The 54533-nt window shown below is 72.5% G+C and carries 62 protein-coding genes and 1 pseudogene; 57 read left to right on the top strand and 6 right to left on the bottom strand.

The features are described from left to right. The 37 genes and pseudogenes from N0B34_RS17620 to N0B34_RS17440 form a co-directional block, all read left to right on the top strand. Nucleotides 1-1126 (top strand): AAA family ATPase (locus N0B34_RS17620; RefSeq protein WP_263732587.1); only part of this gene is annotated, 1126 nt, incomplete at its 5' end. 131 nt (nucleotides 1127-1257) lie between these two features. Beyond that, nucleotides 1258-1620 (top strand): hypothetical protein, encoded by a 363-nt coding sequence (locus N0B34_RS17615; protein WP_263732586.1) that lies wholly within the window; start codon nucleotides 1258-1260, stop codon nucleotides 1618-1620. 45 nt (nucleotides 1621-1665) lie between these two features. After that, nucleotides 1666-2874 (top strand): signal recognition particle-docking protein FtsY, encoded by a 1209-nt coding sequence (ftsY, locus tag N0B34_RS17610; protein WP_263732585.1) that lies wholly within the window; start codon nucleotides 1666-1668, stop codon nucleotides 2872-2874. Nucleotides 2875-3031: 157 nt separating this feature from the next. Further along, nucleotides 3032-4351 (top strand): ammonium transporter, encoded by a 1320-nt coding sequence (locus N0B34_RS17605; RefSeq protein WP_263732584.1) that lies wholly within the window; start codon nucleotides 3032-3034, stop codon nucleotides 4349-4351. Further along, complete coding sequence (locus tag N0B34_RS17600; RefSeq protein ID WP_263732583.1) at nucleotides 4351-4692, top strand: P-II family nitrogen regulator; 342 nt, start codon at nucleotides 4351-4353, stop codon at nucleotides 4690-4692. The genes N0B34_RS17605 and N0B34_RS17600 overlap by 1 nt, the downstream gene beginning before the upstream one ends. Nucleotides 4693-4695: 3 nt before the next feature. After that, on the top strand, nucleotides 4696-6483 hold the full coding sequence (locus tag N0B34_RS17595; protein ID WP_263732582.1) for a [protein-PII] uridylyltransferase: 1788 nt from the start codon (nucleotides 4696-4698) through the stop codon (nucleotides 6481-6483). Nucleotides 6484-6510: 27 nt separating this feature from the next. Then, nucleotides 6511-8124, top strand: a complete 1614-nt coding sequence (gene ffh, locus N0B34_RS17590) for a signal recognition particle protein (protein WP_263732581.1) — start codon at nucleotides 6511-6513, stop codon at nucleotides 8122-8124. 5 nt (nucleotides 8125-8129) lie between these two features. Beyond that, the gene (locus N0B34_RS17585; protein WP_263732580.1) at nucleotides 8130-9224 is read left to right on the top strand and encodes an amidohydrolase family protein; all 1095 of its coding nucleotides are present in this window, start codon (nucleotides 8130-8132) and stop codon (nucleotides 9222-9224) included. 167 nt (nucleotides 9225-9391) lie between these two features. Next, nucleotides 9392-9802, top strand: coding sequence for a 30S ribosomal protein S16 (rpsP, locus tag N0B34_RS17580; RefSeq protein ID WP_263732579.1), 411 nt, complete (start codon nucleotides 9392-9394; stop codon nucleotides 9800-9802). Then, nucleotides 9802-10041 (top strand): RNA-binding protein, encoded by a 240-nt coding sequence (locus N0B34_RS17575; protein WP_263732578.1) that lies wholly within the window; start codon nucleotides 9802-9804, stop codon nucleotides 10039-10041. The genes rpsP and N0B34_RS17575 overlap by 1 nt, the downstream gene beginning before the upstream one ends. 2 nt (nucleotides 10042-10043) lie before the next feature. Further along, nucleotides 10044-10634: a ribosome maturation factor RimM gene (gene rimM, locus N0B34_RS17570; protein ID WP_263732577.1), complete on the top strand. Its 591-nt coding sequence runs from the start codon at nucleotides 10044-10046 to the stop codon at nucleotides 10632-10634. Between the two features lie 7 nt (nucleotides 10635-10641). Continuing rightward, on the top strand, nucleotides 10642-11439 hold the full coding sequence (gene trmD / locus N0B34_RS17565) for a tRNA (guanosine(37)-N1)-methyltransferase TrmD (protein WP_263732576.1): 798 nt from the start codon (nucleotides 10642-10644) through the stop codon (nucleotides 11437-11439). Nucleotides 11440-11704: 265 nt separating this feature from the next. Further along, on the top strand, nucleotides 11705-12067 hold the full coding sequence (gene rplS, locus N0B34_RS17560) for a 50S ribosomal protein L19 (RefSeq protein WP_263732575.1): 363 nt from the start codon (nucleotides 11705-11707) through the stop codon (nucleotides 12065-12067). 131 nt (nucleotides 12068-12198) lie between these two features. Further along, nucleotides 12199-13065 (top strand): signal peptidase I, encoded by an 867-nt coding sequence (lepB, locus tag N0B34_RS17555; protein WP_263732574.1) that lies wholly within the window; start codon nucleotides 12199-12201, stop codon nucleotides 13063-13065. Continuing rightward, a complete protein-coding gene (locus tag N0B34_RS17550; RefSeq protein ID WP_263732573.1) occupies nucleotides 13062-13937 on the top strand; it encodes a ribonuclease HII in 876 nt (291 codons plus the stop codon). Before lepB ends, N0B34_RS17550 begins: the two co-directional genes overlap by 4 nt. A 7-nt stretch (nucleotides 13938-13944) precedes the next feature. Continuing rightward, on the top strand, nucleotides 13945-14268 hold the full coding sequence (locus tag N0B34_RS17545) for a DUF2469 domain-containing protein (RefSeq protein WP_263732572.1): 324 nt from the start codon (nucleotides 13945-13947) through the stop codon (nucleotides 14266-14268). Nucleotides 14269-14494: 226 nt separating this feature from the next. Continuing rightward, nucleotides 14495-14851, top strand: coding sequence for a YraN family protein (locus N0B34_RS17540; RefSeq protein WP_263732571.1), 357 nt, complete (start codon nucleotides 14495-14497; stop codon nucleotides 14849-14851). Next, nucleotides 14852-15103: pseudogene (locus tag N0B34_RS17535) on the top strand (magnesium chelatase domain-containing protein); the annotation flags it as partial. A gap of 50 nt (nucleotides 15104-15153) precedes the next feature. After that, entirely contained in the window at nucleotides 15154-16560 is a 1407-nt protein-coding gene (locus tag N0B34_RS17530) for a recombinase family protein (protein WP_263732570.1), read from the top strand. Between the two features lie 32 nt (nucleotides 16561-16592). Next, nucleotides 16593-16973 carry a hypothetical protein gene (locus tag N0B34_RS17525; protein WP_263732569.1) on the top strand — a complete coding sequence of 127 codons (381 nt, stop codon included), beginning with the start codon at nucleotides 16593-16595 and terminating at the stop codon, nucleotides 16971-16973. Between the two features lie 252 nt (nucleotides 16974-17225). Further along, nucleotides 17226-18035 (top strand): hypothetical protein, encoded by an 810-nt coding sequence (locus N0B34_RS17520; protein ID WP_263732568.1) that lies wholly within the window; start codon nucleotides 17226-17228, stop codon nucleotides 18033-18035. A gap of 33 nt (nucleotides 18036-18068) precedes the next feature. Continuing rightward, nucleotides 18069-18197 (top strand): hypothetical protein, encoded by a 129-nt coding sequence (locus N0B34_RS17515; protein WP_263732567.1) that lies wholly within the window; start codon nucleotides 18069-18071, stop codon nucleotides 18195-18197. Beyond that, nucleotides 18194-18460, top strand: a complete 267-nt coding sequence (locus N0B34_RS17510; protein WP_263732566.1) for a hypothetical protein — start codon at nucleotides 18194-18196, stop codon at nucleotides 18458-18460. The genes N0B34_RS17515 and N0B34_RS17510 overlap by 4 nt, the downstream gene beginning before the upstream one ends. Next, a complete protein-coding gene (locus N0B34_RS17505; protein ID WP_263732565.1) occupies nucleotides 18457-18741 on the top strand; it encodes a hypothetical protein in 285 nt (94 codons plus the stop codon). The genes N0B34_RS17510 and N0B34_RS17505 overlap by 4 nt, the downstream gene beginning before the upstream one ends. Nucleotides 18742-18854: 113 nt before the next feature. Beyond that, nucleotides 18855-20261 carry a hypothetical protein gene (locus N0B34_RS17500; protein WP_263732564.1) on the top strand — a complete coding sequence of 469 codons (1407 nt, stop codon included), beginning with the start codon at nucleotides 18855-18857 and terminating at the stop codon, nucleotides 20259-20261. 158 nt (nucleotides 20262-20419) lie between these two features. Continuing rightward, nucleotides 20420-21379 carry a hypothetical protein gene (locus N0B34_RS17495; RefSeq protein WP_263732563.1) on the top strand — a complete coding sequence of 320 codons (960 nt, stop codon included), beginning with the start codon at nucleotides 20420-20422 and terminating at the stop codon, nucleotides 21377-21379. Continuing rightward, a complete protein-coding gene (locus N0B34_RS17490; RefSeq protein ID WP_263732562.1) occupies nucleotides 21379-22878 on the top strand; it encodes a hypothetical protein in 1500 nt (499 codons plus the stop codon). The genes N0B34_RS17495 and N0B34_RS17490 overlap by 1 nt, the downstream gene beginning before the upstream one ends. Nucleotides 22879-22910: 32 nt before the next feature. Continuing rightward, complete coding sequence (locus N0B34_RS17485) at nucleotides 22911-23228, top strand: hypothetical protein (RefSeq protein ID WP_263732561.1); 318 nt, start codon at nucleotides 22911-22913, stop codon at nucleotides 23226-23228. A gap of 1 nt (nucleotide 23229) precedes the next feature. Next, nucleotides 23230-23580: a hypothetical protein gene (locus N0B34_RS17480; protein WP_263732560.1), complete on the top strand. Its 351-nt coding sequence runs from the start codon at nucleotides 23230-23232 to the stop codon at nucleotides 23578-23580. A 3-nt stretch (nucleotides 23581-23583) separates the two neighbouring features. Beyond that, a complete protein-coding gene (locus tag N0B34_RS17475) occupies nucleotides 23584-24003 on the top strand; it encodes a hypothetical protein (RefSeq protein ID WP_263732559.1) in 420 nt (139 codons plus the stop codon). Between the two features lies 1 nt (nucleotide 24004). Beyond that, on the top strand, nucleotides 24005-24514 hold the full coding sequence (locus N0B34_RS17470) for a hypothetical protein (protein WP_263732558.1): 510 nt from the start codon (nucleotides 24005-24007) through the stop codon (nucleotides 24512-24514). A 3-nt stretch (nucleotides 24515-24517) separates the two neighbouring features. Beyond that, entirely contained in the window at nucleotides 24518-25705 is a 1188-nt protein-coding gene (locus N0B34_RS17465; protein WP_263732557.1) for a hypothetical protein, read from the top strand. After that, nucleotides 25705-26070 (top strand): hypothetical protein, encoded by a 366-nt coding sequence (locus tag N0B34_RS17460; protein WP_263732556.1) that lies wholly within the window; start codon nucleotides 25705-25707, stop codon nucleotides 26068-26070. The genes N0B34_RS17465 and N0B34_RS17460 overlap by 1 nt, the downstream gene beginning before the upstream one ends. After that, complete coding sequence (locus N0B34_RS17455) at nucleotides 26067-27272, top strand: hypothetical protein (protein ID WP_263732555.1); 1206 nt, start codon at nucleotides 26067-26069, stop codon at nucleotides 27270-27272. Before N0B34_RS17460 ends, N0B34_RS17455 begins: the two co-directional genes overlap by 4 nt. A 14-nt stretch (nucleotides 27273-27286) precedes the next feature. Beyond that, a complete protein-coding gene (locus tag N0B34_RS17450) occupies nucleotides 27287-28144 on the top strand; it encodes a hypothetical protein (protein WP_263732554.1) in 858 nt (285 codons plus the stop codon). Continuing rightward, entirely contained in the window at nucleotides 28144-28692 is a 549-nt protein-coding gene (locus N0B34_RS17445; protein ID WP_263732553.1) for a hypothetical protein, read from the top strand. Before N0B34_RS17450 ends, N0B34_RS17445 begins: the two co-directional genes overlap by 1 nt. 1 nt (nucleotide 28693) lies before the next feature. Next, entirely contained in the window at nucleotides 28694-29005 is a 312-nt protein-coding gene (locus N0B34_RS17440) for a hypothetical protein (RefSeq protein WP_263732552.1), read from the top strand. Here N0B34_RS17440 and N0B34_RS17435 read toward each other — a convergent pair. Together N0B34_RS17435 and N0B34_RS17430 are read right to left on the bottom strand one after the other, a co-directional pair. Next, on the bottom strand, nucleotides 28983-29618 hold the full coding sequence (locus N0B34_RS17435; RefSeq protein ID WP_263732551.1) for a hypothetical protein: 636 nt from the start codon (nucleotides 29616-29618) through the stop codon (nucleotides 28983-28985). The two genes, N0B34_RS17440 and N0B34_RS17435, sit on opposite strands and share 23 nt — an antisense overlap. 31 nt (nucleotides 29619-29649) lie before the next feature. Further along, nucleotides 29650-30189 carry a hypothetical protein gene (locus N0B34_RS17430; protein ID WP_263732550.1) on the bottom strand — a complete coding sequence of 180 codons (540 nt, stop codon included), beginning with the start codon at nucleotides 30187-30189 and terminating at the stop codon, nucleotides 29650-29652. Nucleotides 30190-30266: 77 nt separating this feature from the next. On the opposite strand from N0B34_RS17430, the gene N0B34_RS17425 reads away from it, so the two are divergent. From N0B34_RS17425 to N0B34_RS17410, 4 genes are all read left to right on the top strand, one after another. Next, nucleotides 30267-31553: a YifB family Mg chelatase-like AAA ATPase gene (locus tag N0B34_RS17425; RefSeq protein ID WP_263732549.1), complete on the top strand. Its 1287-nt coding sequence runs from the start codon at nucleotides 30267-30269 to the stop codon at nucleotides 31551-31553. A 179-nt stretch (nucleotides 31554-31732) separates the two neighbouring features. Next, entirely contained in the window at nucleotides 31733-32782 is a 1050-nt protein-coding gene (dprA, locus tag N0B34_RS17420) for a DNA-processing protein DprA (RefSeq protein ID WP_263732548.1), read from the top strand. A 132-nt stretch (nucleotides 32783-32914) separates the two neighbouring features. Continuing rightward, nucleotides 32915-33841, top strand: coding sequence for a tyrosine recombinase XerC (locus tag N0B34_RS17415; RefSeq protein WP_263732547.1), 927 nt, complete (start codon nucleotides 32915-32917; stop codon nucleotides 33839-33841). A 20-nt stretch (nucleotides 33842-33861) separates the two neighbouring features. Beyond that, nucleotides 33862-34779 carry a FliA/WhiG family RNA polymerase sigma factor gene (locus N0B34_RS17410; protein WP_263732546.1) on the top strand — a complete coding sequence of 306 codons (918 nt, stop codon included), beginning with the start codon at nucleotides 33862-33864 and terminating at the stop codon, nucleotides 34777-34779. 90 nt (nucleotides 34780-34869) lie between these two features. Here the strand turns inward: N0B34_RS17410 and N0B34_RS17405 are convergent, their stop codons facing one another. Beyond that, on the bottom strand, nucleotides 34870-35427 hold the full coding sequence (locus N0B34_RS17405; RefSeq protein ID WP_263732545.1) for a M23 family metallopeptidase: 558 nt from the start codon (nucleotides 35425-35427) through the stop codon (nucleotides 34870-34872). Between the two features lie 548 nt (nucleotides 35428-35975). Between N0B34_RS17405 and rpsB the strand changes: the two genes are divergently transcribed. The 8 genes from rpsB to dxr all read left to right on the top strand — a co-directional run bounded on the left by rpsB (nucleotide 35976) and on the right by dxr (nucleotide 43000). Then, complete coding sequence (rpsB, locus tag N0B34_RS17400; protein WP_263732544.1) at nucleotides 35976-36920, top strand: 30S ribosomal protein S2; 945 nt, start codon at nucleotides 35976-35978, stop codon at nucleotides 36918-36920. Between the two features lie 35 nt (nucleotides 36921-36955). After that, nucleotides 36956-37801, top strand: coding sequence for a translation elongation factor Ts (tsf, locus tag N0B34_RS17395; RefSeq protein WP_263732543.1), 846 nt, complete (start codon nucleotides 36956-36958; stop codon nucleotides 37799-37801). Nucleotides 37802-37901: 100 nt separating this feature from the next. Then, nucleotides 37902-38642: a UMP kinase gene (pyrH, locus tag N0B34_RS17390; protein ID WP_263732542.1), complete on the top strand. Its 741-nt coding sequence runs from the start codon at nucleotides 37902-37904 to the stop codon at nucleotides 38640-38642. 54 nt (nucleotides 38643-38696) lie between these two features. Beyond that, a complete protein-coding gene (gene frr, locus N0B34_RS17385; protein WP_263732541.1) occupies nucleotides 38697-39254 on the top strand; it encodes a ribosome recycling factor in 558 nt (185 codons plus the stop codon). Continuing rightward, complete coding sequence (locus tag N0B34_RS17380) at nucleotides 39254-40093, top strand: phosphatidate cytidylyltransferase (RefSeq protein WP_263732540.1); 840 nt, start codon at nucleotides 39254-39256, stop codon at nucleotides 40091-40093. Before frr ends, N0B34_RS17380 begins: the two co-directional genes overlap by 1 nt. Then, nucleotides 40090-41250: a 23S rRNA (adenine(2503)-C(2))-methyltransferase RlmN gene (gene rlmN, locus N0B34_RS17375; RefSeq protein ID WP_263732539.1), complete on the top strand. Its 1161-nt coding sequence runs from the start codon at nucleotides 40090-40092 to the stop codon at nucleotides 41248-41250. Before N0B34_RS17380 ends, rlmN begins: the two co-directional genes overlap by 4 nt. Next, nucleotides 41247-41801 carry a DivIVA domain-containing protein gene (locus tag N0B34_RS17370; protein WP_263732538.1) on the top strand — a complete coding sequence of 185 codons (555 nt, stop codon included), beginning with the start codon at nucleotides 41247-41249 and terminating at the stop codon, nucleotides 41799-41801. Before rlmN ends, N0B34_RS17370 begins: the two co-directional genes overlap by 4 nt. Nucleotides 41802-41827: 26 nt before the next feature. Further along, nucleotides 41828-43000 carry a 1-deoxy-D-xylulose-5-phosphate reductoisomerase gene (gene dxr, locus N0B34_RS17365; RefSeq protein WP_263732537.1) on the top strand — a complete coding sequence of 391 codons (1173 nt, stop codon included), beginning with the start codon at nucleotides 41828-41830 and terminating at the stop codon, nucleotides 42998-43000. A gap of 36 nt (nucleotides 43001-43036) precedes the next feature. Here dxr and N0B34_RS17360 read toward each other — a convergent pair whose 3' ends face one another. Then, a complete protein-coding gene (locus N0B34_RS17360) occupies nucleotides 43037-44383 on the bottom strand; it encodes an NAD(P)/FAD-dependent oxidoreductase (RefSeq protein WP_263732536.1) in 1347 nt (448 codons plus the stop codon). A gap of 210 nt (nucleotides 44384-44593) precedes the next feature. Here N0B34_RS17360 and N0B34_RS17355 point away from each other — a divergent pair, with 210 nt between their 5' ends. From N0B34_RS17355 to N0B34_RS17345, 3 genes are all read left to right on the top strand, one after another. After that, nucleotides 44594-45910, top strand: a complete 1317-nt coding sequence (locus tag N0B34_RS17355) for a M50 family metallopeptidase (protein ID WP_263732535.1) — start codon at nucleotides 44594-44596, stop codon at nucleotides 45908-45910. A 40-nt stretch (nucleotides 45911-45950) separates the two neighbouring features. After that, complete coding sequence (ispG, locus tag N0B34_RS17350) at nucleotides 45951-47087, top strand: flavodoxin-dependent (E)-4-hydroxy-3-methylbut-2-enyl-diphosphate synthase (RefSeq protein WP_263732589.1); 1137 nt, start codon at nucleotides 45951-45953, stop codon at nucleotides 47085-47087. A 73-nt stretch (nucleotides 47088-47160) separates the two neighbouring features. After that, on the top strand, nucleotides 47161-48045 hold the full coding sequence (locus tag N0B34_RS17345; RefSeq protein WP_263732534.1) for a DUF4081 domain-containing GNAT family N-acetyltransferase: 885 nt from the start codon (nucleotides 47161-47163) through the stop codon (nucleotides 48043-48045). Here N0B34_RS17345 and N0B34_RS17340 read toward each other — a convergent pair. Further along, nucleotides 48042-48932 carry an Fpg/Nei family DNA glycosylase gene (locus N0B34_RS17340; RefSeq protein WP_263732533.1) on the bottom strand — a complete coding sequence of 297 codons (891 nt, stop codon included), beginning with the start codon at nucleotides 48930-48932 and terminating at the stop codon, nucleotides 48042-48044. The two genes, N0B34_RS17345 and N0B34_RS17340, sit on opposite strands and share 4 nt — an antisense overlap. Nucleotides 48933-49051: 119 nt before the next feature. On the opposite strand from N0B34_RS17340, the gene N0B34_RS17335 reads away from it, so the two are divergent. Continuing rightward, complete coding sequence (locus N0B34_RS17335; RefSeq protein WP_263732532.1) at nucleotides 49052-50845, top strand: proline--tRNA ligase; 1794 nt, start codon at nucleotides 49052-49054, stop codon at nucleotides 50843-50845. Nucleotides 50846-50879: 34 nt separating this feature from the next. Here the strand turns inward: N0B34_RS17335 and N0B34_RS17330 are convergent, their stop codons facing one another. Further along, nucleotides 50880-51968 carry a DUF4439 domain-containing protein gene (locus N0B34_RS17330; protein WP_263732531.1) on the bottom strand — a complete coding sequence of 363 codons (1089 nt, stop codon included), beginning with the start codon at nucleotides 51966-51968 and terminating at the stop codon, nucleotides 50880-50882. A gap of 133 nt (nucleotides 51969-52101) precedes the next feature. On the opposite strand from N0B34_RS17330, the gene rimP reads away from it, so the two are divergent. From rimP to N0B34_RS17310, 4 genes are all read left to right on the top strand, one after another. Beyond that, nucleotides 52102-52692 carry a ribosome maturation factor RimP gene (gene rimP / locus N0B34_RS17325; protein ID WP_263732530.1) on the top strand — a complete coding sequence of 197 codons (591 nt, stop codon included), beginning with the start codon at nucleotides 52102-52104 and terminating at the stop codon, nucleotides 52690-52692. A gap of 1 nt (nucleotide 52693) precedes the next feature. Beyond that, nucleotides 52694-53755, top strand: coding sequence for a transcription termination factor NusA (gene nusA, locus N0B34_RS17320; protein ID WP_263732529.1), 1062 nt, complete (start codon nucleotides 52694-52696; stop codon nucleotides 53753-53755). Next, on the top strand, nucleotides 53715-54167 hold the full coding sequence (locus N0B34_RS17315; RefSeq protein WP_318530002.1) for a YlxR family protein: 453 nt from the start codon (nucleotides 53715-53717) through the stop codon (nucleotides 54165-54167). Before nusA ends, N0B34_RS17315 begins: the two co-directional genes overlap by 41 nt. A gap of 133 nt (nucleotides 54168-54300) precedes the next feature. Next, nucleotides 54301-54533: translation initiation factor IF-2 N-terminal domain-containing protein (locus tag N0B34_RS17310; RefSeq protein WP_263732528.1), on the top strand; the 233-nt coding region annotated here is incomplete at its 3' end.

Below are 54533 nucleotides of genomic sequence, written 5' to 3'. Positions count from 1 at the left end.
CGCCGACTCGCTCGAGCGTGCCGCTGCCGCGGAACGGACGGCGCGCGAGCGTGCCGCGGAGCGGGAACGCGCCCGCGCCCGCCAGGCGGCCGTCGCGGCCGCCGTGCACGAGGGCGCGCGCCGCGCGCTGCTGGTGCTCGACGAGTCCCTGCGGCGCGCCTCGCAGGAGCGGGACGCCGCCGAGGCGGCCCGTGCGGAGCGGGACCAGGGGCTCGCCGCGACCCGAGCTCGTGCCGAGGTGCTGACGGCGCAGCTCGCCGAGCTCACCGACGTGGCGCACCGCGACGAGGTCGCCCGCACCCAGCAGCGCCTGCGCATCGAGGCCCTCGCGCAGCGGTCGGTCGAGGAGCTCGGCATCGACCCCGAGGTGCTGGTCGAGGAGTACGGCCCCCACCAGCCGGTGCCGGTGGTGCTCGCCCCCGGCACCGAGCCCGATCCCGAGGCACCGACGTCCGTGCCGTACGTCCGCGAGCAGCAGGAGAAGCGGCTGCGCGCCGCCGAGCGGGCGCTCGCCCTGCTGGGCCGCGTGAACCCGCTGGCGCTGGAGGAGTTCGCGGCGCTGGAGGAGCGCCACAAGTTCCTCACCGACCAGCTGGCGGACCTGAAGTCGTCCCGCGCGGACCTGCTGCAGATCGTGCGCGAGATCGACGAGCGCGTCGAGCAGGTGTTCGCCGAGGCGTACGCCGACACGGCAGCCGCGTTCGAGCAGGTGTTCCCGCGGCTGTTCCCCGGGGGTGAGGGACGGCTGGTGCTGACCGAGCCGACGGACATGCTGACCACAGGCGTCGAGGTCGAGGCCCGTCCCGCCGGCAAGAAGGTCAAGCGGCTGTCGCTGCTGTCCGGTGGCGAGCGGTCGCTGACGGCCGTCGCCCTGCTGGTGGCGATCTTCAAGGCGCGGCCGAGCCCGTTCTACGTGATGGACGAGGTGGAGGCGGCGCTCGACGACGCCAACCTCGGACGGCTGATCGAGGTGCTGCGCGAGCTGCAGGCGGACTCGCAGCTGCTGATCGTCACGCACCAGAAGCGGACGATGGAGATCGCCGACGCCCTCTACGGCGTGACCATGCGGGACGACGGCGTCACGACGGTGATCAGCCAGCGCCTCCGCGAGGACGTACCGGCCTGAGCCGACCACCGGACCGGTCCACGGGCCCGGGCACGGGGCGGGACGCGGCCGGTGTGAAGGTTGTGTGACCGGTGCGGTGGGATGCGTCACCACTGCCGGTCGAGGCCGGGCGGCCGACGGAGACTGGAGCCATGGCCGCTGTGATCCTCGTCGTCGTCGCGCTCCTCGTCACCGTCGTCGTCCTCCTGGCGTCGACGCCGCGCGGTCGGGACGAGGAGTCGCCGCTGCGGGCGTTCCGGCGTGGCCTGCGCGCCCGACGTCATCCGGACGCCGAGCAGGTGGCCGCCGCACGGGCCGCCGCGGTCGAGCCCGTCGACGTCTCGCTCGGCGAGATGCTCGCGGCCAACGTCGAGCGCGGCGAGGGCTACGTCTCGGTGGACGAGCTGACCGAGCCGCTGCTGCACGCGCGGGAGATGGCCGCCCGGGTGCTCCCCGGCCGGGACGCCGGAGGGTCCGACGACGACGCCGAGCACGGAGTGCTCGCCTCCCGCTGAGGCGCCGGCTCGCCCCGGGCACCTCCGCACCGACAGACTGTCCCGGTGACTCATGAGCTCCTGACCTGGTTGCTGGCCGGCGGCGTCCCGCTCGCCGTGGTGGTCGCCGCCTCGACCGTGCTGGTGCGCCGCCGCGGTCGTGGCGAGGACACCACCACCCCGACGCTGCCGGCACCGCCGGCCGCTCCGGCCCCGACCGGTGAGCCGCAGGTCGAGAGCGCGCCGGTGCCGCAGCCGGGGACGGAGCCGACCGCGACGGTCGACACCGCGACGGTCGAGGAGGCGGCGGTCGCCCCGCCTCTCGAGGTCCCGGCCCCCGCCACCGGCCGCCTCGTCCGACTCCGCGACCGGCTGGCCAGGTCGGGGTCACCGTTCGGCGCCCGCCTGCTGGCGGTGCTGTCCCGGGACCGGCTGACCGAGGACGACTGGGACGAGCTGGAGGAGACGCTCCTCCTCGCGGACGTCGGCGCCGGCCCCACCACCGAGCTGATCGACGCCCTGCGGACGCGCGTGCGGGTCGAGGGCCTCGCGGATCCGGCCCAGGCCCGGGCGCTGCTGCGCGAGCAGCTGCTCGCCATCGTCGACCCGACCCTCGACCGCAGCCTGCGCACGGAGCCCGGCACGGGCGCCGACGGCGCGCCGGTCCCGGCGGTGCTGCTCGTCGTCGGCGTGAACGGGACGGGCAAGACCACGACCGTCGGCAAGCTGGCCCGCGTGCTGGTCGCGCAGGGCCGCACGGTGGTGCTCGGCGCCGCCGACACGTTCCGGGCCGCGGCCGCGGACCAGCTGGCGACGTGGGGCTCCCGCGTCGGCGTCCGCACGGTCCGTGCCGACCGGGAGGGCGGCGACCCCGCAGCCGTGGCGTTCGACGCGGTGCGCGAGGGTCGCACGGAGGGCGTCGACGTCGTGCTCGTGGACACCGCCGGCCGGCTGCAGAACAAGGCGGGCCTGATGGACGAGCTCGGCAAGATCACGCGCGTGATCCAGCGCGAGGCGCCGCTCTCCGAGGTGCTGCTGGTGCTGGACGCGACGACGGGGCAGAACGGCCTGGTGCAGGCACGCGTGTTCGCCGAGGTCGCGGGTGTGACCGGCATCGTGCTGACCAAGCTCGACGGCACGGCCAAGGGCGGCATCGTCGTGGCCGTGCAGCGCGAGCTCGGGGTGCCCGTCAAGCTGGTCGGCCTGGGGGAGGGGCCGGACGACCTGGCCCCCTTCGAGCCGGAGGCGTTCGTGGACGGTCTTCTCGGAGCGTGAGACGACGGGCGCCCGGACACACGATGTTTACGTGCCGGGGACGCCCGTGACGCCGTCGTAACACCCGCGGCGTCGCCGGGAAACGCCGGTCCTCCACCGTTGGACCCGTGTCCAGCCACCCGGCTGGCGACGGGAGAAACGGGTAATCCGGATGCTGATGGCAGATTTTCAGCTGAACTCCGGCAACACCGCCTGGATGCTGACGTCCGCAGTGATCGTCCTCATGATGACGGTCCCTGCGCTGGCGTTCTTCTACGGCGGGATGGTCCGGGGCAGGTCCGTCCTCAACATGCTGATGATGAACTACGTCGCAGCGGGGATCGTGGGCTTCGTCTGGTTGCTGTGGGGATACTCGATGTCCTTCGGGACGGACATCACAGGGATCAACCAGTTCTTCGGCAACCCCTTCCAGTTCTTCGGGATGAACAACCTGACCGATGCGGCGAGCCCGCTCGCGTCGGGCGGGGTGCCGGCATTCGCGGTCGTGGCGTTCCAGGCGACGTTCGCAGTGATCACCGTCGCGCTGATCACGGGCGCCATCGCCGATCGCATGAAGTTCGGCGCATGGATCTGGTTCTCGGTGATCTGGGCGACCATCGTCTACTTCCCGATGGCCCACATGGTGTGGGGCGGTGGCTTCCTCGGCATCGGCGGGTTCATCTCGCAGCACATCTCCACACCGATCGACTTCGCCGGCGGGACCGTCGTGCACATCGACGCCGGCGCTGCCGGTCTGGCGCTCGCGCTGCTGCTCGGCAAGCGCAAGGGCTGGCCGCGTGAGCCCATGCGGCCGCACAACCTGCCGTTCGTCATGCTCGGCGCGGCCCTGCTGTGGGTCGGCTGGTTCGGCTTCAACGCCGGTTCCGAGGGTGCCGCGGACGCGGTCGCCGGCCGTGCGTGGCTGAACACGTTCCTCGCCACCTGCGTCGCGATGCTCGCGTGGCTCGCCACGGAGAAGGTCCGGGACGGTCACGCGACCTCCCTCGGTGCCGCGTCGGGCATCGTGGCCGGTCTGGTCGCGATCACCCCGGCGGCCGCAGCGGTCGACACCTGGGGTGCGATCGTCATCGGTGCCGTCGCCGGCGTGCTCTGCGCGGTCGCGATCGGCATCAAGTACAAGTTCGGCTTCGACGACGCGCTCGACGTCGTCGGCGTCCACCTGGTCGGCGGCATCACCGGCACCGTGCTGATCGGGTTCCTCGCCACCAACAACCAGGGCGCGTGGTACCCGACCGGGTCCAAGAACGGCCTGTTCTACGGCGGCGGCGTGACCCAGCTCCTCACACAGGTGCTGGTGGCAGCCTTCGCCGTGGTGTTCTCCTTCGTGCTCACCTGGGTGATCGGCTCGATCCTCAAGGCCGCCGGCGGCATCCGCCTGCCGGAGGACGTCGAGGTCGGCGGCATTGACCTCGCGGTGCACGGCGAGTCCGCGTACGAGACCCTGGGCGCCACCCGCGTCGTGACGGAGGTGAAGTGATGACCAAGCTGGTGACGGCGGTCATCCAGCCGCATCGGCTGGACGACGTGAAGTCCGCCCTCCAGGCGGCTGGCGTGGCCGGGCTCACGGTGACCGAGGCCAGCGGCTACGGCCGCCAGCGCGGGCACACGGAGGTCTACCGGGGAGCCGAGTACACCGTCGACCTGGTCCCGAAGGTCAAGATCGACGTGCTCGTCTCGGACGAGGACGCCGACGGGGCGGTGACGGTGATCATCCAGGCCGCGCAGACCGGGAAGATCGGCGACGGCAAGGTCTGGGTGACGCCTGTCGAGGACGTCGCCCGGGTGCGCACCGGTGAGCACGGGCCGGATGCGCTCTAGCCGATGAACGACGAGCGGCCGCCCTCGGGGGGAGCGGCCGGGCAGGGGCCGACGCAGGTCCCGCACCTGGCGGTGCGGGACCTGCGTCGTGAGCGTCTGGACCTGGCCGAGCAGCTGGCGGGTCCCGGTGCCGACGGTGTGCTGCGCCGCCGCCGGGTCGCGGACCTGGTGGTCCGGCGCCTGGCGGAGCTGTGGGACACGGCCACCGCCGGCCTCGACACGACCGGGATGGCGCTCGGCGCGGTCGGCAGCATCGGACGCGGGGACGCCTCACCCGTCAGCGACCTGGACCTGGTGCTGGTCCACGAGGGCCGGGGCCGGTCGGCGGAGGACCTGGCGCACATCGCCGAGCGGCTCTGGTACCCGATCTGGGACGCCCGGCTGGAGCTCGACCACTCCGTGCGGTCCGTCGCGCAGTGCCGTCAGGTGGCGTCCAAGGACCTGCCCGCAGCCGTCGGGCTGCTGGAGCTGCGGCACGTCGCCGGCGACCCCGTGGTCGTGGCCCGGGCGATGTCGGCGCTGCTCGAGGACTGGCGCGCCGCGGCGCGCCGGCGCCTGCCGGAGCTGCTGGCCTCGACCCGCAACCGTGCGGAACGTCACGGCGAGCTGGCCTACCTCATCGAGCCGGACCTCAAGGAGGCGCGCGGCGGCATCCGGGACGCGGTCGTGCTCTCCGCGCTCGCGGCGACCTGGCTGACGGACCGCCCGCACGGGGCCGTCGACACCGCCTACGAGCACCTGCTCGACGTGCGGGACACGCTGCAGCTGGTCACGGGCCGGCACACCAACCGGCTGATCCTGGCGGACCAGGACGAGGTCGCCGCCCGCGTGGGCTTCGACGACCGCGACGACCTGCTGGCGTCCATCGCGGAGGCGGGTCGCGTGATCTCCTACGCGCTCGACACCACGGCCCGCAACGCCCGGCAGGCGCTGCAGCGCCCCGCGCCGAAGCCGTTCCTGGTGCGTGGCCGCCGACAGCCGCCGCGGCTGCGCACGATCGCCGAGGGGCTCGTCGAGCACGACGGCGAGCTGGTGCTCGCCGCCGACGCCCGTCCGGCCGACGACCCGGTGCTCTCGCTGCGCGCAGCCGCGACGGCCGCCCGCACCGGTCTCGTGCTGTCCCCCGTGACGGTCGCGAGCCTCGAGACGTCCCCGCCGCTCCCGGTGCCGTGGCCCCGCTCGGCGCGCACCGCGCTGCTGAGCCTGCTCGGCTCGGGCCCGGCGCAGGTGCCGGTGTGGGAGGCCCTCGACCTCGCGGGGGTGGTCACCACCTGGATCCCCGAGTGGGCCGCGGTGCGCAACCGCCCGCAGCGGTCGCCGATCCACCGGCACACCGTGGACCGCCACCTCGTGGAGACGGTCGCGCGGGTCGGCCGCGAGCGGGCCGGGGACGGGTCGGACACGCTGCTGCTCGCCGCCCTGCTGCACGACATCGGCAAGCGCGCGGGTGCCGGCGACCACTCCGCCGAGGGGGCCCGGCTGGCCGGTCCCGTCGTCACGCGGATGGGGTTCCCGGAGGAGGTCGCGGAGGACGTCGTCCGGTTGGTGCGCGAGCATCTGACGCTCGCCGAGCTGGCGACCACCGAGGACCTGGACGACCCGGCCACGGTGCATCGCCTGCTGACGGCGGTGGACCACCGCGCGGACCTGCTCGGCATGCTCCGGGTACTGACGGAGGCGGACGCCTCCGCAGCGGGACCGGCCGCCTGGACCACGTGGCGCCAGCGGCTGGTGGACGACCTCGTCGCACGGGCCGAGCGCGCACTGGCAGGTACCCTGGACCGTCCGTAGCCCCGAGAGCCCACGAGGTCTGCCGCGGTGTTCGCCACCCTCTCCGACCGACTGACGTCGACGTTCCGCAACCTGCGCACCAAGGGCAGGCTGTCCGAGGCGGACATCGACGCCACGGTGCGCGAGATCCGTCGCGCCCTGCTCGACGCCGACGTGGCCGTCACGGTCGTGCGTGCCTTCACGGCCGCCGTGCGCGAGCGCGCGCTGTCCGCCGAGGTGTCCGGCGCGCTGAACCCGGCGCAGCAGGTCGTCAAGATCGTCAACGACGAGCTGGTGACCATCCTCGGTGGCCAGACGCGCAACCTGCGGCTGGCGAAGAACCCGCCGACGGTCATCCTGCTCGCGGGTCTGCAGGGTGCCGGCAAGACGACGCTCGCGGGCAAGCTCGCCGTCTGGCTGAAGGGTCAGGGCCACACGCCCCTGCTGGTGGCGGCCGACCTGCAACGACCCAACGCCGTCACCCAGCTGCAGGTGGTGGGGGAGCGTGCCGGGGTTCCGGTGTACGCGCCGCACCCCGGCAACCAGGCCGCTGCGGACCTCGACGAGCTCCCGGCCGGCGCCGACCCGGTTGCCGTGGCCCGGGACGGCGTCGCCACCGCGCGCAGCCGCCAGCACGACGTGGTGATCGTCGACACGGCGGGTCGGCTCGGCGTCGACGCCGAGCTGATGGCGCAGGCGGCCGACATCCGCGACGCCGTGCAGCCGGACGAGACGCTGTTCGTCGTCGACGCGATGATCGGCCAGGACGCCGTCACCACGGCCCGCGCCTTCGCCGACGGTGTCGGCTTCACCGGCGTGGTGCTGTCCAAGCTGGACGGCGACGCCCGCGGCGGTGCGGCCCTGTCCATCGCCAGCGTCACCGAGCGACCCATCCTCTTCGCCTCGACCGGTGAGAAGCTCACCGACTTCGAGGTGTTCCACCCCGACCGGATGGCCTCCCGCATCCTCGACATGGGCGACGTGCTCACCCTGATCGAGCAGGCGGAGCGGGCGTTCGACGCCGAGCAGGCCGAGAAGATGGCCGGCAAGCTCGCGGCGGGCGAGGACTTCACGCTCGAGGACTTCCTGGTCCAGATGCAGCAGCTGCGCAACGCCGGCCCGCTGAAGAAGATGCTCGGCATGCTGCCCGGCATGGGTCAGATGCGCGAGGCGCTCGACTCGTTCGACGAGCGCGAGGTGGACCGGATCCAGGCGATCATCCAGTCGATGACCCCGCTGGAGCGCCGCAGCCCCAAGGTGATCAACGGCTCCCGCCGCTCGCGCATCGCCGCCGGTTCCGGCACCCAGCCGTCGGACGTCAACCAGCTGCTCGACCGGTTCGACGCGGCGCAGAAGATGATGCGCCAGATGGCCCGCAGCGGCGGCATGGGCGCGATGCCCGGCATGGGGAACCTGCCGGGCATGGGCGGCAAGAAGTCCCGCGGTCGGACGGTGGCTCCCGCGCGCAAGGTCAAGGGCAAGTCGGGCAACCCGGCGAAGCGGGCGCTGCAGGAGCGGGCGGCCGCCGAACGCGCGACCGCAGGACCGACCGCGGCGTCGGCGCCGGGCTCCGCCTTCGGTCTCGGTCGTCCGCCGGCACCGGGCGGCGACGGTTCCGACGTCCAGCTGCCCTCCGGGCTCGACGGGCTGCTCGGCCGCTGACGGCCATGGCGGACGTCCTGCACCTGCGCGGGCCGGTGGCGCTCGGCGACGGGCTCGAGGCGCCGGAGGCCTGGGTGCTGGGCGGCCGCATCACGTACGAGCGGCCGTCCGGTCCGGCCGTGGACCTCACGGGCTGGGTGCTGCCCGGTCTGGTCGACGTGCACTGCCACATCGGGCTCGGGGCGGACGGGGCCGTCGACCGGCAGACCGCCGAGGCGCAGGCCGTGGCCGACCGCGACTCCGGCGTGCTGCTGATCCGGGACGCGGGGTCGCCGGCGGACACCCGGTGGGTGGACGAGCGCCACGACCTGCCGAGGCTGATCCGCGCGGGTCACCACCTCGCCCTGCCCAAGCGCTACCTGCGCCACTACGCCCGCGAGCTGGGCTCGCCGGACGAGCTGCCGGCGGCGATGGCTCAGGAGGCGGTCCGCGGCGACGGCTGGGTGAAGGTCGTCGCCGACTGGATCGACCGCGACCTCGGCCCGGCGGGGGACCTGCGCCCGCTCTGGCCCGACGACGTGCTGTCCGCCGGCATCGCGGCCGCCCACGCCGCCGGTGCCCGCGTGACCGCGCACACGTTCGCCACCGAGGCCCTGGACCCGCTGCTCGACGCCGGCGTCGACTGCCTCGAGCACGCGACGGGCGCCGACGCACGGCAGATCGACCGCATCGCCGCCGCCGGCATCCCCGTCACGGCGACCCTGCTGCAGGTCGAGCGGTTCGCGGCGATCGCCGACCAGGCGCATCGCTACCCGGTGTACGCCGCGCGGATGCGAGCGATGCACGCCCACCGGCACGCCCAGGTCCGCGACCTGCACGACGCCGGCGTCCCGATCCTGCTCGGCACCGACGCGGGCGGCACCATCGGCCACGGCCGGATCGCCGACGAGGCCGCCGCGCTGGTCGAGGCCGGGCTGCCGGCGGCCGAGGTCGTGGCGGCGGCCTCGTGGCGCACGCGTGAGTGGCTCGGCGCTGCCGGGCTCGAGGAGGGTGCACCGGCGGACCTCGTCGTCTACCCCGCGGACCCCCGTCAGGACGTCCGCGTGCTGGCGGCGCCGCGGGCCGTCGTCCTGCGCGGTGAGCTGGTCACGGCCGGCTGAGCGGGTGGTTGGGCGCTGCCGCAGGCGTCTGGCACAATGGCCCGCTGTACTCGGCATGCGCAGCCCCTCTACCTGCGCGCCGCCGTGTCCCTCGGCCGGACCGGTGCCCCCACCCCCACGGGCGGCACGGCGAGGTCACCCCGCAGACTCAGGAGAACACCCCGCTCGTGGCCACCAAGATCCGCCTGAAGCGCTTCGGCAAGATCCGCGCTCCGTACTACCGCATCGTCGTCGCCGACTCCCGCACCCGCCGTGACGGCCGGGTCATCGAGGAGATCGGCAAGTACCACCCGACCGAGGAGCCCTCGCTGATCGAGGTCGACTCCGCCCGCGCGCAGCACTGGCTGACCGTCGGCGCGCAGCCGACCGACCAGGTGCTGGCCATCCTCAAGGTCACCGGTGACTGGCAGAAGTTCAAGGGCCTCCCGGGTGCCGAGGGCACGCTGAAGACCAAGGCCGGCAAGGTCGACCCGAAGGCCGCCATCGACAAGGCCGCCGCCGACGCCGAGAAGGTCAAGGCCGACGCGTCCGCCGCCAAGGCCGCCGCTCCGGCACCGGCCGAGGACGAGCAGGCCTGATGCTCGCCGACGCGCTCGAGCACCTCGTCCGGGGGATCGTCGACCATCCGGACGACGTGCACGTGCGCGCGGCCAGCCTGCGCCGCGGTGAGCTGCTCGAGGTCCGGGTCAACCCCGAGGACCTCGGGCGGGTCATCGGCCGCGGCGGACGCACGGCGCGCGCGCTGCGGACGGTCGTCGGGGCGCTGTCCCGCGACGGAGCGGTGCGGATCGACGTCGTGGACGTCGACCGCCGCTGACGGTGCTGCTCACCGTCGCCCGGGTGGGCCGTGCGCACGGCCTGCGCGGTGAGGTCTCGCTCGACCTGCGTACCGATGCCCCGGCCGACCGCCTCGTGGTCGGCCGGGAGCTGCGCACCGACCCGGCGTCCGCCGGGCCGCTGACGCCCACCCGCGTGCGGGAGCAGCAGGGCCGCTGGTTCGTCACGTTCGCGGAGGCGTCCGACCGCACCGCCGCGGAGGCGCTGCGCGGGGTGAGCCTCGTGGTGGACGCCGAGGAGGCGGACGAGGACGACGACGCCTGGTACGAGCACCAGCTGGTCGGCCTGCGCGCCGAGCATGTCGACGGCCGGCTGCTCGGCGAGGTCGTGGGGCTGGAGAGCGGCCCGGCCCACGACCTCCTCGTGCTCCGGGAGCCCGACGGCGCCCGGAGCCTCGTGCCGTTCGTGCGGGCGATCGTGCCGGTGGTCGACGTGCCCGGCGGTCGCGTCGTGCTCGACCCCCCGGGCGGTCTGCTCGCCTCGGACGCGGCCAACCTCGTGGTCGTCCGCGACGACGAGCCGGACGACGACGAACCGGGCGCGGACGGCGTCCCCACCGACCCTCGAGGCTGAGCGCAGCGTGCGGATCGACGTCGTCACCATCTTCCCGGAGTACCTGTCCGCGCTCGACGTGTCGCTGGTGGGCAAGGCCCGCACCTCCGGCCTGCTCGACGTCCGGGTCCACGACCTGCGGGACTGGACGGACGACCGGCACCGGACCGTGGACGACACGCCGTTCGGCGGTGGTGCCGGCATGGTGATGCGTCCGGACGTGTGGGGCCGGGCCCTCGACGACGTGCTCGGTGCCGACGGGCACCTCGTCGTGCCGACCCCCTCGGGCGTGCCGTTCACGCAGCGCACGGCGGAGGCGTTCGCCACCGAGCCGCACCTCGTGATCGCGTGCGGCCGGTACGAGGGCATCGACGCCCGCGTGATGGAGCACTACCGCTCGCGCGGTCCGGTCAGCGAGGTGTCGCTCGGCGACTACGTGCTCAACGGCGGGGAGGTCGCCGCGCTGGCGATCGTCGAGGCGACGGCCCGCCTGGTGCCGGGGGTGCTGGGCAACCCGGAGTCCCTGGTCGAGGAGTCGCACGGGTCCTCGGGTCTGCTCGAGTACCCCGTCTACACCAAGCCGCCGGTGTGGGCCGACCTGGAGGTGCCGCCCGTGCTGCTGTCCGGCCATCACGGCCGGGTGCGCCGGTGGCGCCGGGACCGGTCGCTGGAGCGCACGGCGGAGCGCCGGCCGGACCTGCTCGCCGCGCTCGACCCCGCGGATCTCGACCGTGCGGACCGCGCCCTGCTCGCCGCCCTCGGGTGGGTCGTGGCCGAGGGACGCCTGCAGCGGCTACCGGTGGGGCCGGTCGACGAGAGTCGCTGAGCCGCCCCCCGCCGGCAGGCCGCTGGCGGGGCGACCGGATTCCCCGCCCGTGCCGCTGTGTGGCAGACTTGCGGACCGGCGCGCGTCGGTCGTGTCCTCTGCCGCAGGGGAGACCGCCAGGACGCCCGGTCCCGTGCTCGTCTCGGGCCCGGCGACGCCGGACCACTCGTTCATCGGGTGCACCGCCCCGACCCGCCTCGTGCGGTCGGCGAGGTCCGCCCAGCATCGTTCCTGACCTGCGGCAGGGCGGGGAAGCGACACCACCATGCACACGCTGGACATCGTCGACGCAGCCTCGCTGCGCACCGACGTCCCGGACTTCCGCCCGGGCGACACCGTCAAGGTCAACGTCAAGGTCGTCGAGGGCAACCGCTCCCGCATCCAGGCGTTCCAGGGCGTCGTCATCGGCCGCCAGGGCAGCGGCGTCCGTGAGACCTTCACGGTCCGCAAGATCAGCTTCGGCGTCGGCGTCGAGCGGACGTTCCCGCTGCACACGCCGGCGATCGACACGGTCGAGGTCGTCACCCGCGGTGACGTCCGCCGGGCGAAGCTGTACTACCTGCGCTCGCTGCGCGGCAAGAAGGCGAAGATCAAGGAGAAGCGCGAGACGGTCCCGGCCAAGGGCTGACCAGCAGCTCCTGCTTCTCTCGGACGGACGGTTCCCGCACGGCGGGGCCGTCCGTCCGTGCGTTCACCGCCGGCGACGCGGTGGTGCGGTGTGTGGCCGCGTCCCATGGCTGGGCGTGCGACGCTGTGCGGGTGACCGACTGGCGATCCGACAGCCCGCAGCCGGCCCAGGGCAGGCCCTGGTCCACGACGCCCGCTCCCGTCCCGCCGTCGATCCCCCCGGCAGACCACGAGGCCGTGCCGCCCGCCACGGACCGCGCGGAGTCTCGTCTGCCGCGCGACGAGGTGGTCCCGTCCCGCCGTCAGCGACGGGCACCGGCGCCGCACCGTGGCGGGGCGTTCGCCTGGCTGCGCGAGACCGTGGTGATCCTCGCCAGCGCGCTGGTGCTGTCCCTGCTGGTCAAGACGTTCCTGGTGCAGGCGTTCTACATCCCGTCGCCGTCGATGCACGAGACGTTGATCGAGAACGACCGCATCCTCGTCAGCAAGCTCGTCCCCGGGCCGCTGAGCCTGCACCGCGGGGACATCGTGGTCTTCAAGGACCCGGGGGGCTGGTTGGAGAGCCAGCCGGTCGTGACCCGTTCCGGTTGGCAGCGCACGGTGAACGACGTGCTCACCTGGGTGGGTCTGCTGCCCGTCGACGCCGGCGAGCACCTGGTCAAGCGGGTGATCGGCCTGCCAGGGGACCACGTGACCAGCGCGGGCAACGGCGCGCCGGTGATGGTGAACGGCGTCGCCCTCAAGGAGCCGTACGTCGCGCCCGGGTCCCAGCCGAGCAGCATGGCGTTCGACGTCGTCGTCCCGCCGAGCTCCCTGTGGGTGATGGGCGACAACCGTGACCACTCGTCGGACTCGCGCTACCACCAGGGGAACCCGGGAGGTGGCTCCGTCCCCGAGGCGAACGTGGTGGGCGTCGCCTTCGTCATCGTCTGGCCGCTGCAGCGCGTCACCGTGCTGCACAACCCGTCGGCCACGTTCGCCGGCGTCCCCAACCCGTGACACCGCCGGTGGTCCCCGGAGCGGCCCGGCCGGGTCGCCCGACGCCGCACCTGCGCCACGAGCGTGGCCTGCTGCGTGACGGTGCCACGCTCGTGGCCGGGATGGACGAGGTCGGGCGAGGCTCGCTGGCCGGTCCGGTGAGCGTCGGGGTCGTGGTCGTCGCCGCGACGACGCGCTCCGCGCCGCAGGGCGTCGCGGACTCCAAGCTGCTCACCCCGCTCGCCCGGACCGCCCTCGTCCCCGCCCTACGCCGGTGGGGGGTCGCCAGGGCCGTCGGCCACGCCAGCTCGGTGGAGATCGACCAGCTCGGCATCATCGCGGCCCTCCGCCTCGCCGGTATACGGGCGTTGGCGGAGGCCGTGTCCGTGTGCGGACCGGTGGACGTGGTGCTGCTCGACGGTTCGCACGACTGGCTCACGGCACCCCAGCCGGACCTCTTCTCGTTCGACGACGAGCCCGTGAGCCCGCTGCCGCGTGTCCTCACGCGCGTGAAGGCCGACCGCACCTGTGCCAGCGTCGCCGCGGCCAGCGTGCTGGCGAAGTGCGAGCGCGACGCCCTGATGGTGGAGCTGGCGGCCGGTCACCCGGAGTACGGCTGGCACGAGAACAAGGGCTACGCGTCCCCCGAGCACATCGCCGCCCTGCGCACGTGGGGTCCCTGCGACCTGCACCGCCGTTCCTGGCGGCTGCCCGGCACCGGCACGGACGACGCCGCGCTGCTCGCCGCGCTGGCCACGGGCGAGGACGACGAGCGCGACGACGAGGACCCGGGCGAGGTGGTGGCCGGCGGTGCCCAGGAGGTCCTCGCGCCGCTCGTCCACGGCCTGGTCGCCACCGGCACTGGCGCCGACCCCGCCGGGGCAGGGGGATGATGGAGCGGTGAGCGCCGAGGACCTGGAGAACTACGAGACGGACGCCGAGCTGGCGCTCTACCGCGAGTACCGAGACGTCGTCGGGCTGTTCTCCTACGTGGTGGAGACGGAGCGGCGCTTCTACCTCGCCAACCAGGTCGACCTCCAGGTGCGCTCGGCGGCGGGTGAGGTCTACTTCGAGCTGACGCTCGCCGACGCCTGGGTGTGGGACGTCTACCGCTCGGCTCGCTTCGTGAAGTCGGTGCGCGTGGTCACCTTCAAGGACGTCAACGTCGAGGAGCTCGCCAAGCCGGAGCTCGACCTCGGGGGCAGCTCGCCGTTCACGCGGTGACCGGCGCGGTCGTCGCGCACCGGTAGACCGCATCGCGCAAGGGACGCGCCACGCTCGTCAGACGACCCCGTGCGGTCCTGGCGGGCGCTCAGGGTGCCGACGGACGGAGTCGTCCCGTCCGAGCCGCCCCCAGCCCGCGGCGATCGTGCCTGTGGACCCGGTGCTGCACCGCGGTCGTGCACCGCTGGTCGGCTGCGCAGCACGCTGCGCCGGGAGGTGGTGCTCGGTGCGAGCCAAGGACGCGGTGGGTCGCTACGGCGAGGACGTGGCGGTGGCGCACGTGCAGGCCGCGGGGTGGACGGTGCTCGACCGCAACTGGCGCTGCGCGGTCGGCGAGCTCGACGTCGTCTGCCTCGACGGACGGGAGCTGGTGGCGGTCGAGGTGAAGACTCGTCGTTCGGACCGCTTCGGCTCGCCGGCGGAGGCCGTGACCGGGGCCAAGCTCGCGCGCCTGCGTCGCCTGACGGCCGCCTGGCTGGACGCGCACGACGTGCACGCCGCATCCGTCCGCATCGACGTCATCGCCGTGACGCTCCCGTCCCGTGGCGCCGCCACGGTCGAGCACCTCGTGGCGGTGGTCTGAGTGACGCTCGGTCGCACCCGGGCGGTGAGCCTGCTGGGCCTGTCCGGTCATCTCGTCGAGGTGGAGGCGCACCTCGCGCCGTCGTTGCCCGCGTTCTCGCTCGTGGGGCTGCCGGACGCCGCACTGGCCGAGGCGAGGGACCGGGTCCGGGCCGCCGTGACCTCGAGCGGTCTCGTGTGGCCGAACCGGCGCATCACCGTCAACCTCTCACCGGCCACGCTGCCCAAGGCCGGCTCGGGCTTCGACCTGGCGACGCTGCGCAATGGCCGTCTTACGTCTGTATCACGGACATGGAGACGGTCATGCAGCGCGGGGTCATCTACGTCAGGATCTCCCGGGACCGAGCCGGGGCAGGGCTGGGGGTCGACAGGCAGGAAGAGGACTGCCGGTCCCTGGCCTCCCGGCTGGGCCTGGAGGTGGCCGGGGTCTTCAGCGACAACGACCTATCGGCGTACAGCGGTCGACGGCGACCCGGCTACGAGGCCATGTGCAGCGACCTGCGAGCCCACAAGGGCACTGTGGTGCTGTGCTGGCACACCGACCGGCTGCACCGCCGTACGGCGGAACTAGCCACCTTCATCGACATGGCGAAGGCCACAGGAACCACCGTGCAGACCGTCACCGCTGGGCCCCTCGACCTAGCCAGCCCTAGTGGCCTGCTGACGGCCCGGCTCGTCGGCGCGGTGGCCGAACACGAGATCGACCACGCCCGGGAGCGCATGGCCCGAGCCAAGTCCCAGGCGGCGCAGTCCGGTACCTGGCTGGGCGGACGCCGTCCCTTCGGCTACGAGGCCGACGGTGTGACGATCAGGCCCACCGAGGCCGACGCGCTGCGCACAGCGGCCCAGGGAGTGCTCCAGGGCCGTTCCCTGCGGGCTCTGGCAGCCGAGATGGCCCTGGTGGGCACGTCCAAGGTGCAGGCCCCGGTAGACGCCGTGGCGCTGCGCAGGCTGCTGCTGCGACCCCGCAACGCGGGCCTGATGGAGCACCAGCGCAAGGTCATCGGGAAGGCGTCCTGGGAGCCGATCCTGGACGAGGAGACCTGGACCAGTGTGGTGGCCGTCCTCACGGACCCGAGCCGCAAGACCACGACCACGCCGGACCTGCGGCACCTGCTGTCCGGAGTGGCCACGTGCGCCATTTGTAGGGAGCCTCTAAAGGCGCACCGAGGCTCCCGACGGCGGCTGAGTTACACGTGTGAAGGTCGGCACGTGGCCCGGGACGCTAGTGCGCTGGACCGGCACGTGCGGGCGCTGGTGGCCGACCGACTGGCGCAGCCGGACCTGGCGGACCTGCTCTACACGCCCCCGGGGGACACCACGGCGGCTACCCGCGCCGAGGCGGAGCAGGTCCGTTCCCGGCTGGCTGACCTCGCGGACGCCTACGCCAGGGACGCCATCAGCCTCGATCAGATGACCAGGGCCTCTGAGGGCCTGCGTGCCCGCCTGAGCGCCTTGGAGGAGTCCCTGCGGCGGTCGATCCAGCACAGGCCTCTGGAGGCTCTGATGGCCGCTCCTGAGCCCCGTACCGCATTCCTGGCCGCTCCGCTGGACGTCCAGCGCGCGGTGATGGACCTGCTGCTGCAGATCGAGGTCATGCCGGGTCGTCGGGGTCGTCCGAAGGGCTGGCAGCCGGGTCAGCCGTACGCCGACCTTGCGTCGGTACGGACGTCATGGCGTACGGCAGCAGCAGGGAGCGCAGCCGCGTGAGGGTCTCGTCAGAGAAGGCGGGAAGTTCATCCATGCCTGTGGTACAGGCCAGCGGGCCCGCCTTCACACTCACCGACGAGCAGCGGGCCCTGGTGGCTCGGGCACGAGCGGCGTTTGCTGCTGACTCCGGCTACTCGCTGGCCATCGCGGAGCAGGCCGCGCTGCTCACGGACGAACAGCGACACGCCGCCCTGCTCCTGCGGGCTGCCCGCATGGGGCTGGCGCGCAAGCGGGCCCTGCACCGGGCGGCGCAGCAGCGCTACCGGGACAGCCACCTGGAGCAGTCCCGGGAGTCGTGGACCCGCTACGCCAAGACGGCCAAGGGCAAGGCAGCCAAGGCGAGGGCGGATCGGGCCTACAGGCAGCGGCGGAAAGAGCGCCTGATTGCACCATCTGAGGCCGAGGCCTTATAGGTGTCTGGGGTCTTGGAGAGGGTGTATCACTGAGCCGTAGTTAGTCCCGTTATAGTTGGTATGAGGGCCCTCTGGAGCCTCTGAGCAGCACCTCAGACTCACTTAAGGCGGCGGCCCCTCAGGTTGCATTTGTATCCATTCCTGGAGGGCTACCACCAGGGAGATAAGAGGGGCTAGTGTGAGGGGCATTGGAAACCCCCGCGACGCGGCGAACGTCCGGGGGCATGACCGCCAGATAGTGGAGATCCAGCGATGACCTCAGGCTACAGGTTCCCGTCTCTCGGGAGAAGCGCCAACACTGCAATGGCCCTCTTCAACTACTGCACCCGCATCGGCTACACCCTGCTGAATGACCAGCAGAAGGCCCTTCTGAAGGCCGGGAACGCCCCTCTGAGCGCCGCGCCTGCGGAGCAGGTCATCTACGACCTTCTCTGGCAGATCGTGGCTCCCAAGGCGCACCGGCTGCAGATCGACTTCACCAAGAACCGTTCGGTGCACGAGATGCGCCGGGAGATGCGTCCGGCAGAGATCCGCGCCACCGTGCGGGACGCTGCAGCCAGGATTCATGATTCTTGGAACCCGGACTACGCCCCTGATCAGCGGGCCCGTGCGGTCAAGGGAGCGGAGGCGTTCCTATACCGGCACCCGGGATCTCGCCCCTGGCAGCGTGCCGCTGACCTGGACGACCTGCACGAGGTGGCTCACCTGTCCAAGAGGGACCAGGCAATGGTGCTGGGTTGCTCTACTGCCACCATCGCGCGCCTGCGCAGGGACGCCATCAAGGTGGATTCGTACCTGGTTGCGCACATCGACCCCGACACACGCCGCATTGCGCTATGGGATGACACACCCCTTAGCGCTGAGCCCAGTGATACAGCCCTGCTAGGCATTGATAGGGCTAGCGCTGAGCCCAGTGATACATCCTTCGACGCCCTGCTGGAGCAGATGGACGAGATGCTGGACACGCTCCCGCCTGTTATCGCTAGGCCCAGGGATACAGGGAGTGACGACCTGCTGGCTGAGGCGTTCGCTCAGATCGACGCTCTCGCCTGGGTGGCCTGACACGACTTCTCGAAAGCGGCCGATAGTACGGGCATGGACATCGAGCAGTACCTGGCAGACCTGAAGGCAGACGAGGAGGCCATGAACACCATGGCTGACCGCATCGCCGCTACCCTCGCTGAGATCGACAAGATCGTGAAGAAGGAGCAGAGCAACCGATGAAGCGCCTGGGAATCATGATTCTCATGGCCACCCTGCTGCTGGCGGGATGCGGCAAACCCGTGCCCGCCACCACACCCACCCTCACCGCTGAGAAGGCCAGCGCCCTGTGGATGGCCAACTGCATCGGGTCGGCTGAGAAGGACGGCCAGCCCATCTCCTGGGCCGAGAAGTTCTGCTCCTGCCTCGACACGCAGGTCAACGTCATGCACCACACCACCGAGGTGGCGGGGCCCGCCTGCATGGCGCGCTACCCCAAGCCGTGACCAAGTCCTGGTCGGGCGGCAAGGTCAGGGCAGCCCGTGCCCTGGTGCGCCGCCGGGGTCGCTTCCAGCAGTGCCAGCGCTGCGGCTGCGATCTGGACCTCGACCAGGACCCCTGGCACGCGGGCCACGTCACCGACCGCATGGACGGGGGCAGTGACCTGGACGTGGCAGCCGAGTGCCCACGCTGCAACCTGCGAGCCGGGGGACGCAGGGGAGCGGCCATCACCAACGCCCGACGGTCAGCCAACAAGGCGACCGACCAGCGTCTGGTCAAGTGGTAGACCTATCCTGTAACGCAAGCGTGACGTTTTTGAGACCGACCCCGACAGTCCACGCCCGCCGTCCGCTCCCCCGGTGTGTGGATGCTGACAGAACGAGAGTTGGAGTCAGATAGATGGCCAGGCCGACCTACCTGAGTCGCACCGGCAACGTGGACATCACCACGGCGCACATCGGGGCCGGGCTCCTCGGTCTGCCGCTGCTGCCTCAGGGCGAGACGGTCGCCAAGGTGCTGGAGGCGCGCAAGGGGGACGGGGTCCGCTTCCAGGATGTCGTGGTGCAGATGCCGCGCCGGAGCACCAAGACGACGAGCGTCTGGGCCACCATCCTGGGCCGGGCTGCCACCCGCCCGGGGTACCGGTGCGTGACCACGGCGCAGTCCGGCAACGTGGCCAGCCGCATCCTCATCGAGCACGCCACGGCCATGCTCGCAGCGGGCAACGCGGTGGAGAGCCGGGAGGCGCGCTCGGGGTCGACCCTGCCGGTCCTGTTCCGCAACGGTGGGCGCGAGCGGCTGGAGTTCCCCAACCGGTCCTCCATCTGGGTGGTGCCTCCCGAGGCCGGGGCGATCCGCTCAGCGGCAGCCGATGACATCGTCATCGACGAGGCGGGGGAGCACGACCCCGTCAAGGGCAAGGACTTCATGGACGCGGTCCGCCCGCTGCAGGACACCCGGGGACCGCTGGCGCAGATGATCGTGGCCGGGACGCCGGGCAGGGTTCGGGCCGGGTACTTCTGGGACCTGCTGGAGGCTGGGCGCAACCACGTCGACAAGGACCTGGGCATCGTGGACTTCTCGATTCTCGATGCCGAGGATGCCGAGGACCGCAAGGTCTGGCGGCGCGTGCACCCCGGGCCCGCCTCGGGACTCACACCGATGGCAGTGCTGGAGAAGCGGTTCAAGGCGATGGGCGCGGTGGCCTTCTCCCGGGAGTACCTGTGCCGCTGGCCGCTGGACTCCACCGTGACCGCCATTCCGCTCGTCGACTGGCAGGCCCGTGAGGTGCCCGCCCTGGCGCTGCCGGACCACTTCGGGCTGGCTGCCGACTGTGCGCCTGACGGGTCGGCTGCCGCGATCAGTGCGGCCTGGCGCGTGGACGGCATCCCGCACGTGGCGCTGCTGGCCTACCGGTCCGGCGTCAACTGGGTGCCCACCGAGGTGCGGACCATCGCCCGCAAGTACCGGCTTCCCAGTGTCGTGGTGGACGGCATCGGGGCCAACCTGCCTGTGATCGAGGCGCTGAGCCGGATGCGCCCGTTGGTGCCGGTGACCAGCCCGGGATTCAAGAATCTGCAGGGGGCGTGCCAGACGTTCGTCAGCAACCTGCCGGTCCACCAGGCGCAGCCGGACATGGAGACCGCCGTGGGCGGCGCGTGCTGGCGCGAGGTGGAGGGCGGGCGGCTCTTCGGGCGCAAGCGCTCGGGGGTCGACATCAGTCCGTTGGTGTCCGCCCTGCTGGCGTTGTGGGCCTACGACTCCCGGCCTGAGCGGCAGCGGATCGGGATAACGACATCTGCGTGACTCGTGTCACAAAAACGACCCACCGCTCTGGTGTTCTGTGACGGAAGCGTGACAGAATAACAGCCGTGGGATTCCTCGGGCTGTGGCCGTCGCTGGCCGCTGCACCGTCCCTTCAGCCGGGCACCAACGCCTACCTCTCGTCTCCCTGGTCTCCGGCCATGGCCACCTCGATCATGGCGGCGGACTGGCTGGGCCTCATCGACACCCCGGTCACCCGTGAGCAGGCGATGCGCGTGCCCGCCGTCGTGGCGGCGCGCAACCTGATCTGCACCGGGCTGGCCCAGGGCGTGCTGAAGGCGTTCAAGGCGGACCTGGAGGTCACCACCCCGGCCTGGATGTACCGGACAGACTCCGACCTCCCGCCGCTGCTGCGGCTGCTCTGGACCGTGGACGACCTGTTCTTCGGCGGCTACTCGGTGTGGCAGGTCTCGCGCGGCTCGAACCGGGCCATCGGGGACGCCGTCCGCGTGACCCCCAACCGCTGGACGTTCTCCGCCGAGGGCGTGCTTCTGGTCGACGGCCAGCCCGCCAAGCGTGACGACTTCGTCGTCTTCGTCGGCTGGGACGAGGGCTTGTTGCTCACCGGCAACGTCTCGATGCGCGCGGCCCTGGACCTGCAGGACGAGGTGGCCCGCCGGGTCCGCGTTCCCCAGGCCCACACCACGCTGAAGGTCGTCGACCAGTCGCTGAACCTCACGAACGGCACCGAGAACCCGGACGACAACGAGCAGCAGGACCTGGTCGACGGCTTCACCAAGGCCCGCCAGTCCAAGACCGGGGCCGTCAGCCTCCTGCCGTACGGCATCGACGTCGTCCAGGGCGGGGAGGTCCCGGTCAGCCTCTACGAGCAGGGCCGCAATGCCTCGGTTCTCGATATTGCCCGGCTGACCGGTGTGCCCGCCTCGATGCTCGACGCCTCTGCCGTGGCCGCGAGCCTCACCTACGAGACCAAGAGCGGGGCACGCCCCCTGTTCAACGAGCGGCTGCGAGCCCGAGCGGCAGTGATCGAGGCCCGGCTGTCCATGGACGACGTCCTGCCCCGGGGCCAGCGCTGCGTCCTGGACCTGTCGCACCTGCAGACCGACGAGACCGGCACTCCCGCTGTGACGGAGGACTGATGACCAACCTGACCGCCTACGGGACGCTGGTGGCCGCTGACGGCGGCACCGACCGGACCCTGAACTACCGGCTGCTGCCCTTCGGGGAGGCGGGCCGGACCAACCAGGGCCTGGTCACCGCCAGCGCCGGGACGCTCACGCTCCCGGACCACCCGGTGGTGGCCAACCTGGAGCACGACCCGACCCGCCCCGTGGCCTGGATGACGGCCACCGAGACGCCCACCGGCCTCATGGCGTCGGTCGACGTGGCCCAGACCACGGCAGGCAATGACCTGCTGGCGGAGGCCAAGTCCGGTCTGCGCACCGGGATCAGCGTGGAGATCGCCAACCCGGTCATCCGGGGCGGTGCGCTCATGGGCGGCACCCTCACCGGCGCGGGCTTCGTAACCCAGCCGGCCTTTCCTTCGGCGCAGATGGTCGCCGCCGACGCGGGCGACCTGCCCGAGACCGAGACCCCCGAGGACGAGCAGCCCTCGGACGACGCCGCTGGTGCGGCAGAGAGTGAGGCCGCTGTGGCCGAGAACGACGCCGCCACCGAGGTGGAGGCCGAGGAGACCGCTCCTCTGACGGCTGGGATCCCGTCCAGCCTGAAGAACACCAACCCGACCAAGGCCAAGGGCAACAGCCTCTTCGCCGCCCTGGCCGACTCCAACGCCGACAAGCGCACCCTGCTGGCCGCGCTGGACCAGGCCGTCGCCGCCGACCTCCTGCCGACCCAGCAGCAGGCCTGGCTGGGGGAGATCTACTCCAGCCGCACCTACCAGCGGAAGTTCAGCCCGCTGATCCAGTCCGGCTCGCTGACCGCCCTGAAGGCCGTCGGCTGGCGTTTCGTCGCGGGCAAGACCCCGACGGTGGGCGACTACGCGGGCTACCCCGCCGAGCCCACCTCCACCGAGGTCAAGACCGAGTCGGTCACCCTCGACGCCGCGCGCATCGCGGGTGCGGGCAGCGTGGACCGGGCCTTCCTCGACTTCCCGTCGGCGGAGTTCTGGGCCGCGTACTTCCGCGAGGTCACGAACGACTACGAGCGCAAGGCGGACGCCAAGGCCCGTGACGCGCTGATCGCGGGGGCCACGCCCGTGGTGGCCGGTGCGGTCCCGGCGGGTGTCTCGACGGCAGCGGCGTACATCGTGGACGGGGCGATCTCGGTCATCAACGCGGAGCGCGACCTGCCCTCGTTCGCCATCGTCGGCAGCGACCTGTACCGGGGCCTGCTCCTGACCCGGGCGGACGACGTGATCGCCTTCCTGAACGCGGCCCTGGGCCTGCAGGAGGGGACGCTGGCGGGCTTCAAGATCGTGCCCTCCTCGGTGGCCCCGATGACCGGCAAGGTCCTGGTGGGTGCCCGCACGGGTGCCACCCAGTACGAGTTGCCGGGCAGCCCGGTCCGGGTGGACGCGGTCAACATCAGCCAGGGCGGCGCGGAGCGCGGCGTCTTCGGCTACCACGCCGAGTTGATCAACGACGCGGCGTCGCTGGCGCTGGTCGCCTCGGTCTGATCTCCGCCCACCACTGAAGGGAGCGTCCGGTCATGAGTGCATGGGTCGCCTTCACCGACGATCTGCTGATCGACCTGTGGCCGGACGCTCCTTCGGCTGCCACGACCACCGACCTGCTGGGGGCGGCGCAGGAGCAGTGCGAGGCCTACGCGCCCAAGCCGCTGCCCGCCACCATCCCGGCCCGGTACCGGCAGGCGTGCGTCATGCAGGCGCGGGCCAACTGGCGGGCCTCGGTGGCCGGGTCCGGGGACAACCTCGGCTCCGACGCGTTCACGGTCACCGGTCGCCCGATGGACAAGGCGGTCCGGTCCCTGCTGCGGCCCGTCAAGGGCACGGTCAAGGCGATCTGACATGAGCACGCGCACCGATCTGGCTGCGTACCTGCAGGCGCACCTGCCGACCACGTGGACCTTCTACGACCGGGCGCTGGACCCGACGATCTCCCGGACCACCGTCATGACCTACATCGAGACGCTGGAGCCGGACCCGGGGCCGGAGCGGGTCAAGGTCACGTGCCAGGTGCTCGTGCTGACCCCCAAGCAGACCGGCGGGGAGGCGGATCTGGAGGCGGCGCTGGACCAGGTGCTGGCCGTCATCGACACCCACAACACCGCCACCTGGATGAAGGCGCAGGCCTCGGTCTACGCCGACACGTACCCCTGCTACCGGGTCGACGTGGCCTGGTACGAGACCAAGGAGTAAGTCATGGCAGTCGTACCGGTCACCCCGGCTCCCTTCGTGCTGAAGAACGTCAGCCTGCTCATCGGGCCGACGGACACGGGATTCGAGTTCTCCAAGTCGGTGGACTCGGTCACCTTCACGCCCAAGTCGTCCACGGTCACCTGGACCGGGCTGGGCAACAACACCTTCACAGACGTCACCACGGCCACGTGGGAGTGCGGGCTGTCCTACGCGCAGGACTGGGACACGGCCAACTCGCTGAGCCACTACCTCCACGACCACGAGGGCGAGCAGGTGCTGTGCACCTTCAAGCCCAAGTCTGCGGGCACCCCGACCGTGACGGCCACCCTGGTCATCACCCCCGGGGCCATCGGCGGCACCGTCAACCAGGTGGCCACCGCCTCGGTCACCCTCGGGGTCACCGGCAAGCCGGTCGTCGCCTGACATGCCCTTCACGCTCAGCGTCCGCAACCACGACGAGTTGAAGGCCGTGGTCCTGGCCTTCACCCGTCTGGACAAGACGCTGAAGCGCGACATCAACGCCCAGACCCGGGCCGTGCTCGGTCCTGTCTGGCAGCAGGAGATCAACGCCCGGCTCCGGACCCCGATGGACTCGCTCGTCATCGGGGCCGGGGTCCGGGTGAAGGCAGGAAACCCGCCGGTCGTCCAGGCGGCGCAGTCGCGCAAGGCCATTGGCGGGCGGCTGCGTCCAGCCACCGACTGGGCGGGCTGGGAGTTCGGCTCCGAGGGCTACCGACGGACCACCTACACGCGCAAGTCCAAGAACGGGGGGACGCACAAGGTGACTCGCAACACCATGAAGCAGATGCCCCCGCGCTACCGCACGGGCCGGGTGGCCTACCCGGCGCTGGCCAAGGTCGCCCCGCGCATGGCTGCCCTCTGGGTGCAGACCGTCGTGCGGGCCGTGCACCAGGCAGCCGAGGGGAGGGACTGAGCCATGGCCGGTGTGAACATCCCGATTGCGGCTGATGCCTCCGGGGTCGTCCGCGAGGGCAAGAAGGTCACCGACTCGCTGGACAAGGTGATCGACTCCCTGGACGACGTCGAGACCTCCTCCAAGGACTCCGCCCGCGCTACTGAGACCTCCCTGCAGGACGTGGCCGACGAGGCCAAGAAGACCTCCACCACGACCAAGAACGCCCTGGAGGACATCGGTTCCTCGGGCAAGAAGAACGCCAACGACCTGGAGGACAAGTTCTCCACGGCGTTCGACAAGGTGAAGGCGGAGGCCAAGTCCGCCGGGGACACCATCGACCGCGAGACGCACGCCGGGACCGGCAAGGCGGGGGAGTCGGTCAAGGAGTTCAAGGGCGAGGCCCTGGCCAACCTCTCCGAGGTCTCGTCGTCATTCCAGGGCGACATGACCAGCGTGGCCGACCTCGTCCAGGGCACCTTCGGCGGCCTGGCGACGATGGGCGGTCCGATCGGCCTGGCCGCTGCCGCCATCGCAGGACTGGCCGGTCTGGCGTTCAAGGGCTGGCAGGAGCAGGCCGCTGAGACCAAGCAGACCGTGGAGGACATGTTCTCCGACATGACCGCATCGGGGCAGGACTACCTGTCTGAGGCGATCATCCAGCAGGGCGTGAAGGACACCGTCCTGGACCCCAAGTTGTGGGACCAGGTCAAGGTGGCCGCTGAGGCTGCCGGGGTGAGCCAGTCCACCGCGCTGCGGGCGGTCAACGGGGACATGCAGGCCCAGCGCGAGATGGCGGCAGGGCTGGCCGAGGCCAAGCAGAACCTGGCCGACAAGGAGGTAGCCCTCACGCAGCAGGTCGGCTACGGAAACGAGAAGTACGACCAGCGGGCCGTGAAGAACGCCCAGGAGGCCAAGGACCTGGAGATCGCCCAGGGCCTGCTGGACAACTCCCGCGACAAGTTGGACCGGGCCAGCGCGGCCGCCGGGGCCTACGCCATGGCCGCTGAGGACGCCTCCAGCCGGAGCGTGGCCGCTGCCCAGGCCATCGACCAGGGCTACGACAACATCCGGGGCACCGTCACCACCAAGGTCGTGCTGGACGACTCCCAGGCCAAGCAGGCGCTGAACGACTTCATCCGCAACCGCCAGGTCCGGGTGGACGTGCTGGTGAACCGGGGCGAGGGCATGGCCGGGGGGCTGAGGTACTGATGGCCACGACGATCACGCACGTGCAGTCCGCTGGCTACACCACGCCCACCCTCGTGCTGGGCTACGAGACCTCGGTGGACGTGCCGACGACGGTGCATCAGATCATCGGGCGGGGCGACCCGGACTACACGTTGCACCCGGCTGGGATGCGCTCGGGCGACCTGGCCCTGTTCTACGCCACCGAGGCGCAGGCCTCTGCCGCTCTGACGCTTCTGACCAAGACCGGGACGTTCACCGCGGCCTCCAGTGACGTGACGTCGTCGGCCATGACCTTCGTGGTGGCCGGGACCGTGCGGTCCTCGCTGGACGCCCAGGCCATGACGTCCTGGACCGTCACGGTGCCCTACGAGGAGGTCAAGGCATGATCTCCGCCCACACGCTCACGGCCGCCGTGCAGTCACCAGCCCTGGCGCTGGACATCAAGCGGGCGGAGGTGGCCCTGGACGAGTCCCGGTATCCATACGCCAGCGCCACGCTGACGTGTGCCGCGCCGGACGAGAGCGTGCTGGCGCAGATCGACCCACGGGCTGGTGTGCGGGTGCGGCTGCTGCTCATGCAGCGCTACGGGGACGGAGAGCCGTTGTCCGCGCTGACCACGGCCTACACCGGTCAGACGCTGGCAGCCCTGACGACCAAGTACAGCGGCAAGCAGGTCCTGACGCTCAGCGCCGACTACGGCCACCCGTACAACGGCGTGGGAATGCTGCCGTCCACGTTCCGGCGGCTGGACCTGGCGCTGCGGTCCCGCTCGGTGGACCCGGTCTCGGGAGAGATGACGTTGTCCCTGGCCTCCGACGAGGCGCTGGCCGGGGACGTTGCGCTGCTGGCCACCGCGCCGCTGGCGTTGGGCACGACCAGCGTGCGGTCGGCGGTCGGCACGGCGCTGTCCCGGATCGGTGCGGTGCTGGCTACTGGCGCGGCGGACGGCACGGTCCTGGCGGACGCCACGACGTGGCAGCCGGGGACCAGCGTGTGGGACTTCGCTAACGGTCTGGCCACGGCGGTGGGGCTGCGGCTGTACTGCGACGAGGCACGGATCTGGCACCTGGAGCCCGAGGCGGACGGCTCGTCTGGTGGCGTCACGCTGACCCCGTACCTGACCCGGGCCACGGACACCTTGGCCCGTGACGCCTCCTGGTATGACGCCGTGGTCGTCAAGTACGACTGGGTGGACGCGGCCAACGTGCGGCACGTGGCCTACGACACCGCCGGGGACGGCACCTCCAGCCGGGCCCTTCGGATCGAGAAGTCCACCGCCTACCCCGGTGCCGGTGCGGCGGCACGTGCCCTGTCCTTCTACAAGGGGCGGGGTCGGGTGGTCGACGCGCGGGCGGTCAGCCGCTACGACGTCACCCCGGGCTTCACGGTGACCGTCGACACCGACGCCATGCCGATTCAGACCGGCCTGATCACCTCGGTGGCCTGGGCTCTGCCCGAGGACGAGATGGACGTGGCGTCCCGGGACCTGGTCGACACCCCACCCACCGCCTGGGTCTTCACCCGCGCGGGCACGTCCTGGTCCTCGGTCGCCACCGGGGTCACCTGGTCCACGTACACGGCGGCATGAGGAGCGTGATCTAGATGGCAGCAGGAGACGCAGCAGCCGCTGCCGGGCTGAGCGTGGTGCCCGCCACCAAGGACATCCGGCTGGGCTACCAGGACATCAACATCCGGGGCGACGAGTTGGCCGCGCACATCACGACCGGAACGCACCCGTTCACCAAGGTCACCGGCACCGCCACCGTCGCCCAGGGCGGCACCGGGGCAACCACGGCGACCGGTGCCCTGGCGAACCTCGGTGCCTCCGCCGTCGGGCACACCCACGACGACCGGTACTACACCGAGACCGAGTCCGACGCCCGGTACGCCCCGCCCGGGCCCTACGTGCGCACCGTCGGCAACTACCACGACACGATCCGTTGGTCGGGCACGCACATGATCTACGGCGCGGACGGTGTGCCGGAGTTCGAGTTGCCGAACCTGGCCGAGATGAACGCCAAGCGCGACGCCGGGGACGGCAACTTCGGGTCCACCCCGATCTACACCCCGTCCGGGCGCGGCAACCCGGTCACCTCTTCCTACGTCGCGGCCTACCTCAACGGTGACGGTCGGATCGGGGCCAGCGCATCCTCCCGGGCGTTCAAGAACCCGATCCGCACCTACGTGCCCCCGGCCGACCTGCTGGACCTCGTCCCGGTCGTCTACTCCTTCAAGGACGACCCAGCAGCCACCCCACGTCTGGGCCTGTACGCCGAGGACACCAACGAGATCGAGCCGCTGCTGGTCACCCACGAGAACGACCAGCCCTACGGCGTCAAGTACGACGTCATCGCCGTGGCCCTGCTGGCCGTCGTCAAGGACCAGCGGTCCACCATCAGCGCGCTGTCTGACCGGCTGCGCACCATCGAGCAGGCACTGGGGATCGAGGGGGTGGCCTGATGGCTGGGGCAATCGACGGTAACGGCATCTACGTCTTCGCCGAGACGGACACCGCCAGCCCGTTCTCCACGCTGCTGAACCTGGGGCAGAGCGCGACCTCCACCAAGGTCGGCAACCTGCAGTCCCAGATCAACGCGATCACCACCACCCGGGACGCCGCCTGGTCGTCCTACACCCCGACGCTGACCGCCTCGACGACGAACCCCAGCCTGGGCACGGGGGCGTCCGTCGCGGGCGCCTACAAGATGCTGGACCCCAAGACCTGCGCTTGGCGGGTGAGCATCTCGGCAGGCTCCAGCGGCGTGACCGTGGGCAGCGGGACCTACTACATCTCGGTGCCCGTCGCCGCGCTGGGTGGGTTCCCCATCGTCGGGCAGGGCTGGCTGTACGGAACCGGCGGGTTCCGGCCGTTCATCCTCGACGCCTCGGGATCGAGCAACCTCGCCGCCCGCATGATCCGCACCGACACCGGCGGCTTCATCGATGCCACCTCAGGCCTGGGGGCCTCGTCCATCTTCACCATGTCCGGCATTTACCAGGTGGCCTGACGTGGACCCCACCACCATCGACATCGGGTCGATCGACAACGTCTGGCAGGCCGTCGTGGTCATCGCCCTCATCGTGGCCGTCCTCGTCCTGCCGAACCTGCTCACCTGGTCCAACGCCCGGCAGGCCAAGCAGGCTGCCCAGGAGGCCCGGGACGTCATGCACCACGAGTCAAAGCCGAACAGCGGCGGCTCCATGAAGGACAGCCTCAACCGCATCGAGGCTGCGCAGGCCCAGCATGGGAGGGCGTTGGCCGACTTGTCCGTGCGGGTCACCAGCCTGGAGGACTACGTCACTTCGAGGGATGCTGGTTGAGCAGACTGAGGAGGAAGGTGACGGCCGGTCCGGCGATCGCACCAGCCACAAAGCCCCACGCGATCGCCCGCCGCCGGGTAGTCCGGTCATGCTCGTGGATCAGCGCCTCACGCTGCCCAAGTGGAGAGATGACCGACCTTTCACGGGGGAACCGATCAACCGGACGGGTGAATCGCTCCACCTGGGTAATGACCTCCCGTGCGAGCGCCTCGTTCTCGGGGCCACCAGGGATGAGCACAAGCGTCGTCTCAGTGCATCCGAGCCGGAGCGTCCAGTCGAGGCCGTTAGCGATCCCCCGCACGGTCATGCTCTCGCGGTCCTGACGACCAAGGTTGGCTACTGCAGCCGCCACGGTCTCGTCACTCAGTGGGACGGCTTCATAGCCCACTTCGACGCGCACCGCATGGAGGGGAAGCACGGCCCTCAGGAACATAGAGAAGTTGTCCGCATCCCCGAAGACTCGGGGGTGCATCCGCTTGAGGCCGATGCCCTGGGCTGTTGGGGTAGGTCGCCAGTGGTCACCGTTGGCTCGCCTGTTGAGCCGGTCGCTCCACCGAATCAGCAGCACGGCAAGGCGGCTCTCAAGGACCTTCACGCGCGGGGGCCTCGTCATGGAAGGACGGTAGCGGTGCTACCAGCCGCGACTAGAAGTCCGGCCACTGCGGTGCCGGGGGCGGAGCCGAGACGACCTCCGCAGCGACCAGGCGACGGATTCGCTTCGATGAGAGGGCGTCAAGCAGGCGCGCTGACAGAAGGTTCGCGCTGACTACGTCCGACTCATCGTTCGTTCGTTGGTTCTGGTAGGCGTCCCTGACCGCATCGCAGAGTTCGCGCAGGTCCCGTGCGCGGTCCGCAACCTCGGCCCAACCAAGCGCCGAGGCCCGCTCGCCGGAGGCTTCGAGCGCAGTGGCAATCTGACCGAGGTCGCCCATGCGGCGCATGCTGTCGGTCCGCTGGTACGAGTTCGTCGGCCCAAACCAAACCGGGTCCTGATGCTTGACCACGGCCGCCACCGCGTACGGCGCGTTCCTCGCTGCCTGCCACAGGCCGCTGGCTACCGCCTTCCGGATGGCGGACCTACGCACGCGCTTCCCGCGTCGCCCCATGCCCTGGAGCCAGGGCAGGACCCAAGCCACTATGAGCGCCGCTGCGACCGCGATGAAGATGCCTTGGAGGATGGCCACGTCGGCGATGCTAGATGCGCGCACCGACGTGGCCAGCAGGGACGCCTGAGTTACACCCCTGTATAGGGGTGTCGGACTTGACAATCGAACTGGCGATCGGCGTGGCGACGCTCGCGGGCGCCGGCGTGGTGGACGCTGCTGCGGCGGCCGACCGGGTCCACATCGGTGAGCTCGGGCTCGACGGTCGGCTCCGGCCCGTCCGTGGTGTGCTCCCGGCGGTCGCAGCCGCCGTTGCGGCGGGTCACCCGCGGGTCGTCGTGCCGACGGCCAACGCGGCGGAGGCGTCACTCGTCCCGGGTGCCGAGGTGGTGGGTGCCGCCTGCCTCGCGGAGGTGGCGAGCCGCTACGGAGCCGATGTCGAGGTGCCGGACCTGCCACCGGTGCACGACGACGTCCCGGCGCGGCGTGCCGTCGTGGACCCTGACCTGGCGGACGTGATCGGCCAGCCGGAGGCGCGGCACTGTCTCGAGGTGGCGGCGGCCGGTGGTCACCACCTGCTGATGGTCGGACCGCCCGGGGCCGGCAAGACGATGCTGGCGGCGAGGCTGCCCGGGCTGCTGCCGGACCTGGCCGAGGCGGAGGCGGTCGAGGTGACGGCCGTGCACTCGCTCGCCGGGACGTTCGACGCGGGCGACGGCCTCGTCCGGCGGCCGCCCTTCGAGGACCCGCACCACACCGCGACGCCCGCCAGCGTCGTGGGTGGCGGCTCCGGTGTGCCACGACCGGGCGCGGCCTCGCGCGCGCACTGCGGCGTGCTGTTCCTCGACGAGGCGCCGGAGTTCCCCACGGCGGTGCTGCAGACGCTGCGCCAGCCCCTCGAGCACGGCGAGGTGGTGCTGCACCGGGCCGCCGGTGCGGCCCGCTACCCGGCCCGCTTCCAGCTGGTGCTGGCGGCGAACCCGTGCCCCTGCGGACGGTCCGTCGGCAAGGGGCTGGAGTGCACGTGCCGGGCGGAGCAGCGGCGTCGGTACTTCGGCAAGCTCTCGGGCCCGCTGCTGGACCGCGTCGACCTCCAGCTCGAGGTGCTCCCCGCGCGTGCGGAGGACGTGCCGGGGGAGGGGTCCGCCGTGGTCGCGGAGCGTGTCCGGAACGCTCGAGCTGCCGCGGTCGAGCGCCTGGCCGGAACGGGGTGGCGCACCAACGCGCAGGTGTCCGGACGCTGGCTGCGCGGGCGCCTGGGTCCGCGGCGCAGCCTCATGACGGACCTCGACCGGGCGCTCGACCGGGGGACGCTCAGCCTGCGGGGGGTGGACCGGGTGCTGAGGGTCGCCTGGACGCTCGCGGACCTCCAAGGCCGTGCTGCACCGTCGCGGGACGACGTCGGCCAGGCGCTGCTGCTCCGGACCCGAGGACAGGGCGCGTGATCGGCACCGTCCGCGACGACCACTCGTCCGCCACCTCGGAGCGGACGGCGCGGGCTGCGTGGTCTGCTGTCGTCGAGCCCGGCGACCGCGTCGCCGGGACGCTGGTCAGGATCCTCGGCGCCGCCTGCGCGCTCGCGTGGGCTCGAGCCGCGGTTCGGGGGGCCGTCAACTGGTCCGTCGTGCTCCACGCAGCGGGCGAGGAGATGGGCGCGGCCGACCGTGCTCGGCTCGGCCGAGCCCTGCTGCGCTGGGCGGCGCGCCTCGACTCGGTGTGCCCGGAGCGCGATCTCGGCGCCCTGCAGCGCCTGGGCGGTCACCTCGTCGTCCCGGGGGACGACGAGTGGCCTCGCGGTCTGGACGATCTGGGTGATGCCGCACCACCGGCTCTCTGGGTTCGCGGCGGACTGTCCGCGCGCAGCACCGTGGCGGTCGTCGGGGCGCGGGCCAGCACCACGTACGGCGAGCGCGTGGCCTACGACCTCGCCCACGGTCTCGCGAGCCGGGGGAGCTGTGTCGCGTCGGGTGGTGCGTACGGCATCGACGCAGCGGCGCATCGTGGCGCCCTGGGCGCGGGCGGCCCGACCCTCGTCGTCCTCGCGGGTGGTGTGGACCGTGCCTATCCGGCCGGGAATGCGCGCATCTTCGAGGAAGCCGTCGGAACAGGCGGCGCGCTCGTCAGCGAGGTCCCACCGGGTTCCCTTCCGACCAAGTCCCGATTCCTGCAGCGCAACCGGCTGATCGCAGCTCTGTCGGACGCCACCGTGGTGGTGGAGGCGGCCTGGCGATCCGGAGCGCTGAGCTCCGCCCATCACGCCGCGGCGCTGCTGCGCCCGGTCGGTGCCGTGCCGGGACCGGTGACCTCGGCAGCGTCGGCGGGATGCCACTGGCTCCTCCGGGAAGGGCATGCGGTGTGCGTAACCGACGCCGACGAGGTGGCCGAGCTGTTGCCGGGCGCGCTGCACCACACCGTCGACGTCCGCACGAGAGACGATGCGGCCGTTCAGGGGACGCTCTCGGACCTCGGCACGAGGGTCGTCCAGGTCCATGACGCATTGCCCATGCGCGGTGGCCTTGACGAGTCGACCATCGCCGCACGCGCCGGCACCTCGGTAGCCGAGGCGAGGGCCGCGCTCGGCGTCCTGCAGCTCGAGGGACTCGCCGTGCGCGAGGGAGACCGGTGGACAGTTCGCCGCGCTGCGCGTGCGACCGACACTCGGCCGACCGGGTGAAAAACAACGGCATTCGGCTCAATTGTCGACGCCGAATCGGACATTGCCCCCGCATTCGCCCAGCCGATCGTCGAGCGCGTCGATGCGTGTCTTGTCCGAATCCTGGCGAGCAGCCACGGTAGGCATGTGTACGTGGCAGAGATCACTGCGGGAGCGCCTGAGCGCGCCCTCCTGCAGTCCGACTTCGCCCTGCACCTGCGCGCCCAGCGGGGCCTGTCCGAGCACACCGTGCGCGCCTACGAGGGGGACCTGGACCACCTGTTCGCGTACGCGGGACGTCACGGTCGCACCACCCTGGACTCCATCGACCTGACCACGCTGCGCGGCTGGCTGGCGGCGATGGCGGCGAGCCAGCACAGCCGCGCGACCCTGGCGCGGCGCTCGGCGGCCGTCCGGACGTTCTTCGGCTGGGCCGTCCACACCGGGCGTCTGGCGTCCGACCCGACGGCTCGGCTCGCGACGGCTCGGGTCTCCGGTGTGCTGCCCACCGTGCTGGCTCAACCGGCGGTCACCACGCTGCTGGACACGGCCCGGGCCGCGGCTCAGGACGGTGACCCCGTCGCGGTGCGGGACTGGGCGGCGGCCGAGCTCCTGTACGCCACCGGTGTGCGGGTCGGAGAGCTGTGCGGAGCGAGCCTGTCGGACCTCGACCTGCACGAGCGCACCCTGCGGGTGCTCGGGAAGGGCGGCAAGGAGCGCGTGGTGCCGGTGGGGCTCCCCGCCGTGCACGCCGCTCGCGCATGGCTCGAGCTCGGTCGGCCCCGCCTCGCCGGACCGATGTCGGGCGACGCTCTCTTCCTGGGTGCGCGGGGCGCCCGTGTCGACCAGCGACGGCTGCGGGACGCGGTGCACCGGCTCGCTGCGACCGCCGGGGTGGACGACGTCGCCCCGCACGCGCTGCGGCACACCGCCGCCACGCATCTTCTCGAGGGCGGCTCGGACCTGCGCACCGTCCAGGAGCTGCTGGGTCACGCAAGCCTCGGTACCACCCAGCGCTACACCCACGTCTCGGCGGAGCGTCTGCGCTCCGCCTACCAGCTTGCTCACCCTCGCGCATGAGCCCCCGGACGGAGTCCCCCATGACCACACCCCCGAGCGCACCGGTCCGCTCGTCCGTGCGCGCGGCCGAGCCGGCGGACCGCTACGCCGCCGGCACCGCCCCGCAGGGTGTCATCCCCCAGCAGCGCTCCGTCGTCGCGGGCACCGCCGCGCCGACGGGTCCGGTCGGCGACGACGTCCTTGACCTCGAGGCCACCTGGGTGACCTTCAAGGAGACCGGGTGCCCCCAGGCGCGGGAGCGCCTGATCATGAGCTTCGTGCCGCTGGTCACGGCCGTCGCCGGCCGGGTCGGGATGCGTCTGCCGAGCATGGTGGAGCACGCAGACCTGGTGTCCTACGGCATGTTCGGCCTGATCGACGCCATCGAGAAGTACGAGCTCGGTCGTTCCGTGAAGTTCGAGTCGTACGCGTCCTCGCGGATCCGCGGCGCCATCATCGACGAGCTGCGCGCGATGGACTGGGTGCCCCGCTCCGTCCGGACCAAGGCCCGTGCCGTCGACCGTGCCTACAGCGAGCTCGAGGCGACCCTGCACCGCTCACCCAGCGAGCACGAGGTGGCCGGCCACCTGCAGATGCCGGTCGAGGAGCTGCGGTCGGTGCTCGGTCAGCTGTCGTCCGTCAACGTGGCGGCGCTGGACGAGATGCTGGGCGGGGACGACCGGCCCGGCTCGGTGTCTCTCGGGGACACCCTCGGCGACGAGCGGTCGGAGGACCCCGCGCGGTCGGTGGAGGCGCAGGAGACCAAGTTCCTCCTGGCGCGGGCCATCGAGCAGCTCGGCGAGCGTGAGCGGATGGTCGTGGTCCTCTACTACTACGAGGGCATGACGTTGGCCGAGATCGGCCGGCTGCTCGGGGTGACCGAGTCCCGCATCTCGCAGATGCACACGGCGGCCATGGCCCGGCTGCGGACGCGGCTGGTCGAGGCCGAGCGCGGCTGACGAGGCGGAGCACGCCAGACGTGCCCGCGGACGCCTGACGCGCCCGCGGACGCGCGACGCGGTCGGGACGAGCCCGATCGAACGCCGTCCTCACCCGGTGGGTTCCACCGGGAGGAGCACGATCGACCCGCCGCCTGGCAGCATCGTCATCGGGTCCAGGTAGCGCTCACCGTCACGCAGACCCCAGTGCACGCAGGTGCGGGGTGCGCAGTGGCCGCCGGACCCGTCGAGGGTCCCCAGGACGTCACCGGCGCCCACCTGCTGGCCGACGACCACGGCAGCCACCACCGGCTCCACGCTGCTCCGCCGTCCGTCGGCGTGGAGCACCGACACCACGCCTCGGTCCACGACCGTGCCGGCGAACGTCACCGTGCCGGCGGCCGGCGCCAGGACGGGCAGGCCGTCGCGCAGCCACAGGTCAACGCCCCGGTGGCCGGCGGACCACCGCTGTGCGGGGGCTCGGAAGGGGTGCGCGAACGAGGGGGTTCCCGGGACGGGAGCCCGGTAGACCACCACCGGCTCCGCGGACGGGTGCGTGCCGCTCGGTGCGCCGGCGCCGGTGGCGTCCGCTGAGACGGACGCGCTCGGTGCCGCGGTGGCGGCGAGGGTCCCGACGAGGAGCGCCGTTGTGGCACCGAGCCTGGCCACGGCTCGTGCACGACGGGCCGGACGCCCACGGGTGACGGGGGAGGACGTCGTCGGGCCCTGGAGAGCTGGGGCAGCAGAGGACCGCACGGGAGGAGTCGAGCGGGCCGTCGACCGGGTCGACGTTCTCCACGTCGGTGGTGGTGCCGCACCGGCATCCGGACGGGGCTGTGGTCGCTCGAGCGGACCGAGCCCCGGACCGCTCGCCGCGCGGCGTCCGCGGCGGCCCCTGCCGGTGCCCGCGGTCTGCCCTTGGTCGGTGGCCCGCCCCGTCGCAGGCCCTGGCCCAGGTGCCGATCCGGTAGCATTGCCCCGGCGACCGGTCCGTACCGGTCGACTTCGCGCGTCAACTCCCGCTCGCACGGCCCTCGGGTCGCCACGGGCGGGGCCGAGCATCGCAGCGGTCCGGGCCACGCCCGGCGCGGTGCACCGGCTGGCGCCAGGGGCACCGACCGACCGGTCGGGGCCGACAACCGAGCCGCGGTGCGCCCGTCCTGGACGGGCCCCGCACGAGTGCGCGCGCCCTGTGCGAGCGCCGGAAGGACCGTGCCATGGCCGTCGTGACCATGCGCCAGCTGCTGGAGAGCGGTGTCCACTTCGGGCACCAGACCCGCCGCTGGAACCCCAAGATGAAGCGCTTCATCTTCACCGAGCGCAACGGCATCTACATCGTCGACCTGCAGCAGTCGCTGACCTTCATCGACAGCGCGTACGACTTCGTCAGCCAGACCGTCGCGCACGGTGGCACCGTGCTGTTCGTCGGCACCAAGAAGCAGGCGCAGGAGCCCGTCGCCGAGCAGGCCGCCCGCGTGGGCATGCCCTACGTCAACCAGCGCTGGCTGGGCGGCATGCTGACCAACTTCTCCACGGTGCACAAGCGCCTGCAGCGCCTCAAGGAGCTCGAGCAGATCGACTTCGACGACGTCGCGGCCTCCGGCCTGACGAAGAAGGAGCTGCTCGTCCTGCGTCGCGAGAAGGACAAGCTCTCCAAGACCCTCGGCGGCATCCGCGACATGGCCAAGGTGCCGTCCGCGGTGTGGATCGTGGACACCAACAAGGAGCACCTCGCCGTCGACGAGGCCCGCAAGCTGGGCATCCCGGTCGTCGCGATCCTGGACACCAACTGCGACCCCGACCAGGTCGACTACCCGATCCCGGGCAACGACGACGCGATCCGTGCCGTCCAGCTGCTGACCCGCGTGATCGCCGACGCGGTCGCCGACGGTCTGCTCAAGCGTCACTCCGGCGCGCCTGCTGCCGCCGAGGGCGCCGGCACCGTCGAGCCCGAGCCGCTGGCCGAGTGGGAGCGCGAGCTGCTCGCCGGTGCCGAGGCCGACCTGGCCGCCGCCGACGTGACGCCGGCCGCTCAGCCCGAGGTCGCCGAGGCCGTCGAGGAGGTCGCCGAGCAGGTCGCGGAGACCCCGGCCGCCGAGGCCCCCGAGGCCGAGGCGCCCGCCGCCGACGAGCCCGGCACGGACGCGCCGGCCGAGGCCTGAGCACCCACCACGAGCAACGAGGACAGGAACCACTGATGGCGAACTACTCGGTCGCTGACATCAAGGCGCTCCGCGAGAAGACGGGCGCCGGCATGCTCGACGTCAAGAAGGCGCTCGACGAGGCGGACGGCGACTCGGAGAAGGCGCTGGAGATCATCCGCGTCAAGGGCCTGAAGGGCATCGGCAAGCGTGAGGGTCGCTCGGCCTCCGACGGCCTGGTGACCGCGTGGGTCGGCCCGACGGCCGACGGCGAGGGTCAGAGCGCGGTGCTGCTCGAGGTCAACTCGGAGACGGACTTCGTCGCCAAGAACCAGACCTTCATCTCCTTCGCGGACCGCGTGCTCGCGGCGGCGGTCGCCTCCGGCGCCCGTGACGCCGACGCGCTGCTCGCCGCCGACTCGGACGGCGTCCCGGTGCAGTCCGTGGTCGACGACATCGCGGCGACCATCGGCGAGAAGATCGTCGTCCGGCGGCTCGCCCGCCTGGCCGGCGAGCACGTCGAGGTCTACCTGCACAAGGTCAACAAGGACCTTCCCCCGCAGGTCGGCGTGCTGGTCGCCACGGACGCGGCCGGCGCCTCCGTCGCCCGCGACATCGCGACGCACATCGCGGCGTACTCGCCGACCTACCTCACCCGTGAGGACGTCCCCGCGGACGTCGTCGCGAGCGAGCGGCACATCGCCGAGGAGACGGCGCGTGGCGAGGGCAAGCCCGAGGCTGCCCTGCCGAAGATCGTCGAGGGCCGCCTCGTCGGCTTCTTCAAGGAGAACGTCCTGGTGGACCAGGCGTTCGCGCGCGACGCCAAGAAGTCCGTCGGCCAGGTCCTCGCCGAGGTCGGTGGCACGGTCACCGGCTTCGCGCGGTTCCGCGTCGGCGCCTGAGCACCACCGTGCCGGTGACCGGTGCCCTTCGGGGCCCGGTCACCGGCACGTCAGCATCACCCCGCCGCACCCGGGCGGACCGGCCACCAGTGGAGGACATGTGAGCCCGCAGGGCAAGGATCGCTCCGACAAGTGGACCCGGCGGGTGCTGCTCAAGCTCTCCGGAGAGTCGTTCGGCGGCGGGAGCGTCGGCCTCGCTGCGGACGTGGTGCGGCGCATCGCGGACGAGATCGCGGCGGCGGTGCGCAACGGCGTCCAGGTGGCGATCGTCGTCGGCGGCGGCAACTTCTTCCGCGGGGCCGAGCTGGCGCAGAACGGCATGGACCGGGCGCGTGCTGACTACATGGGCATGCTCGGCACCGTGATGAACTGCCTGGCCCTGCAGGACTTCCTGGAGCAGGCCGGCGTCAGCACCCGGGTGCAGACCGCCATCACGATGGGCCAGGTCGCCGAGCCGTATATCCCGCTGCGGGCGATCCGGCACCTCGAGAAGGGCCGAGTCGTGATCTTCGGCGCCGGTGCGGGCATGCCGTTCTTCTCCACGGACACGGTGGCGGTGCAGCGGGCGCTCGAGACGCACTGTCAGGAGGTGCTGATGGGCAAGAACGGCGTGGACGGCGTCTACAGCGCCGACCCGCGTCGCGACCCGTCGGCCCGCAAGCTCGACCACCTGACCTACACCGAGGCGCTGGTCCAGGGCCTCGAGGTGATGGACGCCACGGCTCTGTCCCTGTGCCGTGACAACGACGTCCGCATGGTCGTGTTCGGCCTCGAGGAGCGCGGGAACGTCACCCGCGCACTCGACGGTGAGAGGATCGGCACGCTCGTCACGACGAGCTGACCTCCCAGCCCACGACCCCGTCCCCACCCGCATCGCAGCACGAAGGAGCTCGGCGTGATCGACGAGACCCTCCTCGAGGCCGAGGAGAAGATGGACAAGGCGATCGAGGTCGCGAAGGACGACTTCTCGTCGATCCGCACCGGCCGTGCGAACGCGGCGATGTTCTCCAAGATCCTGGTCGACTACTACGGGAGCCCGACGCCGCTGCAGCAGCTCGCGTCGTTCAACGTGCCCGAGGCGCGCACGATGCTGATCTCGCCGTTCGACAAGTCCTCGATGCACGCGATCGAGAAGGCCATCCGCGACTCCGACCTCGGCGTGAACCCGACCGACGACGGCGGCGTGATCCGCGTGGTGCTGCCGGCGCTGACCGCCGAGCGCCGCAAGGACTTCGTCAAGCTCGCGAAGACCAAGGCCGAGGACGCCCGCGTCTCGGTGCGCAGCGTGCGCCGGCACGCCAAGGAAGAGCTCGACCGGATCGCCCGTGACGGCGAGGCCGGGGAGGACGAGGTCGCCCGCGCCGAGAAGGAGCTCGAGGCCCTCACCCGCAAGCACGTCGAGCTGATCGACCACCTGCTCGCGGCCAAGGAGAGCGAGCTGCTCGAGGTCTGATGTCGCAGCTCGCCGCCCCCCGCACCCCGACGCCGGGCCGCGACCTGCCGGTCGCGGTCGCGGTGGGTCTCGGCCTGCTCGGCGTGGTGGTCGCCTCCCTGTTCATCCGCAAGGAGGCCTTCGGCGTCCTCGCGGTGATCCTGGTCTGCGGGGCGATGTGGGAGCTCGCGCGCGCCTTCACCCGCCGTGACGTGCACCTGCCGCTGGTCCCGCTGATCGTGGGCTCGATCGGGATCCTCGTGTCGGCGTACACGGCAGGTCCGGAGGCCCTGATCGTGGCGTTCGTCCTCACCGTCGGCGGTGCCGTGGTGTGGCGCGTGCTCGACGGCTCCGGCCGGCCGGCGCTGCGCGACTCCACGGCAGCGGCCTTCGCGGCGGCGTACCTGCCGTTCCTCGCCGGCTTCGCGATGCTGATGCTCGCCCAGCCGGACGGGCCGGCCCGCACGCTCGTGTTCGTCCTGCTCGCAGTGGCGAGCGACGTCGGTGGCTACTCCGTCGGCGTGCTGCTGGGACGGCACCCGCTCGCGCCGAGCGTCAGCCCGAAGAAGAGCTGGGAGGGGCTGGCCGGATCGGTGGTGCTGGCCTGCGTGGTCGGGGTGGTCGGCGTGCAGGTGGCCTTCGGTGCGCAGCCCTACGTCGGGGTGCTGCTGGGCCTGGCGACGGTGTGCACCGCCACGCTCGGTGACCTGTCGGAGTCGATGCTGAAGCGGGACCTCGAGCTGAAGGACATGGGCAGCCTGCTGCCCGGCCACGGCGGCCTTCTCGACCGGCTCGACTCGTTGCTGCTGACGGCGCCGGCGGTGTACCTGGTGCTCGCCGTGCTGGTGCCGGCCCGATGACCGGCACCCCGGTCCGGCTGGACCTCTCCTCGCCGTCCCGCGGTCCCCGGGGCAAGCCGCCGCGTCACTTCGTCGACCTGACGCCGTCGGAGCGCGCAGCGGCCGTGCAGGCGCTCGGACAGCCGGCGTTCCGGGCCCGGCAGCTCGCGACGCACTACTTCACGCACCTCACCGTGGACCCGGAGGCGATGACCGACCTTCCGGCCGCGGCTCGGGACACGCTCGCCGCCGACCTGTTCCCACCGCTGCTGACGCCGGCGCGCACGCTGACCGCCGACCGCGGGACCACCGTCAAGACGCTGTGGCACCTGTTCGACGGCGCCCGCGTCGAGTCGGTGCTGATGCGGTACCCCGACCGTGCCACGCTGTGCGTCTCCAGCCAGGCCGGGTGCGGTCTGGCGTGCGCCTTCTGCGCCACCGGTCAGCTGGGCCTCACCCGGAACCTGTCGACGGCCGAGATCGTCGAGCAGGTGCGGCGCGCGGCCCGCTCCCTCGCGGACGGCGAGGTGGCGGGCGGCGCCACGCGGCTGAGCAACGTCGTCTTCATGGGCATGGGGGAGCCGCTGGCGAACTACCGCTCGGTGCTCGCCACCGTCCGGCTGCTGGTGGCCGCACCGCCCGAGGGGCTGGGCCTGTCTGCGCGGAACGTCACGGTGTCGACCGTCGGCCTCGTCCCGGCGATGGACCGGCTGGCCGACGAGGGCATCCCGGTGACGCTGGCCCTGTCGCTGCACGCCCCGGACGACGAGCTGCGCAGCGAGCTCGTCCCGGTGAACACCCGGTGGAGCGTCGACGAGGCGATCGACAGCGCGCGCCGGTACTTCGACAAGACCGGTCGTCGGGTGTCCATCGAGTACGCGCTGATCCGCGACGTGAACGACCACGCCTGGCGCGCTGACCTGCTCGGGGAGAAGCTCGCCGCGCGTGGACAGGGGTGGGTGCACTGCAACCCGATCCCGCTCAACCCGGTGCCGGGCTCCCGGTGGACGGCGAGCGACCCCGCGGTGGAGGCGGAGTTCGTCGCGCGGCTGCGCGCGCACGGCATCCCGACGACGGTGCGGGACACCCGCGGCAGCGAGATCGACGGTGCGTGCGGTCAGCTGGCGGCGGTCGAGGACGAGGCGGCCTTTGCGCCGGCGAGCGAGGAGGAGCGGTGAGCGACGGGATGTTCCGCACGGTCTCCAGCGTGCGGCGCGGGTACGACCCGGACGAGGTCGACGAGTTCTTCTCGCACGCGCGGTCGATGTACGAGCAGGGGCCCGCGGGGGGACTGTCCGGCAAGGACGTCCGCCGGGTCTCGTTCTCGATGATCCGCGGCGGGTACGTGACCGCGGCGGTCGACGCCGCCCTGGACCGCCTGGAGGCGGCGTTCGTGGCGCGGTCCCGTGCCGACTTCGTCGCCCAGCGAGGGCAGGAGGCGTGGCTGGCGCACCTCGGCGAGCAGGCGCGCACGCTGTACGGCCGGCTGGGCCGTCCCGACGGTGACCGCTTCGCGCCGCCGGAGGGCCGTCAGCCGGGGTACGAGCCGGCCGACGTCGACGAGCTCTGCCACCGGCTGGTCGCCTACTTCGACACGGGTGCGCCGCTCACCGCGGCGGAGGTGCGCAACGCCACCTTCCGTTCCCGCAGCGGCAAGAACGGGTACGACGAGGCCTCGGTCGACGCGTTCTTCGGTCGCGCCGTCGAGGTGCTGCTCGGCGTCGAGTGAGCACGGCGTCGGACGAGCGCAGTGCCGTGACGGGGAGCCCGCGCCGCTCGGTGGTGCTGCTGGGTTCCACCGGCTCGATCGGCACCCAGGCGCTGGACGTGATCGACCGGTTCCCCGAGCGGTTCGAGGTGGCGGGTCTCTCCGCGGCCGGCGGGAACGTCGAGCTGCTCGTGGCGCAGGTGCGTGCCCATCGCGTCCCGGTGGTGGCCGTGGCCGACGAGGCGGCCGGTGCGGCGGTCCGCGAGCGTCTCGAAGGGACCGGCACCCACGTGCTGACCGGCGCCGACGCCGCGGCGCGCGTCGCCGCGGAAGGAGCCGACGTGGTGCTCAACGGCATCACCGGCTCGGTCGGTCTCGGCCCGACGCTGGCGGCGCTCGGCGCGGGCAGCACGCTGGCGCTGGCGAACAAGGAGTCCCTGGTGGTGGGCGGGCCCCTGGTCCGCGCGGCGCAGCGTCGGGCCGACCAGCTGGTCCCGGTCGACTCGGAGCACTCGGCGATCGCCCAGGCGCTGCGGTCCGGCACCCACGCCGAGGTCCGCCGGCTGGTGCTGACAGCCTCGGGCGGCCCGTTCCGGGGGACCACGCTCGACGAGCGCAAGGCCGCCACCGCGGCGCAGGCGCTGGCGCACCCGACGTGGTCGATGGGGCCCGTGGTCACGATCAACTCCGCGACGATGGTGAACAAGGGCCTCGAGCTGATCGAGGCGCACCTCCTGTTCGACGTGCCTGCGCAGGACATCACCGTGGTGGTGCACCCGCAGTCGGTCGTGCACTCCATGGTCGAGTTCGTGGACGGCTCGACCGTCGCCCAGGCGTCGCCGCCGGACATGCGCCTGCCGATCGCCCTCGGCCTGTCCTGGCCCGAGCGGCTCGACGGCGTGGTGCCCGCGTGCGACTGGTCCAGCCCGACGGCGTGGACCTTCGAGCCCCTGGACGAGGACGCGTTCCCCGCCGTGCGGCTCGCCCGTGCCGCCCTGGCTGCCTCGGCGACGCACCCCGCGGTCTACAACGCGGCGAACGAGGAGTGCGTCGCCGCGTTCCTGGCCGGCCGCATCGGGTTCCTCGACATCGTCGCGACGGTGCGCCGCGTGCTCGACGAGCACGCGGGCACGCCGACGGACGGCATCGACCTGCCGACCGTGCTCGCCGCAGAGCGGTGGGCTCGCGTGCGTGCGCGACAGCTGCTCGACGAGCGGTGACCGACACGGCGCGCACCTGACGAGGGCTCGAGCCGGTCAGCGTCCGCCGCTGCGGCGCTCTGTCAGCGCCTCCGCCTCGTCGGCGAGGCGAGCCGCCCAGCCGGCCGCCGTCACCTCGGCGCTGCGCACGAGGCCGCGCGTCCAGCGCGGGGACCGGTGCCCCACCCACGGCAGGCGGACCAGGGGCGAGTCCGCGCCCGTGACCAGGTCGGCCAGCGTCCGGCCGGCGAGGTTGGCGGCGGCGACCCCGTCGTCCCCGTAGCCGCCTGCCCAGGCGAGTCCGGACTCCGGGTCGAGCCCCACCGACGGATGACCGTCGCGCGGGACGCCCACGGGCCCGCCCCAACGGTGCGTCACCGCGACACCGTCGGCCGCCGGGAACAGGCTGCGCAGACCGCGCTCGAACCGCTGCCACGAAGCGTCCAGGCGCTCCGGCACCTCGTCGAGAGGCCGGACCGCCCCTCCTGCCGCCCGCCCACCCAGCACCAGCCGGCCGTCCGTGGTTCTGCCGCCGCGGAGCGCCAGGTGTGCGACGTCCTCGAAGGTCCCACCGGGTCGGAGGCCGATCCGGTCCCAGACCTGCTGGTCCAGCGGCTCGGTGGCCACCAGCTGCGTGCGCACCGGCGCGACGTCGGGGGCGGAGCGGGGCAGCTGCGCCGACCAGGCCTCGACGGCACGCACCACCCACCGCGCGCGCACCGTGCCGTGGAGCGTCACCACAGCTCGCGGTGAGACGCGCACGGCGCGGGTCTGCTCGACGAGCCTCGCGCCGCGCGAGACGACGAGGTCGGCGAGCTGACGCACCAGCGCGGCCGGTTGGAGGAAGGCGCAGTCCGGCGTGTAGGCCCCGCCCAGCACGCCGTCGGCCACCAGGTGGGCGGCGACCTCCTCGGGCCCCAGCAGCTCGAGCTCGTCGCCCCAGGCCGCCGCCTCCGCGGCGCGCGCCCGCAGCCGCGCGAGCTGCGCGCCGTTGCGCGCCAGGCTCACGGTCCCCGCGTAGGTGAAGTCGCACGTGAGGTGCTCCGCTGCGGCAACGCCCCCGACCTCGACCACCGCGTCCCGCATGGCGGCGCGGAGGTCGCGCGCGGCCACCGCACCGTGCAGGCGGGCCAGGTCCGCGGCGGAGACGCCGAGGCGTGCCGAGCACCAGCCGCTGCTGCGCCCGCTCGCCCCGGCTCCGGCGACGTCCTGGTCGAGGACGAGCACGTCGAGGCCGGGTTCGGCCTCCTGGAGGTAGTACGCGGTCCACAGGCCCGTCAGGCCGGCACCGACGACGGCGACGTCGGCCGTCGTGTCGCCGTCGAGCGGCGGCCTCGGCACCCCCTCGTGCGGGTTCGCCACGAGCAGCTGGTCCCACCACAGCGAACGGTGCGGGGACGCCATGCCGCGATCGTCGCACAGGAGGTGCGCACCGGCCGGTCGCGCTCCCGTGCGGCGGCTGCGTGGGCGGGCCGCTGTCGTGGGGACGTCGTCTGGCGCCTTCCCAGCCCGTTTCGAGCCAGGTCCTAGGCAGGCAGCGGACAATGGTTGCGGCCGGCGGCTGCCGGCGCAGCACGGGACGGCCCGGAACGGGCGGAAGGTCGGTCGCGGCTCATGGCCTATGTGGTGGCGGTGCTCATCGTCGTCGTCGTCCTGCTGGCGTCGATCGGCCTGCACGAGCTGGGCCACATGATCCCCGCCAAGCGGTTCGGCGTGCGGGTCAGCCAGTACATGGTCGGCTTCGGCCCGACGCTGTGGTCCCGCACGCGCGGCGAGACGGAGTACGGCCTCAAGGCGATCCCGCTCGGCGGCTACGTACGGCTGGTCGGCATGTACCCGACCGCCGCTGCGGTGGAGGCGAAGGAGCCGCGGACGTGGGCGGGTCGGCTCGCCGCCGACGCCCGCGACGCCAGCGCCGAGGAGATCCACCCGGGGGAGGACCACCGTGCCTTCTACCGGCTGTCCACGCCGAAGAAGCTCGTGGTGATGATGGGCGGTCCGGTGATGAACCTGCTCATCGCCGTGGTGCTGCTCGGCATCGCCTACGTCGGCATCGGCATTCCCGGCACCACCACCACGGTGGCCGAGGTCTCGCAGTGCGCGCTCCCCGCGAGCTCCACCGCATCGACGTGCCAGGCCGGCGATCCGGCGGCTCCGGCGGCGGCGGCCGGTCTGAAGCCGGGTGACCACGTCGTCTCGTACGACGGCACGGCGGTCACGTCCTGGACGCAGCTGACGGCGCTGATCAGGGCCTCCGGCGGGCAGACGGTGCCGATGGTGGTGCAGCGCGCCGGCTCGCCGGTCACCTTGACCGTCACCCCGATCCTCACGGACCGCCCGGTGCTGGACGCCCACGGCAACGTGGTGACCAACGCCGACGGCACGGCGAAGACCCAGAAGGCCGGCTTCCTCGGCGCCACGCCCACCACGGCCACGCAGCGGATGTCCGTGCTGAGCCTGCCGGGCCAGGTGGCCGACCGGACCTGGCAGACGATGAAGATCGTGGTCGCCCTGCCGCAGCGCACCGCCCAGGTGGTCAGCGAGACGGTCAACGGCCAGCCCCGTGACTCGAGCAGCGTCGTCGGCATCGTCGGCGTCGGCCGGCTGGCCGGGGAGATCGCCTCGGACAAGGCCGCGGGCGTCGATCTCGGCCTGCGGGCCGTCGGGCTGCTCGAGATGCTCGCCGCCCTGAACATCAGCCTGTTCGTGTTCAACCTCATACCGCTGCCGCCGCTCGACGGCGGCCACGTCGCCGCCGCCCTCTGGGAGGGCGCGAAGCGGCAGGTGGCGCGGCTGCGCGGGCTGGCCCGGCCGCGCCCGTTCGACTCGGCGCGCCTGGTCCCGCTCGCCTACGGGATGTTCGTGGTGCTCGGCGGCATGGGGCTGGTGCTCGTCTGGGCGGACCTGGTCAACCCGGTCCGGCTCGGCTGAGTGGGATGATGAGGCAGTGAGCCCCGCCATCAACCTCGGCATGCCTGCGTCTCCGGCGCCCGTCCTCGCGCCGCGGCGACCCACCCGCAAGATCCGCGTCGGCAAGGTCGAGGTCGGTGGCGACGCGCCGATCAGCGTCCAGTCGATGACCACGACGCCCACCACCGACATCAACGCGACCCTGCAGCAGATTGCCGCCCTGACCGCTGCCGGCTGCGACATCGTCCGCGTGGCCGTCCCGAGCCAGGACGACGCCGACGCGCTGCCCGCGATCGCGCACAAGTCGCAGATCCCGGTGATCGCCGACATCCACTTCCAGCCCAAGTACGTGTTCGCCGCGATCGACGCCGGCTGCGCCGCCGTCCGGGTCAACCCCGGCAACATCCGCAAGTTCGACGACCAGGTCCGCGAGATCGCCAAGGCCGCGACCGACGCCGGGGTCTCGCTGCGCATCGGTGTCAACGCCGGCTCCCTGGACCCGCGGCTGCTCCAGAAGTACGGCTCGGCCACGCCGGAGGCGCTCGTCGAGTCGGCCGTCTGGGAGGCGTCGCTCTTCGAGGAGCACGACTTCCACGACTTCAAGATCTCGGTGAAGCACCACGACCCCGTCGTGATGGTGCGCGCCTACGAGCTGCTGTCCGAGCGGGGGGACTGGCCCCTGCACCTCGGGGTGACCGAGGCCGGTCCGGCCTTCCAGGGGACCATCAAGTCCGCCACCGCGTTCGGCGCGCTCCTCAGCAAGGGCATCGGCGACACGATCCGCGTCTCCCTGTCGGCCCCGCCGGTCGAGGAGGTCAAGGTCGGCATCCAGATCCTGCAGTCGCTCAACCTGCGGCCGCGCAAGCTGGAGATCGTCTCGTGCCCGTCCTGCGGCCGGGCCCAGGTGGACGTGTACTCGCTCGCCGAGCGGGTCACCGCCGGGCTGGAGGGCATGGAGGTCCCGCTGCGGGTCGCAGTCATGGGGTGCGTCGTCAACGGCCCGGGTGAGGCGCGCGAGGCGGACCTCGGTGTGGCGTCGGGCAACGGCAAGGGCCAGATCTTCGTCCGCGGTGAGGTGATCAAGACGGTCCCGGAGTCGAAGATCGTCGAGACGCTCATCGAGGAGGCCATGCGCCTGGCCGAGACGATGGACCCGGTCGAGACGGGCTCCGGCACCCCCACCGTCAGCGTCGGCTGAGACCAGCGGTCCACCGCCACGCCGGCCGGTCCGGCCGAGCGCGCCCGTCCCGTCGGTACGGCACAATCACCGCATGACAGCCCTGCGGGCCGCCGTGCTCGACGGTCGCACCGGCGCTGCCGTCCTCACCGACGAGGACGTCACCGGCGCGCTGGGGCTGTGCGCCCTCGACCCCGTGGGCACCGTGCTGGCGACGACCCGGCTGGACCACGCCCGCACCTCCGGCCTCCGGTCGGCGGGCGGGGAGCTGTGGGGGTACGCCGAGGCCGGTGAGCTGGTCGCGGCCTGCTGGGTGGGGGCGAACCTGGTGCCGATCCTGCCGGGTCTGGCGGGTCCCGTGCGGGACCGGGCGCTCGACGCGTTCGCCAAGCTCGGTGCGTACCGGGGCCGACGCTGCTCGTCCTTGGTGGGTCCCCGGGACGACGTGCTGGACCTGTGGCGGCGGCTGGACGGCGTGTGGCCCGCCGCCCGGGACGTGCGGCCCGACCAGCCGTCGATGGTGATCGACTCGGACCCACCGCTCGCCCCGGACCCGCTGGTGCGCCGGTCGCGGCCGGAGGAGCTCGACGCCGTGCTGCCCGCGTGCGTCGCGATGTTCACCGAGGAGGTCGGCTACTCGCCCCTCGCCGGCTCCGGAGGGTTCTACGAGGCACGCGTCCGGTCGCTGATCACCCAGCAACGCTCCTTCGTCCGGATCGAGGACGGTTCCGTGGTGTTCAAGGCGGAGGTCGCGGCGGTCGCGGGGGGCGTGGCTCAGGTCCAGGGGGTCTGGGTCCGGCCGGACCGACGTGGTGAGGGGCTGTCCGAGGGCGGCATGGCAGCCGTCGTGCAGGCGACGCGCGACGAGATCGCGCCGCTGGTGTCGTTGTACGCGAACGCGCACAACGTGCGGGCGGTCGCGGCGTACCGCGCGGTCGGCTTCCGGCAGGTCGGCACGTACGCCACGGTGCTGTTCTAGCGCAGCAGCCGCGACAGCCGGCGGTCGGCCAGCGGCTTGCCACCCGTCTGGCACGTGGGGCAGTACTGCAGCGAGGAGTCCGCGAAGGACACCTCGTGGACCGTGTCGCCGCACGGCTCGCCGTTCCAGCCGGGGCACGGCAGCCCGGTGCGTCCGTGCACGCGCATCGACCGGCGCTTGGAGTCCTTGAGCTCGGCGGCGGGTTTGCCGGCGGCGGCCACCACGGCCTCCGTCAGGACCCGCCGGACCGCGTCGTAGAGCACCCGGGTGCGTTCTGCGTCGAACGACCTCGTCGGGGCGAACGGGCTGGTGCGGGCGGCGTGCAGGATCTCGTCGGAGTACGCGTTCCCGATGCCGGCGATCGTGCCCTGGTCGCGCAGCAGTCCCTTGATCTGCTGGTTGCGCGCCGCCATCAGCTCGGCGAGCCGCTCGGGGGTGAACTCGTCGGACAGCGGTTCGACGCCGAGCGTGGCGATCTGCGGGATCTCCGCCACGTCCTCGACCACGTGCACCGCGAGCCGTTTGCGCGTGCCCGCCTCGGTCAGGTCGAACCCGGACCCGTCGTCCAGGCGGAGCCGGAGCGCGATGGGGGACCGGCCTGGTCGCACGGGGGTGGTCGACAGCTGTTCCGACCAGCGCACCCAACCGGCGCGGGACAGGTGCCACACCAGGTGCAGCGGCTCACCGGCCGGGGTCGCGGCGAGGAGGTCCAGCCACTTGCCGTGGCGCAGCACGTCGACGACGGCTTCCCCGACCAGCGCGTCCGGAGGCGGCGAGAACGTCTTCAACGCGCTGATCGCCCCCACCTCCACCGCCGTGACGGTGCGACCCACGGCCCGCCCGCGCAGGAACTGCGCGAGCGCCTCGACCTCCGGCAGCTCAGGCACGGGCCCATCGTGTCGCATGGCGCCCACGTCGTCGCGTGCGGCCGGCAACGTTGCGCTCACGCCGGCCGTGCGGGACCTGCGTGCCGGAGCGCCGGTGCCGGGCAACTAGCCTTGCGCCCATGCTCTTGCGCCTGTCCAGCCTGTTCGTCCGCACGCTTCGCGAGGACCCGGTCGATGCCGAGGTCGCGAGCCACAAGCTCCTGGTCCGCGCCGGGTACATCCGGCGCGCCGCACCGGGCATCTACACGTGGCTCCCGCTCGGCCTGCGCGTGCTGGCGAAGGTCGAGGGCGTGGTGCGCGAGGAGATGGTCGCCGCCGGCGCCCAGGAGGTGCACTTCCCGGCGCTGCTGCCCAAGGAGCCGTACGAGGCGACGGGGCGGTGGACCGAGTACGGGCCGAACATCTTCCGGCTGAAGGACCGCAAGGGCGGCGACTACCTGCTCGCGCCGACGCACGAGGAGATGTTCACGCTCCTGGTGAAGGACCTGTACTCGTCGTACAAGGACCTGCCGCTCACGCTGTTCCAGATCCAGACGAAGTACCGCGACGAGGCCCGGCCCCGCGCCGGCCTGATCCGCGGGCGCGAGTTCATCATGAAGGACGCGTACACCTTCGACCTCGACGACGACGGTCTGGCGGCGTCGTACCAGGCGCAGCGCGACGCGTACGTGCGCATCTTCGACCGGCTCGGCCTCGAGCACGTCATCGTCGCCGCCACCTCCGGGGCGATGGGCGGCTCGCGGTCCGAGGAGTTCCTCACCCCGACGGCGATCGGGGAGGACACCTTCGTCCGGTCCCCGGGTGGCTACGCCGCCAACGTCGAGGCCGTCACCACCGTCGTGCCGCCGTCGCTGCCCTGGGACGACGCACCTGCACCGCACGTCGAGGACACGCCCGACACGGCGACGATCGACTCGTTGGTCACGCTCGCGAACGACCGGTTCCCCCGTCCGGACCGGCCGTGGACGGCTGCCGACACGCTGAAGAACGTCGTGTTCGCGCTGGTGCACCCCGGCGGGGAGCGCGAGCTGCTCGTCGTCGGGCTGCCCGGCGACCGTGACGTGGACGCCAAGCGGCTCGAGGCGTCGGTCGCCCCTGCCGAGGTCGAGGCCGCCGGTGACGCCGACTTCGCCGCGCACCCCGAGCTGGTGCGCGGCTACATCGGTCCCGCCGTGATGGGTCCGAACGCCCCTGTCGGCCCGGACGGCGAGCGCACGGCGGTCCGCTACCTGCTCGACCCGCGGGTGGTGCCGGGCACCAGGTGGATCACCGGCGCCAACGAGGCGGGTCGGCACGTGTTCGACCTGGTCGCAGGACGCGACTTCACCGCCGACGGCACGATCGAGGCCGCCGAGGTGCGCGCCGGCGACCCGGCGCCGGACGGCTCCGGACCGCTCGAGCTCGCGCGCGGCATCGAGATCGGCCACATCTTCGCGCTGGGCCGCAAGTACGCCCAGGCGCTGGGCCTGACGGTGCTCGACCAGAACGGCAAGGCCCAGGTGGTCACCATGGGGTCGTACGGCATCGGCGTCAGCCGCGTGCTCGCGGCCCTCGCGGAGGCGAACCACGACGAGCGGGGCCTGGCGTGGCCGGCGGCCGTGGCGCCGGCGCACGTGCACGTGGTGGCGACCGGCAAGGACCAGGCGGTGTTCGAGGCGGCCGAAGCGCTGGCCGGGACGCTGGCAGCCCGTGGCGTCGAGGTGCTGTACGACGACCGGCCGAAGGTGTCGCCGGGCGTGAAGTTCGCCGACGCCGAGCTGCTCGGCGTGCCGCTCGTGGTCGTGGTCGGACGCGGCCTGGCCGAGGGCGTGGTGGAGGTCCGTCCGCGCGTCGGGGGCGAGGCGCGGCAGGTGCCGGTGGCGACCGCTGCCGACGTGGTCGCCGAGCTCGTGGACGGCCTGCTCGCCGACTGACCGAGGCCCCCGCGACGGCGCGTCGCGGGGGGAGTCAGCGGGTGGGTGCGGCGGACGGTGCCGTCGACGGCGTGGCAGACGGCGTCGGCAGCACGAGCCCCGGGAGCGGGTCGGGCGGGCCGCCCCAGGCGACCACCGCGTCGGCGGCGGTGCGGAGGTCGTCGATCAGGGCGCCACGCTGGCCGGCGGGGGCGGCGGCCACCACGGCGGCGTCGGCGCGGGCGACCGCCTGTTCCAGGGTCCGGGCCAGGCCCGTGGCCGTCGCGGCGTCACGCAGACCGGTGGGCAGCGCGTACGCCGCGCGCCGCGGGTCCCGTGCGGTCGCCGCGGTCCCGGCGCGCACCGCCCAGGCCTCCGCGGCCGCTCGGTGGGCACGCGCGGCCGCGAGCGCCCGGGCGCGCGCCGCGCCCTCGAGCTTCGCCGCGACCACCTCCAGCCCGTAGCCGGCCTGGTCGTGGACGACCGTCAGGGCGTCGAGGTCGGCCGGGCTGAGGCCGGACGCCGAGGACGTGGTCGGCGACGGGATCGCGGTCGGCGAGGACGGGCTCTGCGTCGGGGCCGCCGTCGGTGTCGCGGTACCTGCCTTGGGCGTCACGGCGGGCGCAGGCAGCCCCAGCGCCGTCGCGAGGCGGCTGGCCAGCTGGGCCCGAGAGGTCCCGATCGCGGCGAGCAGCCGAGCCATCCCGCCGTCCGGCACGGACTCGGCGGTGCCCAGGGCGTCGGCCGCCGACGAGGCGAGCACCGCGAGCACGTCCGCCGGGGTGCTGGGCGGTGCCGTGGGCGTCGGCGTGGCGGTGGCCGACCCGCTGGGGTGCAGGCCCGAGGAGTACACGCCGCCGAGCTCGGCCGCGTGGCGCGTGCTGAACGCGACGACGTCGTCCAGCACGGGGGCCACGGCGGGGGCGGTCCCGGCCGTCGTGCCACGTGCCGCGCGCGCGGTCTGCTCCAGCGCCAGCGCGTCGTCCACCGCTCGGGAACGCAGCAGCTCGGCCGCCGACCGCGTCGGCTCGGTGGCGGCAGGCGTCGCGAGCCGCAGCTCGCAGCCGCCGAGTCCCAGGCCGAGCGCCACGCTCAGGGCGAGGGCAACGGCCGCGTGGCTGCGTCGGAGGACTGGGGCGCTCATCGCGGGCGATCCTCCCACGGCCCTCGACCGGCGACCGGCGGCACGCGCGGACTCGTTAGGCTGGTCCGGCACGTCGCCAGGTCAGGTCCTCGGCGAGCTCCTGTGGGGCACGTGCAGGTGAGCGGAGGCGGAGATGGCGGCGGCGACCCCGGAGCGGGTGCGGCAGCTCGTCGCACCTGCCGTCGAGCGGACCGGTCTGGTGCTGGAGGACGTCGCCGTGGTCGGCACCGGTCCGCGCACCGTTGTCCGGGTGACCGTCGACCTGACCGAGGACGACGCGGCGGAGCTCGACCTGGACCGGGTCGCGCAGGTGCACCAGGCCGTGTCCGAGGCGCTCGACGAGGCCGACGTCCCGTCCGGTCCGTACACGCTGGAGGTGTCCAGCCCCGGCGTGGCCCGTCCGCTGACCCAGCGCCGGCACTACGTGCGAGCGGTCGGGCGCTCGGTGCGCCTGCGGCTCGACGACGGGTCGGAGGTGGTGGGTCGGCTCGACCGGGTCGACGGGCCGGCGGACGACGCGGTGGCGGTCGTCGTGCCGGTGACCTCGCCCGGCAAGGGACGTCGGCCCGTCGAGGGTCCGCCGCAGCGGGTGCCGCTGCACCGGGTGGTCGACGGCAGGGTCGAGGTGGACCTGAAGGGTCTCGGCCCGGTCGACGAGCCCGAGCCGGACGGCGAGGACGTGGCAGGCACCGGTACGGGGGACGACGAGCGAGGGGAGGCGTGACGTGGACATCGACATGCAGGCGCTGCGACTGATCGAGCGCGAGAGGGACATCAGCCTGGACGTGCTGGTCGAGGCGATCGAGCAGGCGCTGCTCTCCGCGTACCACCGGACGCCGGGTGCGTACCCACGGGCCCGGGTGGAGCTCGACCGCCAGACCGGGCACGTGACGGTGTGGGCGCGGGAGCCGCTGCCGGCACCCGACGTCCCGCCGGTCGAGGGTGAGGACGAGGCCGTCCCGGCGCCGGTGGAGCTCGGACCGGAGTTCGACCACACCCCGGCCGGCTTCGGGCGGATCGCGACGTCGACCGCGAGGCAGGTGATCGTGCAGCGCCTGCGCGACGCCGAGGACGACGCGGTGCTCGGCACCTTTCGCGGCAAGGAGGGCGAGGTGCTCGGCGGCGTGATCCAGCAGGGCCGCGACCCCCGCACGGTGCTGGTCGACATCGGCGGCACCGAGGCGGTGCTGCCCGCGCACGAGCAGGTGCCCACCGAGCAGTACGTGCACGGCGAACGCATCCGTGGGTACGTGCTCGAGGTGGCCCGCGGCAACCGCGGCCCGCAGGTGACCCTGTCTCGCACGCACCCCGGACTGGTCCGCAAGCTGTTCGCCCTCGAGGTGCCCGAGGTGGCCGACGGGACCGTGGAGATCACCGCGATCGCCCGCGAGGCCGGTCACCGGACCAAGATGGCCGTCCGCGCCACCGTCCCGGGGGTCAACGCCAAGGGGGCGTGCATCGGCCCGCTCGGCGGACGCGTGCGCGCCGTGATGGCGGAGCTGCACGGCGAGAAGATCGACATCGTCGACCACTCGGACGACCCGGCGGAGATGGTGGCCAACGCCCTGTCGCCGGCCCGGGTCCTCTCGGTCACGGTCGTCGACCCCGTCGCCCGGGCCGCCCGGGTCGTCGTGCCCGACTACCAGCTGTCGCTCGCGATCGGCAAGGAGGGGCAGAACGCGCGGCTCGCGGCGAAGCTGACGGGCTGGCGCATCGACATCCGCTCCGACGCGGAACCCGCCGCGGGTGCCACAGCAGGACAGCCGGGTGCGGCCGACGAACGCTGACGAGAGCGCGCCGCCCGGCGGCGTGTCGTCCCGACCGGCCGCCGACCAGGCGGTCCGGGGTAGACTTGCCAGGCCTGGGCGGCGCGCCCGGCGTCCCTCGTCCTCCGGTGCGGGCTCTGGCCCGCTCCGGACGTGCGTCGGCTGCCGTGCGACAGCCCCCCGGTACGCCCTGCTGAGGGTGGTCGCGAGCACCACCGGGACCGGAACGCCGGTCCTCGTGGTGGACACCGGCCGCCGGATGCCGGGAAGGGGTGCGTGGCTGCACCCCGATCCGCACTGTCTTGAGCTCGCCGAACGTCGGCGCGCGTTCGGGCGGGCCCTGCGAGTGCCGGGTCTGCTGGACGTCACCGTCGTCCGCCGTCATCTCGAGGGGTCGGAGCAGGACCCCACCGGGCCGGTCCCGGAGGGGTAGCCACCGTCGATGAGGAAAGCGGGTCAGGAAGCCGATGGCTGCCCGATGAGCGCGCACCGATGAGTGCCCAGCTATGAGTGCCCAGCACTAACGACGGTCCGACCTGTCCGGGGCGGACCGAGACAGGAGAGATGTGCCCAAGGTCCGCGTCTACGAGCTCGCGAAGGAGCTCGGGGTCGACAGCAAGACCATCATGACCAAGCTCAACGAGCTGGGGGAGTTCGTCAGGTCCCCCTCCTCGACCATCGAGCCCCCCGTCGTGCGCAAGCTGCGCGACACGTACCCCGCGGCGAGCAGCGCTGCGCCGGCGGCTCCGGCCCGTCCGGCCGCGCGTCCCGCCGCGCCCGCCGCCCCGGCCCCGGCCGC

Source organism: Cellulomonas sp. SG140, assembly GCF_025770785.1.
Classification (GTDB): Bacteria; Actinomycetota; Actinomycetes; order Actinomycetales; family Cellulomonadaceae; genus Cellulomonas.
Note: the sequence above shows the minus strand (reverse complement) of the source record. Positions and strands in the feature narration are given on the sequence as shown.

Bases quoted from the DNA above. Each gene is read 5' to 3' on its own strand.
- N0B34_RS17530 (WP_263732570.1), top strand. From the start codon at position 15,154: ATGCAGCGCGGGGTCATCTACGTCAGGATCTCCCGGGACCGAGCCGGG.
- N0B34_RS17495 (WP_263732563.1), top strand. From the start codon at position 20,420: ATGGCCACCTCGATCATGGCGGCGGACTGGCTGGGCCTCATCGACACC.
- N0B34_RS17500 (WP_263732564.1), top strand. From the start codon at position 18,855: ATGGCCAGGCCGACCTACCTGAGTCGCACCGGCAACGTGGACATCACC.
- rlmN (WP_263732539.1), top strand. From the start codon at position 40,090: ATGACCGGCACCCCGGTCCGGCTGGACCTCTCCTCGCCGTCCCGCGGT.
- N0B34_RS17615 (WP_263732586.1), top strand. From the start codon at position 1,258: ATGGCCGCTGTGATCCTCGTCGTCGTCGCGCTCCTCGTCACCGTCGTC.
- ispG (WP_263732589.1), top strand. From the start codon at position 45,951: ATGCCTGCGTCTCCGGCGCCCGTCCTCGCGCCGCGGCGACCCACCCGC.
- N0B34_RS17380 (WP_263732540.1), top strand. From the start codon at position 39,254: ATGTCGCAGCTCGCCGCCCCCCGCACCCCGACGCCGGGCCGCGACCTG.
- N0B34_RS17450 (WP_263732554.1), top strand. From the start codon at position 27,287: ATGGCAGCAGGAGACGCAGCAGCCGCTGCCGGGCTGAGCGTGGTGCCC.
- N0B34_RS17355 (WP_263732535.1), top strand. From the start codon at position 44,594: ATGGCCTATGTGGTGGCGGTGCTCATCGTCGTCGTCGTCCTGCTGGCG.
- N0B34_RS17510 (WP_263732566.1), top strand. From the start codon at position 18,194: ATGAAGCGCCTGGGAATCATGATTCTCATGGCCACCCTGCTGCTGGCG.
- N0B34_RS17600 (WP_263732583.1), top strand. From the start codon at position 4,351: ATGACCAAGCTGGTGACGGCGGTCATCCAGCCGCATCGGCTGGACGAC.
- N0B34_RS17435 (WP_263732551.1), bottom strand. From the start codon at position 29,618: ATGACGAGGCCCCCGCGCGTGAAGGTCCTTGAGAGCCGCCTTGCCGTG.
- N0B34_RS17410 (WP_263732546.1), top strand. From the start codon at position 33,862: ATGACCACACCCCCGAGCGCACCGGTCCGCTCGTCCGTGCGCGCGGCC.
- N0B34_RS17330 (WP_263732531.1), bottom strand. From the start codon at position 51,968: ATGAGCGCCCCAGTCCTCCGACGCAGCCACGCGGCCGTTGCCCTCGCC.
- N0B34_RS17470 (WP_263732558.1), top strand. From the start codon at position 24,005: ATGCCCTTCACGCTCAGCGTCCGCAACCACGACGAGTTGAAGGCCGTG.
- N0B34_RS17585 (WP_263732580.1), top strand. From the start codon at position 8,130: ATGGCGGACGTCCTGCACCTGCGCGGGCCGGTGGCGCTCGGCGACGGG.
- N0B34_RS17520 (WP_263732568.1), top strand. From the start codon at position 17,226: ATGACCTCAGGCTACAGGTTCCCGTCTCTCGGGAGAAGCGCCAACACT.
- N0B34_RS17475 (WP_263732559.1), top strand. From the start codon at position 23,584: ATGGCAGTCGTACCGGTCACCCCGGCTCCCTTCGTGCTGAAGAACGTC.
- N0B34_RS17595 (WP_263732582.1), top strand. From the start codon at position 4,696: ATGAACGACGAGCGGCCGCCCTCGGGGGGAGCGGCCGGGCAGGGGCCG.
- N0B34_RS17455 (WP_263732555.1), top strand. From the start codon at position 26,067: ATGATCTCCGCCCACACGCTCACGGCCGCCGTGCAGTCACCAGCCCTG.
- N0B34_RS17575 (WP_263732578.1), top strand. From the start codon at position 9,802: ATGCTCGCCGACGCGCTCGAGCACCTCGTCCGGGGGATCGTCGACCAT.
- N0B34_RS17445 (WP_263732553.1), top strand. From the start codon at position 28,144: ATGGCTGGGGCAATCGACGGTAACGGCATCTACGTCTTCGCCGAGACG.
- N0B34_RS17515 (WP_263732567.1), top strand. From the start codon at position 18,069: ATGGACATCGAGCAGTACCTGGCAGACCTGAAGGCAGACGAGGAGGCC.
- rimP (WP_263732530.1), top strand. From the start codon at position 52,102: ATGGCGGCGGCGACCCCGGAGCGGGTGCGGCAGCTCGTCGCACCTGCC.
- N0B34_RS17460 (WP_263732556.1), top strand. From the start codon at position 25,705: ATGGCCACGACGATCACGCACGTGCAGTCCGCTGGCTACACCACGCCC.
- rplS (WP_263732575.1), top strand. From the start codon at position 11,705: ATGCACACGCTGGACATCGTCGACGCAGCCTCGCTGCGCACCGACGTC.
- N0B34_RS17525 (WP_263732569.1), top strand. From the start codon at position 16,593: ATGCCTGTGGTACAGGCCAGCGGGCCCGCCTTCACACTCACCGACGAG.
- N0B34_RS17490 (WP_263732562.1), top strand. From the start codon at position 21,379: ATGACCAACCTGACCGCCTACGGGACGCTGGTGGCCGCTGACGGCGGC.
- rpsB (WP_263732544.1), top strand. From the start codon at position 35,976: ATGGCCGTCGTGACCATGCGCCAGCTGCTGGAGAGCGGTGTCCACTTC.
- N0B34_RS17485 (WP_263732561.1), top strand. From the start codon at position 22,911: ATGAGTGCATGGGTCGCCTTCACCGACGATCTGCTGATCGACCTGTGG.
- N0B34_RS17605 (WP_263732584.1), top strand. From the start codon at position 3,032: ATGGCAGATTTTCAGCTGAACTCCGGCAACACCGCCTGGATGCTGACG.
- N0B34_RS17335 (WP_263732532.1), top strand. From the start codon at position 49,052: ATGCTCTTGCGCCTGTCCAGCCTGTTCGTCCGCACGCTTCGCGAGGAC.
- N0B34_RS17360 (WP_263732536.1), bottom strand. From the start codon at position 44,383: ATGGCGTCCCCGCACCGTTCGCTGTGGTGGGACCAGCTGCTCGTGGCG.
- N0B34_RS17345 (WP_263732534.1), top strand. From the start codon at position 47,161: ATGACAGCCCTGCGGGCCGCCGTGCTCGACGGTCGCACCGGCGCTGCC.
- N0B34_RS17480 (WP_263732560.1), top strand. From the start codon at position 23,230: ATGAGCACGCGCACCGATCTGGCTGCGTACCTGCAGGCGCACCTGCCG.
- tsf (WP_263732543.1), top strand. From the start codon at position 36,956: ATGGCGAACTACTCGGTCGCTGACATCAAGGCGCTCCGCGAGAAGACG.
- N0B34_RS17465 (WP_263732557.1), top strand. From the start codon at position 24,518: ATGGCCGGTGTGAACATCCCGATTGCGGCTGATGCCTCCGGGGTCGTC.